The sequence below is a fragment of the Prosthecobacter fluviatilis genome (assembly GCF_055388355.1).
Genome location: NZ_AP043782.1, coordinates 6,311,838 through 6,368,521, shown reverse-complemented (window position 1 = coordinate 6,368,521; position 56,684 = coordinate 6,311,838). Strand labels below are relative to the sequence as shown.

Sequence of the window (56,684 nt, the reverse complement as noted above, 5' to 3'; positions counted from 1 at the left end):
AAAATCACGATCGGCGGCGATTTCGCCATCGGCGGCGCCCCGCCGTCCTTCGCCTGGCGTGGTGCCACCACCTCCACCTGCAGGCCCAGATTTTGCAGCGCAGGCGGTATCTCCACCGTCTGCAGGCGCATGCGCATGCGCGCCTCGTTCTCCCAGTTCAGCGGTGCCACCCCGGCGATCTCGCTCTCACTCAGCGCCTGGCGGTTCAGCTCCATCTGCCCCGCCAGAGCCACCGCACCGAGGTACGAGCTCTGCACAAAGCGCAGCGTGATGAACTCCTGCCACATGAAGCCCGCGGCAGTCGCACCCGCACCCACCAGCACGGCAAACATGCCCAGCAGCGTGAAGCGGTTCGCTATCTGGAAGTGAAACCTCATGAAACGACAGCAGGTTTAAAGACCGAGTAGCCCGACTCCGCCGCGTCATGATCCGGCACCATCGCGCGTCGCACCGCCAGGCACAGGCTTTCGAGGTTGAACGGCTTGTACAGCACATCCACAAACCCGATCGCCTGGCACAGATCCTTCACATCATCCTGGAAGTACCCGCTGCACGCGATCACCGGCAGCCGCGGGTCACACGCACGCAGCCATTCCAGCACCTCAAATCCCGAGGCCCCGCCCGGCATCGTCAGGTCCAGGATAGCCGCCGTAAAGCGCTGCCCATCCTCCATCCCCACACGCACCAGCTCCAGCGCCTCCTCGCCGCTGCGGCACGCCACAGCTTCAAAGCCATGCGCCTCCAGCACCGCCTTTCCCACCGCCAGCACATGCGGCTCGTCATCCACGATCAGCACCCGCGCGACAGCACGCGAGGCAAATTCACGGGGCAAGATCTGAGTTGTCGGGTTCATGGTCGCGGAATATTGTATGTGTGAAAAAAATTCCCGCCTTACATGGCGGTGTAGCTGAGACATTTGATTTCATCGAGCGAGGTATGCCCGCCGATCACCTGCTGAAGCCCCTCCTGGTAGAGCGAGCGGAATCCGTTCTTGAACGCGGCGGCACGCATCGCGCTCAGCGGCGCGCCTTCCTCCACCAGGTCGCGCAGTTCGTTGTTCACCTCGCACAGCTCCATCAGCGCCACACGTCCCGAATAGCCGGTGCCGTGGCACTCGTCGCACCCGCGTGCGGTGTAGATCGGCGTCGTCAGCGGCTGCGAGATCACCGCCTGCTTCGCCAGCAGGTCCTGCACATCCTGCGGCGCCTGCATCGGCTGCTTGCAGTAGCTGCACAGCCTCCGCGCCAGACGCTGCGCCTGGCTCAGCGCCAGGGAGTCTGCCAGCAGGTACTTCTCCACCCCCATCGACAGCAGTCGCGAAACCGCGCGCAGCGAATCGTTCGCATGCAAAGTCGTCAGCACCAGATGCCCCGTCAGCGAGGCGTTCACCGCCGCGCCCGCCGTCTCCGCATCTCGCGACTCACCGATCAGGATGATGTCCGGGTCAGCACGCAGCAGCGCACGCAGCCCGTTCGCAAAGTCCAGCCCCCGCGCATTGTTCGTCTGCGTCTGGTTGATGCCCTCGATCTCATACTCGATCGGGTCCTCGATCGTCTGAATGTTCACGCTCTCGTCGTTCACGCTGTTGAGCAGCGCGTACAGCGTCGTCGTTTTGCCGGAGCCCGTCGGCCCCGTCACCAGCACCAGCCCCTGGTCACGCTGCATCGTCCGCGTCAGGATGTCGATCTGGCGCTGTGAGAGATTGAAATCCGACAGGCGCTTCACCCCGTCCTGCTTGTCCAGAAAGCGCATGATCACCTTCTGAAACTCACGCCGCGTCGGCACCGCCGCCACACGCACATCCACCCGCCGTCTCCCGATCGAGAGCGCCATGCGCCCGTCCTGGCACTCCTGCCGGTTCTGGCTCATCCCCGCATAGTTCTTCAGCAGCGCCACATAGCGGTTCAGCTGGCTCTCCGGCGCCGTCATGATCGTCTTCATCGTCCCGTCCATGCGCGCACGGAACCGCGTGAAGCTGTAAAACTTCTCCAGGTGCAAGTCAGAGGCCCGGCAGCGGATCGCCGTAAACAGCGCCCACTGCACCAGCTGCTCCGGCTCATGGTTCGGATTCTGCGGATTGATCCGCCCCATGTCCTCCGGCGAGATCTCCACCACGCTCGCATCATCCGCCACAGAGAGCGCCGCCCCCTCGATCGTGGCCACCGCGCTCGGGTCAAACGTCGCCCCTGCACGGTTGATCGCCTCCCGGATGCTCGCCAGATCCGCCAGCACCGGCACGATCTTCACCGCCGGATTCCCCATGGACAGCCACTCGTCCTCAAACGCGTAGCAGTCGCTGCTCTCGCTCAGCAAAAACACCACCTGCTTGCCGATGTACAGCGGGTACACATTGTGCCGCTCCAGCAGCGGGATCGGGAAAAAGCTCTGCCTCTGCGCCTCCGTGGCGCTGTACACCAGCGTGCGGCACCCGCTCACCAGATGCTGCAGCGCGATGCCCATGTTCCGCTGCACCACATTGAAATGCGTGATGCCCAGCGACTCCGCCTTGCCCTTCTGCGCATCGTAAAAACCCTTCAGCTTGGTGATCTCGGCAGGCTCATACGGGTAATGCTCCAGCAGCCACTGGAAGGTGCCATCCAGCCCCAGGTCAGAAAACACCGGCGGCTGCAGCTGCTCCATCGCATTCGACTGCGAGATCGGCATCTGGCCAAACCGCTGCACCAGATCCTTCCGCGTGTTCTGGTACTGCTCCTGCGTGATCAGCACCCGGATCGTAAAAAAGTGCGGCACCCCCCACAGATCCCCCGCCCGCGGGTTGTGGTGCGCCATCACCAGCAGCGGCCCGATCGTGCTCACCGGCAGCCACGGGTCCGCCACGTACGGCACCCGCCCCAGCTTCCGGATCAGCCTCTCCGCATCCGGAGAGCAGCTCTCACGCAGCAGCGTCACCGGCAGCATCCCATGCTGCAGCGCCAGTCCTTCGATCGACTGGATCGCCAGGATCGCCGACTGCCTCGCCTCAACTATCGTGCTTGGCGGATTACTCGCAGCACCAAAGGATTTTGGTGTGAGCGGGTTGGTCGGGATCTGGAGGGTGGCGGCCATGAGTTTTTAGCTGGGCAGGATCAGCGTCCCGCCATTTGAAAGTTCGGCGGAAAGACAAATGCCGTGGTGAAATCGCTGCCTTCAAAATTCATCAGCAGCCCCATGCCGCTCTGCCCCGGCTTCAGCAGCTCAAACAGGCTCCCCGTCCAGCGCAGACGGTGCACGTCCGCATCACTCGAAGAGATCGGGTTGTACCTCGGGTCCACATACGGGGAGCCCGACTGCGCACGGTTGCTGTTCGGATCGCGGTATTGCAGCGTCCGCAGCACCAGCATCTCGTCCGTCACAGACCCGCTCTGCGCCGTGAACAGCAGCTCGTAGTTCTGCTGGGCAAACCGGTAAAGCGCCTGGTTCAGCGTCTCCTGCCGCGCCTCCGCCACCGCATCCTTGCCCCCCGTCAGGAACTGGCTGAAAGAATGCACTGCGATCCCGGCCAGCACCGAAAGAATGCAGATCACCATCACCATCTCAGACATGGAAAAGCCCCCATCCCTGCCGGCGGGCAGGAAAGAGGCTCGTGTTCCACGATGTAGGGTGGGCGTCATGCCAGAGTCGGTCAGTAATAAATGGTCGCGCCGGTCGGGTTGGACAGCGTCGCCTTCGTCATGGGCGTGATCGAAAGCGGAAAAGTCAGGCTGTATCCGGACGGCAGAAAAGTGGCCAGGTCCCTTTCCGCAAAGCTCAGGTAGGACTTCAGCAGCTGGTACTTCGCCTCCGGTGAAGAGGCCGCCGTCCACTCCAGCGCCGCCTGCGTGCGCCCGCGCACCTGGATGTAGCTCGCCAGCGCCAGGTTCAGCGACTCCGCGCGCGCAATCGCCAGATTCCGCTCACTGTCACCCCGCATGCGGGTCACGGAGGGGATCGCCATGAAAGCGATGATGCCGATGATCGAAACACACGCCATCATCTCCACCAGCGAGAAACCTCGCAGGGAAAAGCGGAGCTTTGGAAGTAGGGCTTTCATCATGAATGAATTGGGTACTCGGCCTCGCTACATGTTGACCAGGTCCACATGGGGAAAATCACCCGTCTGCCAGTCGGGCAGCGTCAGGTATTGCTGCGAATTGTACAAAGCCAGTGTCTGCAGCTGGCTGGCGTTCGACGTGTAATCTGCAAAATGGTCCGCCGTCGTCTGGTCTAGAAAACCGGCGCGCCGGTTCGGGTCTGAGGAATTTGGTTTCGGCACCAGCTGATCAAATCGCTGGCTGACGGACATGGCGTTGTAGGCCACACGAATGTTTTCCAGGCTCTGAAACTGGGCCGAATTGCTGCTCACGCGCATCTGCGCCATCACCCACGCAGTCAGCGCACTCTGCACAGACGCCTGCTGCTGCCGCGCCATCACGCGGCTCGCATCCCGTGAGGCATTCGAAATCGCCGCCACCACGATCGATGACATGATGCCGATGATCGCAATCGTAAAGATTGCCTCAACAAAGCTGAATCCTGCCTCTCTCTGTCTGCGAAATGTCATTGTCATAACCAGCAACGCCCTGTTTCCCTGCTGCAAAAAAAACGCCGGGGAGTCAACCTCCCCGGCGGACGTGAATCGTCCGAAACTGAGTTCAAACCCCAGTGCCGGGCGCGTCAGCACCAGCATTAGTAGGTGCCTGGATCATACTTGACCTGCTTGTTGTCGTCGTCCCAGGTCAGGTAGTTGGCCACAGCAGACTCTTCCGTGTCGTTGATCGGGCCGGAAGTGAAGGTCTTGCCGGCGAAGGCACCCGTGAGGGGGCTCACGCCAGTCTGGGCCTTGTCGAGCAGGTTTGCAGTGGTCCAGCCCGAGGTGTCAACACCAGCGGCGATGGCGGCGTTAAGCACGGAGGAGACGGTCTGCGCATTGCGCTTGGCGGCGGCGGTCTTGGCGCTGTCGTTCAGGTTGCCGATGTTCGGGATCGCGATCGCGGCGATGATGCCGATGATGGCGATGACGACGAGCATTTCCACGAGGCTGAAGCCAGCCTTGCGGGAGGGGTTGATCTTGATGTTCTTCATAGTGTGTTGTGTGTGTGTTTTGGCTGTTGGTGTTAGTTCGAAGTGCTCAGCTTTGTGGAGTTGCTCAGCCTCGAATTATGGAAATTGTAGTTTATTACAAAGATAGATTCAATAATTATTTTCATATTTTTTACAATTGCAGGAAATCTAGTAGCCTCTGTTTCAATCGCCGAATTCGTTTTCCCTAGCTAAAACCGCTACTTGGCGCGCTACAACACGACCTCGTCTTTTTTTCGAATACGGGCAAAGTATCTGCGGAATCTCATCTCTGAGAGCCCGGTTAAGCCACCCTGCTAAGGCCATTTCGCCCTAATTTTTGCAGCGGTCAAAAAACCGGTTTAACAGCCCCGCCTCTTCAATTTTCATGTGAAAATTATTAAAGGCATCAAAAATAAGGAATCTGTTACTCTGAGACTGGAGTTAACGGCCGACAGTGTCCTCACAGAGGCAAATTCCCGCTTTCACTCATTCCAAACCCACGGACCACCAGCATTTTTACCCTTCAGCCTCCTCCCCCCTAGCAAGCCACCGTCGAGTCCATCGTCAGCATCGTGCTTCCCCCCTCAGTGAAGCGCTGTCAGAAGCCCTGAAATCCCACTTCACTGAAAACCCAGCTCACGACTCTAGGCACAGTGCCGCAGTGCATCCGCCACTGATGCCATGCTCATGCACATCCATGGCATCATCACTTGAGCTCTGTTTCTGCACTGAAAGAACAGCCCCGTCTGATTCAGTTTGCCGCCTCCTGAATTTTGGTTTTTATTATCTAATATGGAAATTAAAAGAACCTTAAAAAGTTGCCTGACCACAGAAGTCCTCAGAGATCACACGGTCTGGATCTCGATCTTTCTGGCCGTGAGTTTGGTCAATCTGCCTAATTTCATCGCCTGCCTCGTCCCCAGTTTTGCCTGGACCTCTGCAAAGCTCCTGCCTTTCAGCATGGCTTTGATCTTGCTGCCCTGCGTCTTTTGCCTGCGAGTCCGTCTCTTACTATGGCTGGCGCTGCCGCTGGTGCTGATGGTCCCCGCCTGCCTCATCTGCCTCGTCACCATCAACAACCTGCCAACAACGTTCCTGTTTCTGGCCTTGTTCGAAACCAACCAGACGGAGCTCTCCGCACTGAAGGGGCAGACCCTCTACGCCGGAGCGCTCAGCCTGCTTTTAGTCATCTTCTATGTCTGGTTTGTCAAAAAGCGCGTCCCAGCCAGCTTCCGCCTGGGACCGCTTGCACGGACCCTGGTGGTTCTCACCCTCCTCATCCCAGCCTTGTCAGATTTGATCGCGAAAGGCCCCGCATTCAGCGTTGCCAGCGTCGAGCAGCACCTCCTCGCCACATTCCCCTCCTCCACGATATACAGTGCCTATGAGGCCTTGGACATGCACTCCCGGGTGGAGAACCGCAAAAACGTGACGGAACAGCTGGCCATCAGCCAGGAACCGGCATTCCGTGATGAGCAGCAGCGTCAGGTCCACATGCTGGTCATCGGAGAAAGCGCTACAAAAAGCTGCTTTGGACTCTACGGCTATGATCGGCAGACCACTCCCCTGCTGGAAAACACCCCCGGCCTCATGCCTTTCCGAGACGTCTCCTGCACCGCCACTTTCACCCTCGTGGCCGTGCCAGCACTGCTCACCCCCACGCCTACGGGCAAAGTGCTGGAAGCCACCCGCGAGGCCAGCATCCTTTCTGCTTATAAGAAAGCGGGCTTTCGCATTTACTGGCTCTCTTCACAGAAAAAGCATGGGACCTTCGACACCGTCACCTCCATCTTTTCTGGCGACGCAGACGAGTCCGTCTTCAAGAGCGGCTCATTCGACCTCGTCGGCAATGGTGGCTACCAAGGCGCCACAGATGCCAGCCTGCTGCCCTTGGTGCGTGGCATTCTCAAGCGCAAAGAGCCAAAGGTGCTCTTTCTGCTTCACACCATCGGCAGCCATGGCCCCTACCCCGTGCGCTACTCCCCTCAGATGGAACGCTTCCCTGCGGAAAAAACAGCCGCCATCAATGCTTTGGTTCGCATTGCCTCAGGCACCTCCACAGATCCCGAAGATCTCCAAATCGCCCAGAACTCCTACGACAACACCATCTGTGCCACGGACTTCCTGCTCGCCAATCTGATCAATGACCTCAGGAAAATCCAGGCCTCCTCATGGGTGTGCTATGTTTCCGACCACGGGGAGAACACCTCCAAGTCCCTCACCGGAAAATTCATGCATGGCATGGTGAGCCGGCAGATCGTGGAAGTGCCCATGCTCATGTGGGTCTCCCCCTTGTATGAGCAGACCCATGCCGAAAAAGTCGCCGGATTGAAATCCCACCTGGACACCCCCTTCAGCGCAGCCTGCACCTTTCACACCCTGCTGGACATGGGAGGGATCTCCTGCTCCACCTTCAAACCGGAGTGGAGCGCCGCCTCCCCCCGCTTTGCCCCCGGCCCCCGCATGGTCTGCGACTCCGGCGGCACCCTCGTCGATTATGACAAAAAATTCTCTTCTCACCAGGCTGCCAGTCACAAGCCATTGCCCATGGCAAAGACCGCCACTCTGGCCACAGGTGTGCCACCTCCCTGAGTCGGCCATCTCCATTCGGGCAGTAAAAGCACCTGCAGACTGACTGCCAGCCCCCCTTGGAGTCATCACACCCAGGGTGGTCGCCCGTCGGGCAACGAGTGCACATGACTTCTGCTCGCCAACTCGCCTCGTAGGAGGTACATTTCCACACCTCATGCACACCCGCCTCCTGTCAGCGCTCCTGCTCTTCAGCCTCGGCACAGCAGCCCTCACCGCCGAGCCCCCAGGCAGCCCCGCACTTCCCCCCGCCGTGGTGGTGCCGCCAGAAGTCCACGAAATCGCCCCCGAGCAAGTCACCCGCCAGCTCGTCGATCACCCGGACACCCAGATCATCGACGTCCGCACCGAGGACGAGCGCCACACCCGCGGCTACATCCTCAACTCCCTGAACCACGACTACTTCCACAGCCAGAAAACCCTCGACGCCCTGGACAAGCTCGACAAAACCCGTCCCACCATCGTCCACTGTGCCATCGGTGGCCGGGCCCAGTTCATCGCCGTCAAGATGCACCAGATGGGCTTCAAAAACATCCTGCTCCTCAAAGGCGGCTTCAACGCCTGGGTCGCCAGCGGTCAGGCCGTGGCACGGTAAGCCCGTGCACCAGCGCCAGGCGGCACCACAGCGCACCCGCCAAATAGGCGGTTGCTGATGGACCGCCCCTCCCCGAGTCCCCTCACAGCTGCAGAGGAAGAGAAACGGCTCAAAAGAGGCGGCTCAGCGGCCGGGGCAAACCTCGTTTTGTCACCAGCCCTCCACCTCATGCCCGGGCCTTTATTTTGGGGATCTTAATGGGACACATCCACAAACATTCGATTGATAAAGACTAAACCCATATATAAATTATAAATTATATGGATTTTATCAAATCATCCCCTCTGCGCCATGCCTTGCTGCGAAATGGCCACGCGTGGTTTTCGGTGTTTCTGGCGGTCAATTTGATCAATCTGCCCAACTTCATCGCCGCCCTGGTCCCCGTTTTTAGCTGGGCTATCCTGAAGTTCTGGCTGCTCGGGCTCGCCTTGATCTTGCTCCCCTGCGTCTTTGGGGTGCGCGTCCGCCGCATGCTTTGGCTGGCATCTCCGCTGATCTTGCTGGTCCCGGCCACCCTCCTCTCCCTCTACGCCCTCCTCAGCCTGCCCAGCACCTTTTTGCTGCTCGCGCTCATCGAATCCAACCAGGCAGAACTCGCAGTCTTTCAGGCCTACATCATCTACGCCGTGGCAGGCACCCTGCTGCTGGCCGCCTGCTACGTCTGGACGGTGCACAAACGGGTGCCCGCAGATCTGCGGCTGGGGCCTTGGGGGCGGACCGTGGTCCTCGCCGCGCTGCTGCTCCCCCCGGCTGGCGACCTGCTCCAGGGAGGACCCTCGGCCTGCATGGCGCAGCTCCGGGTGAGCTTCATGAACACCTTTCCATACTCCACCTTCCGCTGTGCTCATGAGGCCTTCGACATACGCTCCCGCGTCCATGACCGCAAAGACCTGGCCGAGCACCTGCCCATCGCTCAGGAGCCGGGCTTCCTCGACGAATCCCCCCGTCAGGTGCACATGCTCGTCATCGGAGAAAGCGCCACCAAGAGCTGCTTCGGACTCTATGGCTACGACCGTCCCACCACCCCTCTCCTGGAAAAGACCCCCGGCCTCCTCTCATTCCGCGACGTCTCCTGCACAGCCACGATGACGCTGATGGCCGTCCCGGCCATTCTCACCGCCACACCGCCCGGCCAGGTGCTCGAAGCCACCCGTCAGGCCAGCATCCTCTCCGCCTACAAGAGGGCCGGCTTTCGCATCTACTGGCTCTCCGCCCAGAAAAAACATGGCACCTTTGACACCCTCACCTCCATTTTCTCCGCAGAGGCAGACGAAGCCGTCTTTCTGGGAGGAAAATTCGATGCCGCAGGCAAAGGCGCCTATCGGGCCGCCCATGACGCCGATCTGCTGCCGCTGGTGCACGACATCCTGCACCGCAATGAGTCCAAGGTGCTGCTGGTGCTCCACACCATCGGCAGCCACGGCCCCTACCCTGCCCGCTACCCACCCGAGTCGGCCCGCTTCCCGGCAGACGGCAAGGCCGTCATGAACACCATGCTGCGCCTGCTCAGCGGCTTGGAGACGGCCCCAGAGGACCTCCAGCTCGTGCAAAACGCCTATGACAACACCATCTGCGCCACTGATGTCCTGCTCGATGCCCTCATCGGCGAGCTGAAGCAGACCCAGGCCTCATCCTGGCTGTGCTACCTCTCAGACCACGGTGAAAACACCTCCAAATCCATCTTTGGCAAATTCATGCACGGCACCGTGACCCCGCAGGTCGTGGAAATTCCCATGCTCATGTGGCTCTCCCCGAGCTACGCCCAGGCACACCCTGAAAGGGTCAGCTCCCTGGAGGCCAATCGCAACACCCCTTTCAGCGCCTCCTGCACCTTTCATACCCTCCTCGACATGGGCGGCCTCTCCTGCCCGGACTTTAAAAAGGAATGGAGCGCGGCCTCCGCTCATTTCACCCCCGGCGCACGCATCGTCTGCAGCACCCGTGGAGTCATTGTGGACTACGACAAACAATTCCCCGCCAGAAGAGAGGCGGCCCGCGCACTGCCGCAGCAGCCGGCGGCCGCCACACTGCAGATTGCAACTGGCGGACAGCCGGCCGCCCAGACCCGCCCTTGATGGGCATGTCTCCCCCCGCAAGGCCCATGTGCCTTCACGGGTGGGCAGTTCAGCGCATCAGCAGGCTGCCGTAGCTGCGCTCCTTCTCACTTCCAGCCTCTCCCCGCACCGCATCACGCGGCACGGCTGTTCCAGCCTCTCGCAAGCGCCCACAAACTCCTCCGGCGTCTCCGTGTTGAACTCAAACATCTCGTAGTGGCACGGCACCACCAGGCCCGCGCCACCCGCCTTGGCCAGCGCCGCCGCCTCCGTGCCGTTCAGGTTTCCAGCCACCCGCCGCTCCGGCCTGTTGCCGTTGATCGGCAGCAGCATCACATCGCACGCGTGCTGCCTCAGCATCTTCACGATGTCATCATGCCACAGCGTGTCCCCGCTGTGGTAGATCGTAAACGGCCCGCATTTCACCAAAAAACCCGTGCAGTGGCAGTTCCCGGCCTCGTCACGCAGCACCTCGTTGTGCTTGGCGATGACCCCGCGCAGCTCCCACCGGCCCTCAAAATACACGTCCCGGTCCCCCATCCCGCAATAGGTGACAGGGCTGTCTCCCAGCCGCCTCTGCGCCTCCGGGATGATCGGGTGCGGCAGATACAGCCGGAAGCCCGGGTTTGCCTCCGCCAGCGGCACCAGCGTCGCGCCATCCAGATGATCCGTGTGCACATGGCTCGCCGTCACCCGGCTGATACCCGTCAGCCGCCGCGGGTCGATGCACCGCTCTGTCATCCGCACATGCGGCTTGTCCGTGGCCGCATACTTCTCCGTCAGCGAATCTGAAAGGTACGGGTCAAACAGCAGCCTCTCGCCCGCCCACTGCACCAGAAATCCGCTCTGCCCCAGCCACCACACATGCAGCGTGTCCTCGTCCAGCGTGGCGGCCTCCATGTCCGCCAGCAGCGCCTCATCTTTCTGGAAGGCCGTGATCATGCGCCAAACTGGATCGCGGCGATTTTTTCCGCCATGTCATGGCTCGCGCAAAACACCAGCTCCGCCGCCGCCGCACGCGACATCCGCGCATGCAGCGCCACCACGCGCCCCATGCTCAGCCCGTCCACATACGCCTGCACCGGCCGGTGCTTCGGGTCGATGTTCCGGATCTCCACCGTCGTGTCCGGTGAAAGCAGCGCGCTGCGCCAGTGCGCGGGCTGCAGCACGTTCGAGCCCACCAGCAGCCATGCCGGCGTGTCCGCCAGCAGCGGTGCCGCCCCCATGCTCCGCGCATACGCCGTCGAGCCCGCCGCCGTCGCCACCAGCGCCCCGTCGCACACCAGCTTCGGAATCCGGCGCACATGATTCACCGTGATCTCCAGCCACGCCGACTGGCTCGTCGCACGCTCCAGCCACGAGTCATTGAACCCATGCGCCGGGTGCCTGCGCCCCTCCTCATCCTCAAACTCCAGGAACAGCATCGGCATTTGCCGGAAAATCACATCGCTCGGAGGAAATGAATTGGCCGTCACCTGCTCCCGCGCATTCAGCAGGAATCCCAGGTGGCCTGCATTGATGCCAAAGAACGGCAGCCGCGTGCGCCAGTGCTCGCGGATGCTCCGCAGCATCGCCCCGTCCCCGCCGATCACATTGATGAAATCCGCCTCGCGCGCCTCCACGTGCCGGCCCTCCAGCAGCGTGCTCAGCTCCTGCACCCTCGGGTTTTCCACATCCGCCTGCAGGAAAAACTTCGCCCCCTCCAGCGTCCCCCGCGCCCAGTTCCCCGGCACCGGCGCACGGTACAGGCCATAGCGTGCCAGGTAGGCCTCCGCCCTCGGCGGCACCAGACTCCTCACACACTTCCCCTGGCTCAGGTGCTCGCGGATCTCCGTGCTCGAGCCCTCCACCAGCAGCTCGATCACCCGCGCATGCGGCGGCAGATCCCCCGCTTCCAGCGTGTACCCAGGCCTCTTCAGCACGGCAAAGTTCACCTGCTGCCACAGCTCCAGCCCCCGCGCCCACGTCCGCTGGATCAGCGACTCGCCACGCGCGCCGCCCGTCAGCAGATCCGCCCCCACCACATGCCACAGCTCTCCATCGCCCTCAAAGCGCCGCTGCAGCTCATGGTTTCGTGTGAACGTCTCCTGCTCAAAATCCGAAAGGTCCACCGTCACCTTTGCCAGGCCGCCAAACACAATGTCCGCCAGCGCCGCCCGGTACACCGAAGGCACACCGTCCGTCACCGGCTTGTCCGGCCGCGGTCCGCACGGGATCACCCGCACCTCGTCAAACTCCTGCGCCAGCCGCGCCGCGATGGCAGCATGGTGGTTCCCGGGGGGATTAAAGCTGCCTCCAAAAATAGCAATACGCTTCGGCATCCCTCACCCTGCCAGCGCTCCAAACGAGTGCAAGCAGCCAGAAGCCCTCCTGCAAAGTCCGCACGCTCTCCTCACGGAAGCGCGCTGCAGATTGAAACCCAAAGTGCACCTGGGCTGTTTTTTGGAATTAGACGGGGTTGAGCAGGAAACGCAAGACTCATGCCGAGTGCAGCCTGCGCACGCGGCAGGCTCACTTTTGCGCGCTGATTGTGCCCGCTAAGCGAACAGTGATGCAATCGGACTGCCCTGATCCGTGATCGGCACGGGGCGGTCGCCGTCGTGGAGGCTGGCGGTGTAATCCACACCGACGGCGGCGCAGATGGTGGCAAAAAAATCGGGCACGCTGACGGGATTTGTGACGATCTTTTTGGCGAGGTCATCGGTCTCGCCCCAGGCTCCGCAGTGTCGCAGGCCGCCTCCGGCCAGCACGCAGGAGAAGGCGCTGCCCTGATGTCCGCGCCCACCGCCGCCGTCAAACTCGGGCGGACGACCGAACTCGGTGGTGATGATGATGACTGTCTTGTCGAGCAGCCTCCGGCTTTCGAGATCGGTGATGAGCGCGGCGACGGCGCCGTCGAGTTCCTTGATCAGCTCGTGCTGTTTCAAGATGCCCTGATTGTGCGCGTCCCAGCCGGTGCCGTTGAGGAAGTTCAGGTTGTGGGAGACTTCGACAAAACGCACCCCCTGCTCCACCAGCCTGCGGCTGAGCAGGCAGCGCTGGCCAAACTCGCCACCGTAACTCTGGCGCAGCACAGCGGGCTCTTCATCAAGCTGGAAGACGCGGTTGAACGCCGGGCCGCTGAACCTCAGGCTTTGCTCGATGGCGGCATCGTAGCTCTTCAGCCTCGGGTCGCTGGTCGGTGGTGCGCTGGCTTGCAGCGCGGAGAGGAACTGCCCCCGGCGTTGCTGACGTGCGGTGCTGACATCGGGCGGGCGGGAGAGACCTGCCGGGCCGCGGCTGGTGTCCGTGAGATAGAGATACCCGGACTGCGCACCGAGGAATCCGGGACCACGAGTGACGTTCGGATAGCCGATGAGCACATATGGCGGCGCTTTGTCTGAGGCGGGGCCGCGCTGGTGGGTAATGATCGAGCCGATGGAGGGGTAGCTGATCGTACCGCTGATCGGCCGGCCGGTGTGCATGCGGTTGGTCGCTGCGGCGTGTTCATCAATGACATCGTGATGTACGGTGCGAACCGCCGTCACGCGATCCATGAGCGGCGCGAGCCTGCGAAGATGCTCGCACACACGCACGCCGCGCACCGCCGTGTCGATGGAGTCATAGTAGGAGCCTGCCTTCTTTGCCTTGGGATCGCCGCGCCGCTTGGGATCAAAAGTGTCCGTCTGCGCCATGCCACCTCCGAGCCAGATGGAGATAACGTGCTCGGCCTTGCCCTGGATGAGCGGAGGCGCCGGTGCGGCGATGAGCGGGCGGGAAAACGCAGCTGCGCCTGCGAGCGAGGCGGTGGAGCTGAGGAAGTGACGGCGTTTCATCAAAAAAGCATGTTCAAGGTTTCCACACAAACTCGCGGTCATTGATCAGACTCCAGACGAGGTCTTCGTAAATCTCCCGCCAGGCACTGCGCAGTCGTGGGTCAGGCGGCGGGCCTTGGCGGACACGATTTTCGACTTCGATCTGGATGGAGTTGGCTTCGGGACTCACGTGATTCAGCCACGTCACCTGTGGCAGTGGTTCGGCGGCTTGGGGCGTGGATTGCTCGGCGGCAGGTACGAACCGCGTGGCGAAGCCTTCGCGCAGCGCGGGCAGGAAGGCATCGCGCTCCGCCGTACGCGGCTTGCGGCTGAGGAAGCGCAGGAAGACTTCCTCGATGAGCGCCTCGGGCGACTGCGCCTGCATCGCGAGATCGGCCAACTCGCTGCGCCATGAGGCGCGGGAGAGCGCTTGCACCAGCGTGCCATTCGCGAGGATGCCAGGCTGGAGAAGATTTGGGTCCGTGGGGCGATCAAAGATGGGCATCTGCCGCGAGCCGTTCCACCCAAAGGCCTCCAGCACGTCCACCGTTGTTTGCGCGTGAGGCAGGGCCAGGCTCGGGCGGTCGCGTTCGTTGTTCAGACTGGCAAACATCCACGCGCGCCGCGGCACGCCGAGTGTCTGCCTGCGTTCCAGCGCGTGACGGCCATCATGGACGAAGGTGATCTCCTCGGAGTCGATGGCCTTTCCAGCAGCGGCGTGCAGCGAATCCACGATCTCCTCCGCCGTGAGCCGACGCCGCCCTGGCGCGCTGAAAAATCGCTCGTTGGCTGGCAGCGCGGCGAGGTTGTCAGACGTGGGTTCGCGCTGATAAGCGGAGGAGGTCACGATGAGCCGCAGCAGATGCCGGAGATCATAATCGTGGGCGACAAAATCAGCGGCCAGCCAGTCGAGCAGCTCAGGGTGGCTGGCATCACGACCTTCCCAGTCGTGGGCGGGCTCGACAAAGCCTGCGCCCATGAGCCGCTTCCAGGTGCGGTTCACAAAGACACGCGCAAAGCGCCGGTTCTCCGGCGCGGTGACGAGTGCGGCAAAACGCTCCCGCGTGTCCTTCGGATCGTCCATCAGGAGGTCGATGCGGCTCCCATCAGCCGTGCCCGTGGCGGTGGCAAAGGGCCACTCGGGCTTGACGGGCTCATCGGGCTTGAGCGTGACTTTGATGAGAGATTCGCGGCCCTTCTTCTCGAAGAAACCGGCGGGCACACGGCTCGTGGCGGGCACCGTCACTGTCTTGCGCGAGAGCATCGCTGCGAGCGAATAAAGATCGCGCTGCGTGGTGCTGTGGTAGGGCGAATCATGGCAGCGTGCGCACTGCAGCTCGATGCCCAGAAACGCTGAGGCGATGATGTGGCCCTTCGCGGCAAAGGGCGCGTCATTCTCTCCGGCGAGACCGAATCCCGCGCTGCCGCCACGCCCGACATCCCCACGCATCATCATCAGCTCCGTGACCATGCGGTCGAGCCCCTTGCCGTCGCGCAACGCATCGAGCAGAAACCAGCGAAACGGCCCGGTGCTGTTGAGCGAGGCATTGATCAGCGTCGGATTTTCTGCGAGCACATCGAGCCAGTCGGCCATCTGGTGCTCCGCGCCGCGTGCGTCTGAGAGCAGGCGCTCGATCAGGCGCGTGCGTTTGTCGGGCGCGGAGTCAGCGAGAAATGCACGCGCTTCTGCCGCCGTGGGCGGCAGGCCGATCAGATCGAGGCTGATGCGGCGGAGAAAGGCCTCGTCGCTGGTGAGCGCTGATCTGGCGAGCTTCTCGGGTGCAACCGGCGTGGCGGGCCAGACGGCTCCATCACGAATCCACGTCTCCAGCTTCTCGATCTGCGCCTTGCCCAGCGGTTCGCCCGATGGCGGCATGACGAGCGAATCGTCCTCCGAGCGCAGGCGCACAATCATCTCGCTGGCCTCCGGTTTGCCCGGCACGATCGAGGGAATCTCCGAATCGCCTCCGTGCAATGCCGCTGCTCGCGAGGTCAGCTTCAGCCCGCCTTTGTCCTTTTCGCCGTGGCAGCGGAAGCACTTTTCCTGGAGGATGGGCAGGATGTCTTTTTGAAAAGCGCCCGAGTCGCCGGACGCAGCGGCGTTGGATGCAACGGCGGCGGCGATCTTCGCATCGATGAAGGCATCAATGGGATGACCGCCCTTGGGGGGAGCAGGCGCGGGATTTTGCGCCACCCACTCGCGGGCGAGGTCGTGGCGTTTTTGCCAGAATGCATCGCGCGAGCGTGCGGCAGTCCGCCGATGAGTGTCATCCAGATCAGACAGGGCTTTCTCCATGTGCGCCAGCACAGGCTCCACCGCTGCATCGGTCAATGCCAGACCGGGCTTGCTGCCAGCTCGGAGAATGGAAAACGACTTCCCGTCCTCCGTCTCGATGGCCACGCACAGCTCGCCGGTTTCAGTGCGCTGGTTTTTTCCACCGACCACCACTTCCAAAACAATGCGCCCTTTGCCTCCGCGAAGCTTCGCCGTGCCAAACACCTCCTGATGATGATAGTCCTTCACGCGCAGACCAGGCAGCGGTGGCGTCGCCAGCGGTGTGACGTCATCGTGTCCGTTTGGCGTGCTACCATCGGCTGGTTTCGTCTCGGCGACCATCACGCCATCCACCCACAGCCGGGCCAGCGCACGCGCCCGCAGCAGAAACCGCCGCGATCCCTCTGGCAGCGCCACATCCGCCGCCATCCGCAGCAGCAGCGGGGATTTCCACTCCGAGCGGATGCCCCAGTCATCGTAGCGCAGCGGCACACGCGGCAGCAGAAACGCATCGCTCATCCAGCGGTCCGTCTCCGCCGGCAGTTCCGCCTTGGCGGGCCAGCGGTTGAAGGCGGAGAGCCCTTCACTAAATTGCACGAGCACCTTTCCATCGGCGATTGGCCCCAGCTTTGGCATCGCCGGTTTCTCAGGCAGCACCACCAGCGGGCCGCCCGTGCGCCGGCAATGTTTGGCGATCTCCGCATCACCCAGAGCGCGGCGATGGATGGCCAGACCATCCAGAAAGCCTTGAAGACTGTTCCCCGCGCTGCCGCCCAGCGATGAGCCGATCCAGACATCGTCATCATCCACCACGGGTGCCTTCGTGGTGGCTCCGTCCACGCTCCAGACTCCATCAGTCACCACGCCGTCGATCCATCCGCGCATCGTTTCCGGCCTGCCAAATTCGTACGCCACCGCCACATGATGCCAGCCCGTTTTGACCTGAAAGGACGCCGCCGAATTCCAGAGGTGCCAGGTGTTTCCACCACCGGGCGCAGGAGCACTGGCAAAAAGAAAACTCAGGTGCGCCAGCCCCTCGCTCCCGCCGATGACCCGCAGCGACCAGTTCTGATTGTTGCGCGCGAAATGCGGCGAGTTGGTGCGTCCCTTGCCGATCAGATACACCGGCTGTCCAGGGCTGATCTTGTCCACCTTGACCCACGTCTCCAGCGTGATGGCGTCGCCATTCGTGAAATCGAACGGGCTCTGCGCCCCCGTGTCCTTGATCTCGTAGCGCGAGCCTTTGCCCTGCAGCTGAATGGCCGTGTTGTCCGCCTCAAAGTCCGGAAACTCCGGCGGCCGCGGTCCCGCCTGATCCCGCACCACGCCGCCCACTGCGATCAACGGAGCCGACTCCTCCTGCCCAAAGTCCAGCTGCAGCACCGGCCTGCCATCATTCGCGTGCAGCCCCATGCCTGAGGCCTGCCACAGGACGCATAACACCATCAGGGCTCTCAGATTCATGCTTTCTTTCCGCGAAGAGGTTGAATGACGTTGCGGTAGCTCTCACGCAGGAGCGTGATGTCCGTCTCGATGGCGAGGTGGGTGAAGCCGAGTGCCTGCAGCTCCGAAAAATCATCCGTCTGCCGGCAGAGCAGACCACAGGCCTTGCCAGCCTCCCGGGCAGCAGACGCCACCTCGCGCAGGCAGGCGGCAAAGTCGTGACGGGCGCGCTCCGGGTAGGACTGAAGCTGGAGTTTCAAATCCATCGGCCCGATGAAGAGCACATCCACACCCTCCACGGCGGCAATGGCCCGCGCGTTTTCCACGCCTTCGATGGTCTCGATCTGCGCATAGAAAACAGGCTTCGGCATGTCGCGATGGAGGCCGTAATCATACGCCCTCACCATGCCAGCCAGACCGCGGTCACCATGCGGTGGATAGCGCATGGCACGCACACAGGCGGCCGCCTTCTCTGCGGTGGACACCATCGGCACCATGATGCCGGCGGCTCCCCAGTCCAGCGAACGCGCGATGAGTTCAGGATGCGGTGCGCCGACCCTGACGATGGCGGCAGCATGGCGGATCACCTGGATCTGTGAAAGCACCGCCGCCTCCGTGCCGCAGCCGTGCTCAAGGTCGATGAGCAACCAGTCGAAGCCGCTCAGGTCAGCGAGCTCGGCAACAATGGGAGATCCCGTCTGCAACCAGGTGCCGAGTTGGAGGTCAGAGCTGCGTGCTTCGGTTTGCATGAGGAATGGGGGAGAGGTTGAAGAGGAATCGATGCTCGTTTGTAAAACCATGCCCGCCAGAGTTTGCGGCCCTTGCTGATGTCGAGCGCGTGATTTCTCGCGGAGCCTACTTTTCCATCACGAGCCGTCCATCTTTCAGGATCGCCGGAGCAGCCGACGCCGTCCAGAGACCGTTCTCCTTCTTGATGTTTCTGGCCACCATCAGCCGTGGCTCACCGCCGGGGCCTTTCGGCAGGGCAAAGGCACCGACAGAGATGTCGACTTCGTGGTGCGTGACGAGTTTGAAGTCGGGAGCGCACTGGTAGGTTCGCTCCTTGCTGTAGGTGCCCAGCCAGAAGAATCCGTGGGCAAAGGTGATGGTCTGAATGCCATACGTCGTTTGACCGGGAACCTTGATCTTATCAACGGCGACGAACTCAGGCGTGAACTTGTGCACCCAGTTGAAAGGCTGCACGCTGTCCTTCGGCTTCCCCTCTCCCACGTAGAAGAAACCGTCCGCATAGGTGATGCCGTCGATCCCGCCCTCAAAGGGAAAGTTGATCGTAAACTCTCCCGCTGGCCGCAGGTCGTCACAAGAATAGACATTGATAAACACGCCGCGCCTTTCCTTCGTGCGGTTCTGCGTCGCCACATAGACTTTGCCGTCGTGCACACAGCAGTCGCCGTGATGCGGGTCGACAGGCCGCTCGGCAACCACGCGTCCGGCAAAGTCCGTCTTCACGAGATTCGTGAACATCGACCAGTAGATGAACGAGCCATCGGCATCGAATCCCTGGAGATGCCCGCTTGCCTCGGCCTGGCAGGTGATGGGTGGCGCCGCGAAGGTGGGGAGAGCACCGCACACGAGCATGAGGAGAGCATAAAGGAAGGACTTCATTCGGGTTGTTTTCCAATCAAACACGTTCTGTTCATTCGCAGTTCAACGCACACCAGCGCGGCGTTGGTAAGCTGGGTTTCATGGCGCGGCATGCACGCTCTGCAGCAGTTCCAGGGCTTTGGCGGTGATCTTGACGGACGCCTCGCGCTCGACGCGATTGGTGCCGAGCCAGGTCTCGTAGCCGCCGAGGTCGTGCTGACGCGGTGTGGGGAGATAGCCGTTGCTGCCCGAAGCAAGCTCGATGGTGAAGGTGTCTTTGAAGGGGCTCTTTGCTTTGATCTCAAGCCCTGTCTCGGTGAAGACCTCAAAAGGAATGGACGTGATGCCGAGACCGCCGATGCGAAAGGCCTGAAGGTAGGCCTGGATCGTGTCGGGCTTGGCTCTCTTCACTTCCATCACACGTTCGGCATAGGGTTGTTCGAGGCGGTGCACAGGCGCGGCGTCTTTCGGCTTGGCGAGCACAGCTTCGGCCCACTTGACCATCTCCGGAGTCGGGCGGCGCACGGCGAGCTCCAGATCGCTGGCGGCTGCCTGAAGCGGCACCCAGTCCTGATGCTTGAGGTTTTTGTGCACACGCAGCACCTCCTGCGCGAGGTCGCCTGCAACGGCTTTGATCTTTTCATACGGCTTGTAATTCACCGCGGGCGTCTTGCCGCTGTAGTCGTTGCTGTTCACGTCACCGCAGGGACCGTTGGGAAGGAGGCCAACGCACGGCGCACCGAGAGACTGCTCGATGCGACGGCAGAACTCGCCGAAATAATCTGCCGACAAATCCTCGCGTGGAACGCCGCCGACATAGTGCAGCCAGTAGTTTGCCATCAGTGCGATCTGGCGGCCATCAGTGGCCTGCAGGGAGAGGCAATAGACCTCGGGATTCGTCGGGCCGGCGGGGCCTTCCAGGCGCGGAATGAGCATGCTGCTCGGATTCATCACAGCACGGTCTTGTCCGCCAAACGGATTGGGATTGGTGACGCCTTCCTTCAGAATCCAGCGGCGGTTGCCGACCCACTGCGGCAGTTTGCCCGTGCCCCAGGCGATGCGGGCGGGCTCCAGGTTGTTCAGCGCGCGCTTCACGCCATCCACCACGCGGGAGATGACGAGGCTGCGGTAGTCGAACCCGGCATCTTTGTTGTTGATGACCGACACACTTGAGTGCGTGTGGGTGGAGGAAAACATCATGTGAGAGGCCGGGATTCCCGTGTCGGCTTCCAGCTTCTTCCTGGCTTCGTCCCAGACATCACGTGCCAGATGCAGATTGTCCGCCACGGCAAAGACGAGCTTCGTCTTGCCGTCATCAAGCGCCAGACAGCGCACATGCAGCTCGTCGTGCACCTGCTTTGAGATGGGCTGCGGAGCAAAGTTGCCCACGATCGTCATGCCGATCGGCGGAGTGATGTTGCTGGTGGCGGCACCGGCTTTGAAGACTTTGTCCTGCGCCAGCGTGACGATGGGCAAAAGGGCAAGGCAGAAGAGGAGCGTGGTTTTCATGGTGGGGCAAATGCGTTCATGGCTTGTCGATGATCAGCCCGGCTTTTTCGTCGGGGCGTGCGATGACGACACGGGCCTCATTGGCCTTGGTTTTGCCATCGTCGCCTTTGATGACCGTGTTTTGGGCCAGGAGAAAGCGGCCGCCGCTGATCGGTGCGATTCCAACGGAGGCGTTAAAATCCCATTTGCCGGTGAACTGAAATTTTTCATCCGCCCGCAGCAGCACCGCAGGCTTGCCATAGCAGCCAAACCACCACGCGCCATTGGCATAGGCCACCGTCTGGATGCCCATGAGCGTGTAGCCGCTGGCGAGCACGTGGCGTTTCTGAAAGTGAAAATTTTCGTCGTATTCGTAGAGGTAGTTTTCGTTCACCCCGGGCGGCAGCCCGCCGATGACGATGAATTTTCCGTCGTGATGCTCCATGCCTCCCGCGCCGTGCACCAGTTCCGGCAGGCGATGCTTCGCAAGCTTCGCGAGAGTGTCGGCATCATAGACATAGACCCACGAGTCCGCCGCACCGGCAGGCTGGTTGAACTTTCCGAGGTTCGTCGCCACGTAGACGCGGCTGTCATGGTAGCAGAGATCTCCGTGATGATTGGCCACAGGCACTTTCTTGAGCACATGGCCGTTGGCGTCGGTCTTCACCAGCGCATCGGTCCAGCACCAGTAAATGCAGCCCTTGCCATCGGTGCAGATGCCCTGGAGATGGCGCGGGTAGGCGCCCTCGCAGGCCGTGGCATGAAAGTCATCAGCGGCACGAAGGCCGTGCAGGCCGCAAAGAACGGACACGAAAAGGAGAAGCCTCATGTACAGGGTCATCGGGTGGCGGCGTCGAAGCGCGGTGGATTGGGTTTCAAATACGGCCTCAAGGTTTCAAAGCGGAAATCAATCTCCGCGATCTCGTCGGCCGTGAGCGCCAGCTCGGCAAAGATGGGTTTGTCCGGAATGCTGCGCCCGGGGCCGTACTGGCGTGAGATCATGTTTTTGAACACACCGCGCTTCTTCCACAGATGGAGCTGGAAGCCGCGCAGATCGCCGCCGGGGAGATGCTGGCCGAGGTTGAAGAGCAGCAGCAGTTTCGCGTGGATGTCGCGCACCGTGTCGGCGTCCTGGCCGCTGTCCATGAGCTGCCAGAGCCGCGTGAGCACGTCCGCATACACCGCACGCTCTGTGATGAGGCCCTCGGTGCCGAGGTGGGACTCGAAGAGCCAGCCATGAGCTCCCCGGGCGCTGAAGACGCGGCGGATCACCGGTTTCGCCGCACACAACTCGCGCGTGCGGGCAATGATCGGCGCGGCCTCCTCCTTGATGTAGCCGAAGTGTGGAAACTCCTTTGCCAGCTCGATCATGAGCTTCACGGACGGCACCGGCCCTTTGTAAGCCACGCCGCCTGTCGTTTGAAAGATGACGGGGCGCTGCGCCACCTCTGCCAGTGCACGCCAGTACTGCCGCAGGTCCTCCTCTGTGCGTCCCGAGTCTGGCGGACGCGAGATGATGGCTGCAGGCGCGAGCTTTTCCGCATGGCGCGCATAGACGAGCATCTCCGCCGTGTCCCTGCCCTGCACGCCGAGGCAAAGCGCTGATGTCTTGAAGCTGCGCGAGGTCTCCGCCAGCACCTCCATGCCGCGCAGTTTCTCCTCCATCGTCAGCAGGTCCACGCTGTCGCCAGACTGCGGCCAGATCATGCCAGGGCATCCGCCCCAGTCCACAAACCGTGCCTGATTCGCCAGCACCTCATAGTCCACCGCGCCGCTTTCCGTGAAGGGTGTCGAGAGAATCGGAAACGGTCCGCGCACTCGCGGGTCGGCATCGGCAGCGTGCAGTCGCTGTTCATTCCAAAGCGCTGCGGCACCGGAGAGCGCAGTGCCGAGGAGCTGCCGCCGTGAAAGGTGATGGGCTGACGACTTCATTTGCCGGCTTTGGTGGTTTCTGGCGCAGGCCACAGATCGTTGAAGGCTTTCACGGTTTCATCCACCAGCGCCTGGCCGCCTTCGGGGCCGACCCGGCTGCTCTGAATGATGGCGCTGTAGCTGCCTCCGGCCACGGCGCGCGGTGTCGGCAGGTAGCCGCCCGAGCCGGTCAGCTGAATGAGAAAGGTCTGCACTGCAGGACTGCGGGCCTTCATCTGCACGCCGTAGTCGGTGAAGAGTTCAAACTCATTGGTGGCGATGGCCACATCCCCGAGGCGCAGGGCATGCAGCTCCATCTGGAAGACACCTGCCTTCCCGGATTTTTCAGCTTCGTAGCGGTCCACCACGCCCTGGTTCCAAAGGTACTTCCACTGCTCCTTGGGATCATCCTTGTATTGCTCGACGGCCTTCTGCGCATCGGCCAGCTCCTTCTCAGTCACCTTGCGCCAGGGCAGGTCGATCTTCTTCGTCTGGTGCTGCAACACCGCGCCGGTCACCGGCTCCAGTTTGGCACCTTCATACGCCTCCTCCCAGCCACGCACGACACGCCGGGCGACTTCTTCCAGCCGTGTGAGGCCGCGGAGACGGCGCATGCGCTCATCCGCCGCCTTGCCATACATCGGGCGCGGCACCTGGTCTCCTCCGGCTCCGGTCCAGGCCAGGATGTGGAGATCCTTGCCATGACGCTCGCGCAACTGGCGGCGCACCGGATCCCAGAAGTCGGCGTGGATCACTTTGAGCCCCTCGACTTCCTGGGAAGGACATGGAACGTTCACCGCCGTGGCGATGAGCTTGTTGTTGAGATCCCAGAAGAACAGCACTTCGAGGTTGTGATCCTCATAGCCCTCGATGCCGCGAAACTCCGGCACGTTGGTGGGGCCGTACATTTTCGCGCTTCCATCCGCGTAGGTCGCACGGCGGTTCTGAGCGATCACGGCCTGTCCCTGGCCCCAGCCTGCTTTGGCGGGCTTGCGCTGCTCCCAGCTTTGCGCCGCAGCCGCCACGATGCGATCTACCAGGAAGTCGGTGTATTCCATCGGCAGCATCACATTCTTGCCGAGCAGGCTGTAGCGATCCCCCTTCATCGTCACCGGCGCGGTGTGAGTGTGCGTGGCATTGAGGAAGAGCTTGTTGAGATCAAATCCAGGCAGCTTGTCCCTGGCCTTCTCGCGGACCAGCTTGATGAGCCCCTCGCGGATGGCCACGATGTCGCAGGAAATCATGATGGCCTGATCCAGCACCCGGTCTCCCTCGCGCGACTCCAGTCCCAGTGCGGTGACATAGATGTGAGTTTCGGGTTTCTCAGAGATCCGCACATGCATTTGTCCGTCCAGCGCCACGGGGCGGTCTGGCGTGATGTCAACGGTGGCCGCGCCCACATGAAGATCTGAAGCCGAAGCAACAGCCGCAGAGGTTGCGATGAACAAAGAGAGCAGAAAAAGGCGCATTGGGTTAATACCCAGCTTCCACAAGATTTTTGTCAGCGTTTTTGCTCCGAGAGCGATACCACAATCTACAGCGGTTCCAATAGACACGATAAGCGCCACCAACAAGGCGCGTAGAATCATGCCTCGTCAGACCAGCCGTCACGATCTTGTCTGCTCGCCGCTTTGGAAAATTCTCGCCCACCATGAACCAATCCCCTGCACCGATTTCATTCACACGTCGTGCTTTGCTCACCAAGTCAGGAGCGGCGCTGCTGTCCGGCTGGTGTGGGAAGTCCCTCTTCGGAGAGGAGGGACAGAAGCCACTGCCCGAGGGGTGGCATCTGCGGATGGGCCAGGCCCAGACGCCTGCGGAAGCCATCGCCGAGCTGGAGGCCTTTAAAAAAGCCACCCCCGATCTGGCGAGCTGGGAAAAGCGCAAGGCGACCATTCGTCGCGGCATCCTCGAAGGAGCACGGCTGGCGAATCCACCGGAGAAGCCGCCGCTGGACCCTGTGTACTCCAACAAGCGGACCTATGAGGGGTACACGGCGGAGAGTGTGTACATCCGCAGCTGGCCCGGCTTCTACATCACCGGCACGCTGTATCGGCCTCTCGGGATGAAGCCCCCCTATGCCGGTATCGTGTCCGCACACGGGCACGGTGGCCGTTTCCTTCCATCGCGCCAGACCCGCTGTGCGGTGCTGGCCCGCATGGGGGCTGTGGTGTTCCACTATGACATGGTAGGTTATGGCGACTCAAAAAAAGCGGGCTGGGATCATGGCAAAGTGCCTGAGATTCAGCGCTTGATCATGTGGAACTGCATTCGCGCCCTGGATTTCGTCTCGTCCATCGAAGGGGTCGATCCCCAGCGCATCGGCATGACCGGCAACTCCGGCGGTGCCACGCAGACGTTCCTCACTTCCGCCCTGGATGAGCGCATCGCGGTGGCGGTGCCGAGCTGCCAGGTGTCCGCGCATTTCTTTGGCGGCTGCCCGTGTGAAAGCGGCATGCCCATTCATTGGGGGCCGAACCACAAGACGAACAACGCCGAGATCGCTGCGATGACCGCGCCAAGGCCTCAGCTCATCATTTCCAATGGCGCAGACTACACCCAGCACACCCCGGAGGTGGAGTTCCGCTACATCCAGCACATCTACAGCCTTTACAGAGCCACAGACAAGGTCGTGAACGCTCATTTCCCACTGGAGGGGCACGACTATGGGCCGAGCAAGCGACTGGCCGCCTATCCGTTTTTCATCCGTCACCTCGGACTCAACAGCCTGCGCGCCTGGGCCAAGGAGGAGCAGATCAACGAGACCTTTGCCAAGGTGGAGACCGAAGAAGAAATGCTCGTCTTCAATGCCGGCAACCCCTGGCCGAAAGACTCCGTGGCCCCCAACACCCCCCTGCCCTTCTGATGAGCCTCTTTTTCTCCCGAATCATCGTCGCCGCATTTTTCATCGGCCAGGCTCATGCGGAAGTCACCCGTATTGAGATCACCGGACGCTCGCCGTTTGCAGCGGGCAAGGTCTTTGGTGCCGCAGGTGCCTATGAGCGTCTTGAAGGGCGGATGTATTTTGAAACGGACCCGCGCAACGCGGCCAATGAACGCATCAGCGACCTTCAGCGGGCGCCGCACAACGCCGGAGGGCGCGTGGAAAGCTGGGCGGACTTCTTCCTGCTGAAACCGACCGACGCCACGAAGGGCAACGGCGTGCTGCTCTATGACGTGAACAATCGCGGCAACATGCTCGCTCTTTGGACCTTCAACGATGGCGAGCGCACGAATGATCCGAAGTCAGAGTCGCATGCGGGCCATGGCTTTCTCATGAAGCACGGCTTTTCCCTGCTGTGGTGCGGCTGGAACGGCGAGGTGCAGGCCGATGACACACGGCGTTTGCTCTGCGGACTGCCGGTGGCCACCGAGGACGGCCGGACGATCACCGGGCGGGCGCATCTGGAGATCAGCACCACGGAAAAAGTCTTTAGCCGGGCCTTTTCGTGGAGCCCTTGGGGCATCGGCGCGGCGTTTCCATCGGTGAGTCTGGACAACACGGACGCGACGCTCACGATGCGCCCGCAGCGCGATGCAGAAGGCATCGAGATTCCTCATGGCGAGTGGGCGTTTGGGCGCATGGAGGAGGGCCGGCTAATCCCGGATGCAACGCACGTTTATGTGAAGGCCGGTCTGCGCCCCGGCTGGCTCTACGATCTCGTTTACACAGCGAAGGAGCCTCGCGTGACCGGGCTCGGCCTCACCGCATTGCGAGACTGCGTGGCCTTTTTCCGTCACGGGGCAGCGAAGGAAAATCCGCTGGCGGGCGCGGTGCAAAAAGCCTGCGTGTTCGGCATCTCCCAGTCGGGCCGGGTCATTCATCACTTCCAGCATGAGGGGCTGAACACCGACGAGCAGGGACGCGCGGTCTTCGACGGCGCATTGATCCATGTCGCGGGCTCCGGAAAGGGCATGTTCAACCATCGCTTCCGCATGAGCACGGAGTTCGGCACGCAGCACGAAGGGCATCTTTCCGGCAGCGAATTCTTCCCGCTGGCACCGCTGCCGCAGACAGATCCCATCACGGGCGCATCCGGAGACTCGCTGGCGCGTTCCCGAAAGTCCGGCCACACGCCGCGCCTGCTTTTCACGCAAAGCTCCACCGAGTACTGGAGCCGCGCCGCCTCGCTGCTGCACACCGATGTGGAAGGGAAAAGCGATCTCACGCTGCCCGACGATGTGCGCGTGTACCTCGTGGCCGGGGCGCAGCATCTCGGCAAGAGCGACGGCACCCCAGGCATCTGCCAGCAGCCGCGCAACACGCTCGATGATCGTGGCCCCGTCCTGCGGGCCATGCTGCTGCACCTCGTCGATTGGGTGAAGCATGGCAAAACACCGCCGCCTAGCCGCCATCCGCGTATGGAAGATCACACGCTGGTGAGCTTCGATGCATGGAAGGAGCAGTTCCCCAAGATTCCGGGCTGCCAACTGCCCACGCACGCCTACCAGCCACCGCGCCTTGATTTCGGGCCGCGTTTTCACAGCGAAGGCATCGCCGACATCATCCCGCCCAAAGCCGGAAAGCCGTTTCGCACGCTGCTGCCCGCTGTGAATGCCGATGGCAATGAAACAAGCGGCATCGTGCTTCCGGAGGTGGCCGTGCCGCGCGGCACCTACACCGGCTGGAATCTCCGCTCGCCGCAGGCGGGCGCTGAAACGATGCTCGCGCCGCTGGACGGCATGTTTCTCCCCTTTGCGAAAACCAAAGCCGAGCGCAAAAAGACCGGCGACCCGCGCCTCTCGCTGGAAGAACGCTACCCGACACGAGAAGCCTACCTTGCCCGAATCGCGAACGCGGCGAAGAAACTCCACGAAGAGGGCTTTTTGCTGGAGGAAGATGTGGCGAGGATCATCGAGCGTGCCTCGGCACAGTAGCCATTTTTTGCTTCCCCAAAAAAAACTTAGACCCGGCGCAGCGGCTGGGAAAAGATCATGTCCACAATCGGGATGGGCGTACGCAGGGCGGGAGCTGTGCTGGCGAAGGCGGGGCCTCGCAGGGCTTTCTGGTCATGGAGCAACGAGATGTCATGCACGCTCATGCCGCGCAGCATGTCCGCAGTGAGTGGCTGGCCGCGTTGATGAGTCTCCGGATAAGCACAGGCCTCCACACGCACAAAAGCCGCTTCATGCCGGCCTCTAGCATCTCGTTTCAGCGGAAACTCCGCCTGCGAGCCATCCACGATGCTGGCGATGCCTTGATCCGTGATGAAGCGGATCTGCAGCCTGGGGCGTTTGGCGTCGTTGCCTGCCACGGCGACTTGCAGGGTGTCGTTTTGCACCACGATGCGGCTGAAGCAAAAGCTGCTGCGATCATACGGCGCCACCACTTCCCCCGCCTCGCTGGCTGCGAGCGAGGCCACGGAGCCAAAGAAAGTTCCCTGGCGATACGCACGCAGCGCGGCGGATTCGCGTTTGGCAGCCGGCAAGGCGTCGAGCTTCGGCACGAGCAGCACATTCCGGCCACGGCCGTAAGTGTTGTGGTCTTTGACAAAGAAACCCCAGCAGCGCCGCCCGGTGCGCAGGATCTCATCCCAGAGCTGGTAGAAGTGCAGAGTGGGCGCGCCGCTGTCGTCATAGAAGCCACGGCTGGAACCAAAGCCGGAGGTCAGCTGGTTCCACACCTCAATGCCGAGCACCCGGGGATCAAAGTCCAGCATCGGCAGATAGTCCGCCAGCTTTCCGGTGGGATGATTCAGCGTCATGCCTCCGCCATCGGGGTATTGCAGCTTGTCGAAGGCCTCACGGAAGACATCCCGCCACGGGCGGTTCGTGCCCTGCATGAGGCGGTACTGCGTCACGGACATGGCGGCGGCATCAAAGTCGAGCCTGGCATCAATGCTGTCCCTCGTGGCACGCAGATAGATCGTGTGGCTGCCAGACGGGAGTTTGCGCTCATGCACCGGTCCCTTGTCCGCGAAGCCATTGCGAAAATCGCACTCATGCGCGCCATCGAGGCTGAGCGTGGCCATGGCTTTGGCATCTTTGGCGGCGAGCCGCACATCCAGCCGGTAAACGCCCAGCCAGGGCTTTTGTGCATCGAACACGCTCAGTTTTTCAAAGCGGTGCGAGACAGGCGTTGAGGCGCATTTTTCAGCGCTCACCGAACCGCCGTAACCCGTGGCAAGCAGGCTCCCGAGCGCATTGGCATGCAGGCCCGCGTCTGTGTAGGAATGATGCTCCGCATTGGGCGCGGCGATGAGCTGGGGATGCTTCGCGGCATACTCCGCAGGCAGCGGATAGGTGGGCGCGGAGGGGTAGTAGTTGCTGAAGGCAAAATGGCCGTAGCCCATGCCAAGGAAGCCATCGCGCGAGGCATCATTCTGCCCCTGATGCTGATGCGACATCGAGTGCAGGCACTCCCAGGTATCCCAATCCACCGCTGCATACGGATTTTCCAGCTCACGACCTTCCTCCACACTCCACGAGGTTGCTGGCATGGCGGCGAGAGTGGCGAGGAGCTTGCGGCGGTTCATCCATGCAAGTCGGCGGCGGCACTGCAAACCTTTCATCTGTCATCGGCGGCAACACGTCTGAAGAATGCAACTCACGGCGGCGTATTGCATCACCGCATGAATCCCGCTCCGAGCTCCTCCCGCCGACATTTCCTCAAGACCACCGCCGCAGCGGTGACTGCTTTCAACATCGTCCCCCGTCATGTTCTCGGCGGGCCGCGCTTTGTCCCACCGAGCGAAAAAGTGAACGTGGCCATCATCGGCACCGGCGGGCAGGGCCGCACCAATGTGCGCAATCTCCTGCCGCTTGACGATTGCCAGATCATCGCCGTGGCAGATCCGGCGGAGTCGTTCAGCCTGGAAAATTTTTACTTCAAAGGCATGGGTGGCCGCCTGCCGGTGAAGGCGGAGATCGAGAAACACTACGCCGCCAAGACACCGAACTTCCGCTGCGCGGACTACATCGACTTCCGCGAGATGCTGGAGAAGGAGAAGAGCATCGACGCCGTGCTCATTGCCACGCCAGACCATCTGCACGCCTACTGCTCGGTGGTCGCCATGCGGGCCGGGAAGCACGTCTATTGCGAGAAGCCGCTCACGCACAACATCTGGGAGGCACGCCACGTGGCCAAGGTGGCCGCAGAGACCGGCGTGGCCACCCAGCTCGGCAGCCAGGGCCATTCGTCGCTCGGCACACGCGAGACGATCGAGTACATCCAGGACGGTGCCATCGGCGCGGTGAAGGAGATTCATGTGTGGGTGGGCGCAAAGCGCTGGAATCCCACGCTCGCTGGAAAGCCCACCGACACACCGCCAGTGCCTGCGGGCCTGAACTGGGACCTGTGGCTGGGCCCGCGCCAGGAGCGGCCGTTTCATCCCGCCTACTTCCCTGTAGCCTGGCGTGATTTCTGGGACTTTGGCTGCACGGGCATCGGCGACTTCGCCTGCCACGACATGAACACCGCCGTGCGCGCCTTTGATCTGCCCGTGCCCTCGCGCATCGAGGCTCACGCAGCCGGATTGATGACGAGCGACATCGCTGGGCATGGCGCGCTTATTTATTACACCTTCCCCGCTGCCGGCTCGCGGCCGGAGATCCGCATGACCTGGTATGACGGTGGCATGATGCCGCCCACGCCCGAGGCGCTGGGTGCTTTCCCGCTGCCAAAACGCGGCTGCCTTTTCATCGGCGAAAAAGGAGTGATCCAGTGCGATGGCGGCGGCGGACCGCCCCGTCTTTTCCCCGAAAAACGCCGCGTGGAATACCAGAAGCCGGCACCACGGCTGAAGCGCTCCAACGGCCATCATCGCGACTGGATCGATGCATGCAAAGGCGGCGAGCCCGCGACGAGCCCCTTTGCCTACGCGGCCCACCTCACGGAGATCGCGCTGCTGGGCGTGCTCTCGCTGCGCGCGCAAAAGCCCATCGAGTGGGACGCCGCGGCGATGAAGGCCAAAGGCCTGCCTGCCGCAGACGCCTTCATCAAAGAACAATACCGCAAAGGCTGGGAGATCGTCTAGGCCATGAGCGAGCACATTGACTTCACAGCCCTCACAGCACCCGACCGCGAACCCATCGCCCGCCTTCTGCACCGGGCGCTGGTGCACTGGTATGAGAGCCGCCTCGGCCAGGGCTCACGCTTTGGCGGGAGCCACGAGCCCTTCACCCTCTTTCCGGACGTCTATGAGGCGCTCGATCCCGGCGAATGCGTCACTGCCCGCACAGCCAGCGGCGAGATCGTCGGCGTGTGTTTCTCGCACGAGCGTGAAACGCATGTCTCCGTGGGTATCGTCGCCACCGCGCCAGATGCTGGGGGGCGTGGGATCGCGAAGAAGATGATGTCGCTCGTCTTGGACAAGGCGAAACGCCTTGGCAAGCCCGCACGGCTTGTTTCGAGCCTGCTGAACCTCGACTCCTTCTCGCTCTACACGCGGCTCGGATTCGTCCCCGGGGCCATGTATCAAGATTTGCTCATCACCGTTCCCGAAACCGGCCTGGCCGCCCCCGCGCCTGCAGGCATCGCACATGTGCGTGATGCTGTTTTGGCCGATGTCCCGCGCATCTCCGACTTCGAGCAAACTCAGCAGGGCATTCGTCGCGAAAAGGACTTCGCGTTTTTCATCCGCAACGAAGTCGGTGCCTGGCGTGTGCTCGTTTCCGAGGCCGCAGATGGCAGCGTGAACGGCTTCCTCGCCATGAGCGTGCACCCATCGTTCACCATGATCGGTCCGGGTGTCGCCATCGATGAAGAAACCGCCCTCGCCTTGCTCTGGCGCGCTCTCGACGGCCTGCGTGGTCAGACGCTCGTCTTCCTCGCCCCCTGCGCCGCGTCCGCCCTCGTGCGCACCGCTTACTCCTGGGGCGCGCGCAACGTGGAGCTCCACGTCGCGCAATCCACCGCACCCGTCGCGGGTGCCAAAGGCATCGTCTTCCCGACCTTCATGCCGGAGACCGCGTGAGATCTCGGCAGAGCCTTGAACACACGGAGCCACAGCCGCTGAGCTGGCTGTGGAAGACGGTCTTCACCTCGGTGACGCTGGCCAGCGGCTTCAAGGGCAGTGAGGTGACGCCGCTGTTCTTCATCGGCTCCACGCTGGGCCATGTGCTGGGGAGCGTGCTGGCGGTGCCGGTGGACACCACGCTGCGCGAGGCGCGCGAGCTGCCGCGCCGTGCGGATGCAGGTGAGTGAAGCCGTGCTGTTTTGCGGGCTGCACCGGCAGAACGTTTACCAGCAGGCTCAGCGCTGGATGAATGCCTGCTGCTCTGAAGCCAATGGCGGACCAAGGCTAAGTTGGAGAAGAACCTGCAAAGCGGGCACAGGCCCATGAAATACGTCTGGAAGTGGTCAAGCTTTTGGAAGCCAAAATAGGCTTTGTGCCATTGCCCAAGTGGTGGGTGCTTGAGAGTAAATATACCTAGGATAGGTGGTTTTAGCGGATTACGAGCATCTGGTATCCATTTTCACCGGCATCCATACTTTCCGACATGCGCTGGCTGACTTTTGTAATACTCATGCTGGCTTCCTTGTTTGGCAAAATTTAATAACAGGCTGATTAGCAGTCTTTTAGGGCAGTGAAAACAAAGGCGCGACTTTGCTCTGATTATGGTAGATGCGGCTAAGTATGTATTTAGATAGAATTAGTCAAAGTGCGAAGCATTTATTATTATATCGAATGATGTTTTGTGGATATTATAGTGTTGCCTACCTTGGCAACACTAAAGCAATGAAAATCAACATACAGCCCGCTCTAAATCGTCGTCTCCCAAAACGCTTCAACCGTTCCGGGATGACTCTTATTGAAATCAGCCTCGTGATCGCTCTCCTCCTGGGACTGATCGCGGTGGTTTTCCTAGGCTTGGGCAGCTACCGTCAGGGTGCTGACAAGGCCAAATGCAAGATGCAGCTCGCCGCCGTCCAGAAGGCGGTGCGATCCGCCGCCAACATGCAAAACCTGAACGTCGGAGCGGCTCTGGCACAGGGTGATGTCTTTGGTGCCGGTCTCCTGATGGAGAATGCACCGGTCTGCCCCTCCGGCGGAGCCTACACCTGGCTGGGCACTGTCCCCACGGTCGGCACCCCATACGGCAACTGCGATTTTGCAGGCACCGGAGCGACCTCGACTCACGTCCTGGCGGCCACCGACACAACCGACTGGTAAACAAGTTAGCGCTCCTGCATCCGATCACCAGCCTGTCTGTTCCATGCTCAGCATCACTGATCCCTGTGAACTCAAAGCATCTGACATTTACCGTCAGGCGCGCACAGTGGCGTCAAAGACGAGCCGGGGCGCGGACAGCCACTGGTATCGGATGCCGGAGGAACTGCCGTGGCAGTGGCATCTGTGGTTTGATGGCGGTCGGGAGGTCTGCTCCGCCGTGTTTTCCAAGCAGCATCAGAGCTGGCGGCCGGGGCCGACGCTGCCTCTGGCCAATCTGACGACCGGAGAAGGGGTGGGTGAGATCCTCGGTGAGCTGATGTCTGCGGCTCACTTTCAGGAGAAGCCGAAGGCCCTTGGGGTGATTTTGCACGTCGCAGATGAGTTTGGGCTGGCTGAGATCGCCCAAGCGGGAGAAGTGACCAGCGAGGCCGGGGATGACTTTCAGATCCTGCGCTACAATTTGGTCGATGATCCGCGCGAGGTGCTGGCCGACCGCGAGGTTTCGGTGGAGGCAAACACCTGGCGCCTGCTGCCATTTTGGGGCTCGGCCCCGGGGCAGACACGCTGCACCGCCGTGTCGCTGTCCCGCACCCGGGAGGCGTTCCTGCTGAAGCTGCTGGACTGCGCAGAGGATTTGCGGATACCCGTGCGCGTGGCGGTGACCTGCGCCCCGATGGAAACGCTGGCGGCGCTGCCGCTGCTGAAATCGAACTTGGAAGGTGGCTGCCTGGTGGCGGTCAGTTTTTACAAATTTACCGCCGTTTTTGCCATCAGTCCCCAGGGCGAACTCTGCACGGCGCGGAGTCTGAGCCACCGTGGCGGCTCCCAGGTGCCGACGGGCTTTGGGGACATCCTGTGGAACATGGCGCTGGGCGCAGAGCTGGCGGTGCCGAAGGTGCTGGTCGTTTCCACCCAGGCGCGGGCGCTGCAGTCGGTCGCGCAGGAGCTGGAGATGTACGCCATCAGCCGTCAGCCGATCCAGTTTGAGCTGCTGAATCTTGAAGAGCATCCGGCGCTGAAAGAGGTGCCGGGGAATCGGCCTGAGTTTTTGATCTATGACACTGCGGCAGTCGAGCAGGTGAGCGGCGGGAGCACGCCGCTGGCGCGGACGGAGACCTTCCGTTCATTGTGGCGAGGCTGGGCGAGGCAGAGCTTCATGGACACGGCAAGGCTGGATCAGCTGTATCCCGATCTGCGTGATCTGCGGGTGCTGCGCTTTTCATCCTGGTTCATCTACCTGCTGGTCTTTGCCGTGATCGGCACCGGCGGGTACGGCACCTGGTCGTTGTTTGCCGCGATGAACCACCCATCCTGGGAGCTCACGCCGTATCAGATGAAGCTGACGCAGGACAAGCATACCAAGCTGCTGCAAGAGAAAAGGGAGATCGACATCGTGACCCGTCTGCTGCAGCCGCGCTCGCGCGGCTGGGTGACGGTCGAGTTTCTGCTGCAGCTGTTTCCAGAGGATTCGGGGGTGAGGCTGGACAGCTTTGTTTACAATGCTGAGGCGTCCCGCGCTCCGATGGCCGGAGGCAAAGGTGCCAAAGCCGAATCCACCGGCATGGAGCGGACCTGGATCTTCAAGGGGCTGGTGAAATCGAAGGCGCTGCAGCTGCTGAGCACGTTGAACAGTCAGCGTGGTTTGAGCGCCTTTTTTGAAAGGGTGGCCGAGGTTACCGGAGATGAGGCATGCCGGCCGGAGCCAACCCGCCAGATGACGATCGCACTGACCCAGGGGCGCAACGCACGCTTCAATCCGCAGGCATCTGCCGGCGAGCTTGCGCGTGATCCGTCGCTGGCATTTCCGTTCAGTTTTGAGGCCACGATCACCCAGAGCCTGACGGACAAGGACGCTCTTTCCCTGCCGCTGGACAAACCCTTCTGAACCCTCCCATGAGCGCCTATACCCGTCCCATCCTTCGTTACGGCTTGATCATGCCCGCGATGTTCAACTGCCTGCTGCTGGGCGGGGTGGTCGCCGGTGTGAGCAAGCTGGGGGCGGTGCGTGCGGAGAAGGAGGAACTCTACAAGGAGCAGACGCAGCGCCTCGCCGCGATGAAGAAGCTGGAGGAGGTGCTGGCGCCCAAGCGCAAGACTTTTCAGGATCAGAAAGCGCTGCTCAAGGCGGATCCCGGCCATCTCTTCACCCGAATTTTGGACGCGCTGCTGCCGAAGTACAAGGAGATCGAACTGGAGCGCAGCGGACTGGTCTTCCCGCTCGACCGCGGCCGCCTCGGGCGCCAGGTCAAGACTGATCTGGCCCGTGTGAAGAGCAGTTTTCAAGGGGGGCTGGGGCCGATGCAGGAGGCTCTGCTGCAGGTGGAGTCGCTCATGCCGCAGGCCGTGCTGGAGGAGCTGAAGATCACCCGCAAGACCGACCAACTGCTGAACCAGCGTGAGTTCCTGGTGATGGAAATGACGCATACCTGCTGGAAGGCGGCGGAGGAGAAGAAATGAGACACATCCTGTGCATTGTCATGCTGTTTGGAGCCACCGAGGCCCTGGCGCAGACTAAAGCTGCGGTGGCCAAACGCGCGCCGTTGTTCATCGGAATTGACAGTGCGAGCTGGCTGCCGCGCTCGGAGCTGCTGCCGAAGGCGGAGGAGATCGAGGCGCTGGCGAAAAAAATTGGCGTGCGTCAGCGCAACATGGACCCGTTTGGACTGTCCACCTTTCCCCGCGAGGATGACGCGCCCGTGATTACCGAGGATGTGTATCGTGCGACGCCCAAAATCACACTGAACCAGGCGCTGCAGACGCTGAAGATCAACGGTGTGAATCTGCAGCGCAAAGAGTTCCTCATCGGCGGCCGCCGTGCGGCGGAAGGCGACGTGATCGAGCTGGCCTACAAGGGGGAGATTTTTCAGGCGCAAGTCATGGAAGTGGGCGCCACGCAGCTGCATTTCCGCGATATTCAGCGCGATGAGTCAGGCGTGCTCAAGCACGACATCCTGCCGCATCTCAGCATCGAGCCGTTGCAAAAAATCGCCTCCCAGATGGAGGGCCGGATGACGCCGATGGAACCTTCACAGCCCACACAATCCACGAAGCCCACGAAACCATGAGCCGATGCATGTTGCAGATCTTTTCTCTGGCGAGCCTGGGTGCGAGCTTTGCACTCACCGCCCAGGAGGCGGGGCCAGCACCGCAAGTGAAGGTGGCACCCGCGCCGCAAGCGCAGGCGGCACCCGCACCGCAAGCTCCGGAGGTGCCTGCACCACAAGTGCAGACGGTACCAGCACCACAAGCGCCGGAGGTGCCTGCACCACAAGTGCCGGCAGTGCCAGCACCGCAAGTGCCGGAGGTGCCAGCGCCGCAGGTGCAAACGCTGCAACCCCTGCCGGCCGCCACGGTGGACGTCACCTCGCGTTTCAACAGTCTGCCCAAGCCGCCGCAGCATGCGGACGACGGATACTGGATCGACAACGCTCCGATCAACGAGGTGTTCCAGTACCTCGCGCACAGCGCCGGCCTGCAGTATTTTTACAACAATGAACTGAACGATCCGCAGTTCAGCATCACCGGGCATCTCCGTACGGACAACCCGCTGCAGCAGATGGAGGAGCTGGCGGTCAATTTTGGTCTCACGCTGCACCAGCAGCGTTCCAGTGTCAGGCTCATGAACGAGGCCCAGCTCGCGAAGCTCCCGGTGGAGGTGATGAGCTACACGCTGAAGTACCTGCGGGGGGCTCCGCTCAACCGCAGCATATCCGCCCCGGCCGCGCAGGACAGCAGTGATGAGGACGGTGGTGGTGGTGGTGCTAAGTCAGCCCCGGGTGCGGTTCAGTCCGACTTTGAGAAGCTGAAGGCCATCATCCGCCCCATGCTCACGCACGACATCGGACAGATCGAGTTTGAAGAGAAAACGAACACGCTGCTCGTCAGCGACAACAGCATCAAGCTCGAACGGGTGCGCAAGCTGCTGGAAGGGATCGACAAGGCGAAGCCGCAGATCCTGGTCAACGTCCGGGTGCTGCGCATCAAGCGCGACCAGGGCCGCCAGGTGGGGGTGGACTGGAGCCGGGCCCTGGGGGACACCGGCACCAGCCTGACCATGCACCAGAGTCTGAACGCGCTCTTCAACCTGCCAGACGTCAGCACGGTGACGCGCACCGGCAGCCTGTCTGCGCCGGTGGACTCGATCAATCAGATCAACCAGCAGGGGGGAGGGCTCGTGTTTGATAACACGCAGGTGCAGGCCATTCTGCGCGCCCTGGTGAATGCGAACGTCGTCACGCAGGAGGCCTGCCCCAGCATCATCACCGAGGACAATGAGCAGGGCCTGATTTCCATCGTGGACCGCTTCCCCGTCATCACGTCCAACATCACCAACACTGCGGCGGGCCAGAACGTGACGGATGTGGTGCGCTACAAGATCGACAAGGAGGATCCGAGCGCGACCGAAGAGCCGGAAAAGAACCGCGAGATCGGTGTCACGCTGTCGGTGACGCCCACGCTGCTGCCAGATGGCACGGTGCGCATGAAGCTGCGTCCGCGGGTGGCAAAGATTGTCGAGCTCATCGCTGGTCGTGGCAACAACATGTTCCCACGGGTGAGCGAGTCCACGGTCGAGGCCATCAGCCGCATTCCGGCGGGACAGTCGCTGTTTCTTGGCGGCTTCTATGACTACAGCAACAGCGAGGGGAACAACAAGGTGCCGGTGCTGAGCACCATTCCGCTGGTGGGCAAGCTGTTCAGCTCGAACAACAGGAAGCTCGAACAGGTCAGCCTGGTGTTCATCATCACTCCGCGTGTGTATGATGCCTCGCGTGCGGGTGCAGGCCAGGCTGAGGCGAACTGGCATGTGCGTGAGCTCTCCGGCATGCAGCCGGATGACATTCAGGACACCACCCTGGAACTGCCGCCGACCTCTGCTCCTTGGTATCACAACCTGCCCAACGTCAAAAACCGGGGTGCCGAGCCGCCGCCAGCGCCGAAGCCTTCGTGGTTCAAGCGTCTGTTCTCGAAAAAGTCCCCCAGCCAGTAAATCAACCGCGGACGGTGTCCGGAGTCCGTCTCCGGCCCCGTGAGCGCCATCGATCACGCAGCTTTTCATGTCAGCCCTTCTTCCTAACCTGCAGCTCCCGGCCAAGACGGACCGCAACAGCATGCGTCCGGTGCTTGATCGCATCGCCGGAACCACGGTGATGTACCTCCAGCAGGGGGATTATCTGGCGGAGAGTGAATCCGCGCCCTTGCTGGCCGCCTATGGCGAGAAGCTCGCCGCGGCGTCCGGCTTCATGCCCGACTTTCTGGAATTCGCCGCAGAATACCAGGCGCAAAAGCATGCGCTGACGGCCGAGGGCGAACTGGCGCGGATGCAGAGGCTGCTGCGCAACAGCCTGAACGACCGGGTGCACTGCTGGAGTTTCGGTCCCTTGTCAGGCCGGGCCTCGGCCTTGTATGAGCACTGTCCGGTCCTGCGCCCGGTATGCATGGCGCTTGGTTGTCCTGCGATCCTGGCAGGAGAGACGAGCATCGTTCATGTCACCTCGCTCAATCCTGTTTCAGCTCTGGCGGCGTCATTCTGGATCAGCCAGGAACTGAACCGCACGTCTGAAGGCGATGCTCCGTTTGTCTTCAGCTTCTTCACCGACCTGCCTGCATGGCAGCTGCTCATGCAGCGACATTTTGCCCCATGAACCTGAATCTCGGCATCGAGTTCAATCACACGATCCAGCGGCTGATCATCAGCCAGCTGCGGGCGGCCACGGGCGGTCAGGAAGGCCAGTCGGATGAAGCGCTGGTGCGCCGCACGTCGAAAACGCGCATGCTGGGCGCCGTCGGCCGTGCTGCGGGGCTGCCGGCCTTTCCCCAGGTGCGGGAGATGGCGGACGCGGAGTTTGTCGGCTACTGCGACCCCGTGGTGATGTCACGTGGCATGTTCGTGCCGCTGCGGCGCAACGCGCAGCAGGTGCTGCTGGCAGTCGCAAATCCGTGGGACTACCGGGCGGACGACTACTGCGCGGCGCGTTTCCCGGAGGATGAAGTGCTGAAGGTGGTCACGCTCGCCTCGGAGGTGTCCTCCATCATCGAGGGATCCTCCAGCTCCTCGGGCCCAAGCCGTGCGGAACTTGAGGCGGTGGAAGTGGAGGAGTTCTCCACCGAAGCGCCGGACTTTGATGTCACGCGCCAGTATGATGAGCCGATCGCTCAGCTGGTGGCGAGCATGGTGAGTGATGCGATCAAACAGCACGCTTCGGACATCCACATCAAGACGGAAAAGACCAGCTTCCAGTACTGTTTCCGCGTTGATGGGGCGCTGGGGGTGAGGTTCGAAATGCCGGTGAAGCTGCGTGACCGGGTGGATGCGTTTCTGCTTAATCTCATGCGCCTCGCACCGGAGGAGCGCAGCAAGCGTCCGGGCATCTCAGGCCGCTTCACCGCCAGCTACTACGGACGCGCCGTGGGGGTGCGCTATGAGCGGCACCGCACGTACCGGGGCTATCACGTCACCATGCGTCTGCTGGACAAGACGCATCTGGAGGCACGGCTGGGCATGGGCACGCTGGCCTTTGATGAGGAGACCTTGTTTGAGCTCGACAAAGCCATGTCGGTGCCCTCCGGCATCATCGTGATGTCCGGCCCCACCGGTTCGGGCAAATCGACCACGCTGAACGCGATGCTGCGGGAGCTGAACCACCCGGAGGACAACATCCTGACGCTGGAGAACCCGGTCGAAGACGAGATTCCCGGCGTGACGCACTGCGACCTGCGCGACTCGACCGAGTTCAAACCGATGATCGCGAGCTTCATGCGCTCCGACCCAGATGTCATCCTCATGGGGGAGGTGCGTGACCGTGAGTCGGCAGAGCTGGCCATTGAGGCCGCCATCACGGGCCACAAGGTGCTGACGACGATTCATACACCCCGCGCTTCGCAGATCATTGAGCGCTTTCAGCAGCTCGGCATGGAGCGCTGGAAGATCGCGCAGACGCTGAAGGCGGCCTGTGCGCAGCGGCTGGTCAAGCTGCTGTGCCCGAGCTGCAAGGAGAGCATCGAAGGTGTGTCCGAACGTGAGATCCGGCTGTTTCATCTCGATGCGTCCTGGGCCAAGCGCCCGATGTTCAAGCACCACAAGGAAGGCTGCGCCGAGTGTCTTGGACGTGGGTACTCCGGGCGTACCGCGATCCTGGAGATTTTGCCCATCACTCCGAAGCTCGGGGACAAGCTGGCCAAGGGGGAGATCACGCCCTATGAACTCGAGGAGGAAGTGCGCCGGGAGTCGGGGCTGCCGTCGCTGCGCGACAATGGCCTGAAGCTGATGGCAGAGGGCAGGACCGACCTGGATGCGCTGAAAAAGGTGCTCGATCTCACCTACGAAACCTAAGCCATGAACGCCTTCCAAGTCACTCTCCGCAACATCAAGCGGCCCGAGATCTCCAAGGTGATCGAGTGCGAGGCGCCGAACCGCGAGCAGGCCGCGCTGATCGTCAGCAAGCCCGGCTTCCGCGTGGCCCTGGTCAAGTCCCTCGCTGGCACGCCGAAGAGTGAAAAGTCCAGGAAGCCCATCCCCCGCAAAGAGCTCATCAAGCTCTTCCGCGGCCTCGCCTCCATGCTGAAGGCGAACATCAGCACGGCAGACGCGCTGCTCTACTACTCGCAGGGGCTGCCGGATCCGGAGCTGCAATCGTCGCTGATGAACATCCGCAACCGGCTTGAATCCGGGATGCCGGTCCACATCGCCTTTGCCAAGGAGCAGACGTTTGACGGCACCATCATCACCATCATCGAGGCCGGTGCGGATGCCGGACAGCTGGGGGATGCGTTCTCCTCCCTTGCGCGCCGGATCAAGATTGAGCTCATGTTTGCCAGCAAGCTGCGCACGGCGCTGCTGGTGCCGTCGTTGGTGGTGCTGTTTCAGATCGGCCTCTTCATTTATTCGCAGATATTTGTCGTGTCCCAGGTGGAGGAGACCTTGAAAAGCGTGCGCCAGGAGCCGGATCAGATTTCGGTGTTTATCTTTTCGGTGAGCCATGTGGTGCAGCACACGTGGCCTTTCTTTGTCATCGCGCTGGTGAGCTTCATCACCGCCCTGTTTCGCTCGGAGGCCTTCAGGCAGAAGCTGCTGCTCTTCTTCATGAAGCACTGGCGGCTGCTGACAAAGCTGGTCATGGGCCTGCGCCAGAGCGCCTACATCGGAACGCTGCAGATGCTGTATGCCAATGGCATCAATCTCGCCCGCGCCTCCGCATTGTCCGCGCGGGTGCTGCTGGGCACGCCGATGTATCCGGACTTCATCAAGGCCTCGCAGGTCTATGAGTCCTCCGGTGTGCCGTTTGCGGAGGCGCTGAAGCGCAACACCAATCTGGATCCGCAGGTCATCCACATGATCGGCATCGGCGAGCGTTCGGCCTCCCTGCCACAGCAGCTTGAGCTGCTGCGTGACATCTATGAGGAGGACACCGCCGCGACCATGGCGGATTTCACCCAGGTCATCAATTTCATCACCCTGGCCATGGCCGTGGTGCTCATCGGCTTCGTCTTCACCGGCTCCATGCTGCCCATCTTCCTGATGGGGCCGCGCATGATGCAGTCGGGCAACATGTGAACTCAACCCACCCTTATGAAAACACGCTGCTTGTTTTTCTCCCTGCTGCTCGCCTCCACGGCGGTCGTGGCGGCTGATCCGCAGAAGCTCGTTCCCCGGCCCATCCCTGGCATGGCCGCTGCGGCTCCGGTCAAAGCCGCGGCCCCATTGATCAAGCCGGTGTCGTCACAGCAGGCTGCTGCTGCTGGTGCGAATCCGGACCGTGCGCGTGTGTTGTACATTCACCGCCGCGCCACGCTGCCTGCGGAGATTACAAAGAGCCTGCCTGCAGCAACGGCGGAGGCCGCGGCGCCAAGCGCCATGGTCAATGTCCGTCAGGGGGCCGTGAAAATCATTCCCAAGTCGGAAGTGGCGCAGATCCTCAAAACCCGCCCCTGAAGCATGATGAAACTCCATTCCCGTCCTGCCCGCCACAATGGCGGCTTCACGCTCATCGAGATCAGCCTTGTGATCGGACTGCTGCTGGGGCTGGCCACCTTTGCAGGCATGAACATCGCTGCCGTGCGCGACTGGCAGCGTGGCAAGGATGCCTCAGTGGCACTCCAGGCGGTGTTTGCCGCCCAGCGCGCCTATCTCTCCGATCATCCCACCGCGGACATTGCCGTGGTGGCCACCGATCAGCTGGAACCCTATCTGCCGCAGGGGTGGACCACGATGCCAGCCCTGGTCAGTTTGAATGATGAGCCTCTGACTGTCGATCACACCGTCATGCCGCCGCTTTTGCTGCTGGGCTCGTCCGTCTATGACCCTTCATCGAGCGGAAGTGATGGACTTTGGGATGCCGGGCAGTGAAAGTGTACTCCTGCCCCATGGCCACCGAAACTCTTTTACACATCCCCGGCGGAACCCGCTTCGGCTACTACACCGGTCTGCCGTGGAAGAGGGCGGAGCGCAGCCTGGTGGAAGTGGGCGGCGACATCCGCGCCGGCATGGGGCTGCACCTGCTAGTGGCGCCAAATGGCTCGGGCAAAACGACCCTGCTGCGAACGCTTGCCGGGCTGTCTCCGGCATTGCAAGGCCGGGTAACGACCGCGGCACAGGTGCATTACTTCGCGGATGAGCTGCGGGTCGACCCCGAGATGAAACCGCGCACGTTTTTCCGCGCCTGGTTCACGGGCGCATCACTCGCCGCCGCGGAAAAGCTGGCCGATACGCTGCGGCTGAATCTGGCCACGCCCATCGGCAAGCTTTCCCGCGGCAACCGCCAGAAGGTGCTGCTGATACTGGCCGAGGTGAAGGCCGCGCAGAGTGAAACCAGCGTGCTGCTCATGGATGAGCCCCTCACCGGCCTGGATGCCGAAACGCGCGAGCAGGTGACGCAGCTCTGGGCCACGGCAGGCACGCAAACGCTGCGCCTCGTCATCATGCATGAGCTGGAGTGCGTGCGTGAGGCGGACTCGCTGCTGACCATTGCCGGGGGGCAGTTGCGGCATGCCACGAGCCGCAGCGGCAGCACCTGGATGGAAACCTACCGCACTTTGCAATCATGAGCTCCCTGCGCGCCTGGCCTTTGTTTCGCCTCAGCTTTGCCGGACTCATGGGGCGTGGCAGCTGCTGGCTGCTGCTGCTGGGAGCCGGCCTGTTTGTCTGGGTCGCGCCGCTGCTGACGCCGTGGGAGGAAAACCCGCAGATTTTGCAGCCCGCACGTGCGCAGGCGGCCTGGTTTTATGCCTGGATGGCGCTGTTCACCTGGCTGCCGTTTCAAGCCTCGGCGCTCGGACACCGCATGCGGCGCGAGGGCATGCTGGAGCATCTGCATGCCGGAGGCTCGGGGCGCATCAGCCAGTGTCTGCAGCTCAGCGCGGCGATCTGGGTCTGGATGCTGGCGGTGGTGCTGATCGCGGTGGTCTTTTGTCTGACGTGGACTTTGCCAAAGCGGCCTGAAGAGGCGCGCATGTGGATGATGCTCGTGTTTCAATATGGCCTGCTCTACAGTCTGTGCGCCGCGCCGCTGTGCCTGCTGGCGGTGGCGCTGGGCACGCGCACGGCGGAGGTCATTGCGTTTTTGGTGCCCACCGGGCTGCTGCTGCTGGGCTTGTTTGGCGCTGCGTGGCTGGCCCCGCTGCTGGGTGGCGCGGAATCGGGAGTGCTGCAGTCGTTCTGGCTGGCGCTGCCGCATTATCATCTGGCCGATCTGACACCACGGCTGGTGTTTAAAATGGGCCCGCTGCCGTTCGCGGACTTTGCCGCTGCGGCAGGCACGCTCGGCCTGCAGGGTGCCGCCATCTCCATCTCTGGGTTATGTCTCTTTCGCACACGCTCCTGACGCTGGCTGCCGCAGGCGGTCTCTGGTGGGGCGGACATGCGCTGTCCTGCTCGCGCACGGCCTTGCATGCCACGGCAGCTCCGCCCGCGTTTGCGCTGCCAGGCAGCGCGTATGGGAGCCTGGCGGCGCGCCTGATACGCGACTCGCTCTACAGCTACTGGCATGGGGGTGAGAGTGCCGCGCCGGCTGCGAGTGCGAAGTCGGGCGCCGGGGCAGCGCCGCCGCCGCCACCACCGGGGCGTTTTTCCCGCAGAGGCATGCCGGCGCCGGTGCCACCCGCGCAGACGCCGGGGGAGACATCATGGCTGCAGGCGGGGGTGGATGCGCTCTCCCGCCTCGAAAAGAGCCGCACGCGGCGTTCCAGCACCGTGCCGCTTTCGAATGCCCATCAGCAGTATCTGTATGCCGCCGCAGACGTGCGGCTGCGTTTCGCCTACCAGCTCGATCCGGGGGATGCGACGTTGTATGAGATTCTGTACTTTCACATCGCCTCCCGCACCCAGTCGTCTGAAGCCGCACGAGCGGCCATCGATGCGCTCTCTCAAAACGCCATGGCGTATGGACTGCGTGAAGGCGGGAGCATGTCTGATGCGCTGACCGGTGCGGGCGCCGCGATCAATCTGCTCAACGACCAGCTTCAGCCTGGGAACGCCAGCCGTGATGACAAGGCGGTCAGCCGTGAATGGCATGCCTTGGAGGAATGTCTGGAACGCTACCGCCGCCTGCGCAGCAGCGCGGAGGAGGAAGGCTGGTGGGGCGGCATGCCGGAGCTGCGCCGCCAGGAGATCGAGGCGCATGCGAAACTGCTCATGCGCATCCGTGAAATGATCCGGCCGGTGCTGCCGCCGGGGGTGGCGGCTGGGAGCGTCACCCCATCAAGTTCGCGTTGAAGATGTCTTCGGAGATGTGGCCGGCGCGGTAGAGATTGATGAGGCTTTGGTCCCAGCGCAGGTTGCCTTTGTAGCGGAGGGCATCCGCCAGCGAGGTGGCGCTGCCGTCATAGGCGCGCATGCCTGCCGCCACGGCTTCGCTGGTGTTTTGCAGGTATTCGGTCACGAGCACCCGTCCATTGAACCCGGTGAGCAGGCCCTGGGAGAGCACAAAGGTCAGGGTCTCGCTGAGCCGGTGCAGGATGCCGGACTGCTGCTCTTTGGGAAAGAACTCGAGGATACGGTCGATCGTCTTCACCGCACCCCGGGTGTGCAGGGTGGAGAGCACGAAGTGGCCCGTCTGCGCGGCCTCGATGCAGGTCTCCATGGTTTCACGGTCACGAATTTCACCGATGAGGATGATGTTGGGCGTTTTGCGCAGGACCTCCTTCAGGCCGCTCTGATAGGACAGCGTGTGCCTGCCCACTTCCTGCTGGGTGACGAGCGATGGGGCCGGAAGCCGCACACCTGGCTGGTTGGGATCGTCCATCATGGCGTCGTAGCGATACTCGATCGGGTCTTCGATGGTGACGATGTGCTTGGGGAAATGGCGCCGCACCCAGTCGAGGACGGCGGCGAGGGTGGTGGACTTACCCGAGCCGGTGGGGCCCGTGATGAGCCCGAGGCCAAAGCGGCGCTGCATCAGCTCGCGCAGGCTGTCGGAGATGAGCGGGTCGATGCCGAGCGTTTCGAGCTGATTGATTTTCGCACGCAGCCAGCGGCAGGTGACACCCAGGCCTTGCTCGCTGAGATGCACCTGCACACGCATGCGCACCGGAGATCCAAGCGCGCCTTCTTCACAGCTGAAGTCGATGACCCGGCGGCTGCGCACCATCTCCCACATACGCTCTGCGCCACCGATGGCGTCTGCCTCGGTCCAGATCTCGACGGACTGGCGCATGAAGAGCGCCTCCGCCAGCCGGCCCACGGCTTCTGCATCCTGGATGCCGAAGCTCTCGGCGACCTCCAGTCCTCGATTCGTATGAAGATAGATCAGCCCGCCGGTGCGCACCTGGACGTCGGAGATTTCACGTCCGGCGTAGGCGGTGGCGAGATCGCCGAGGATGTTGTTGGTGGAGGGGGTGGAGCACATGAAAAAGTTCAGTCTTGGGGAATCTCTTCGATGACGACCAGCCAGTTCATGGGATGGACAGGCGGGAGTTCGGCGGGACTGCGCAAAGGCTTGAGCTCGGCGGTGATGCTGTCGGTATGCACCGCGTCGTCACTGCCTGACTTCATGTCCAGCGGCTGCCAGACATTGGCAGTGCCAGCGGCGAGGCTGCCGAGCTGCCCGTGGTGTTCGATGGGCCGGTTGAAGCCGGTGGTGCCCACCCGCAGTTCAGCGGCGTAGATGGAGAGCGGCGGGTAAAACTCCGTGCCAGCCGCCAAGCCCGAGCCGGCGGGCGGGGCAGCAGCAGGGGTCGAGTTCAGGTCGTCCCCCACATAGATGCGCAACGGGGCGACGATGCTGAGCCCGGCGGTGTAGTTGGTGAGATTTTTGCCCTGACGGATGATGACGCACATGTCTTCCAAGGCGGGCGGATCGCTGACGACACGGACGTTGAGCGGGTCCAGAGACGGGTCCACGCCGAAGTAGAGGCTGTTGTTCGTCGCCACGCCGCCGGCGCCCTGTGACTGCAGCCATGCATCCAGCAAGGACGGATAAAAAGTAAGGCAGGAGCGGTTGCTGTTGGTCAGCTCGGTCTGGAACGGAATGCCGGCGCCACCAGGTTCGAAGACGGTTGGCCAGTTGTTGCCGCGCTCGAGCACCACCGTGCTTGTGCCGCCGGAGGAATTGGGGAAACTCACGCGAATGCTGGTCGGTGTCTGATCTTCATAGCTGACCATTTCCGTGGCCTCGACGGTGATGCGACAACGCTGCGCCCCCGCAGTGTAATCGTCAAACGCGTTCAGAGTGGCGTCCGGCGGGCTGCGGCGCAGGTAGCCGGAACCCGTGGGCAGCGGCAGGAAAGCCAGGCGTCCGGAGTTGGCCGACAAAGCGACGGGCAGCACGTCCGTGCCTTGTTCGGCCTGGAGACGTTCACGCTCCCCCAGCGCATCAAAATTAGAGCCCACGGTGACTCCCCCAAGATCGAGATCGGCGGTCATCTCGATGCCGCTGCGACCGGCAAGCCGTGCAGCACCGTAAGCCCCGGCAACACTCATGCGCGCAGCATAGACGGAACCTTGAATGCTGACCGTATCCACATTCCACGCCGTGCCGTCCTGATGCGTGCCAATGGCGGCAAAGGTGGAGGCCTCAATCGGCATTTGGGATGGAATTTCATACAGTGACAGCACGTAATGCCGTGCCACGGTGCCGGCGCTGCTGCCGTAGTTCACGGTGAAGGCCCACCAGTTGCGCTTCGCCACAAACGGCTCCCCCGGTGCGGCATATCCAAAACGGATGTTGGGGTAGGCGATCAGGTTGTAAACCGGATAAGCGGTCACATCCGCCAGCAGGCCAGAAACTTGCGTCGGGTAATGCTTCAGCGGTGTGACGACCGGGCGCAGGGCGTCTGCGGTTTGCAACGCGGCGCTTAGATCCAGCAGCGGCGGCACTTTTCCCGCGAAGGCGGGCTGTGCAAACACGTCGGAATAAGCGGTGGTGCCGGGCGTCACGCGCCCGGGTTCGCCTGTGAGCGAAGTGATCCAGCTCTGCACCGTGGTGCTGCTGCTGTCGCCGACATCGCCGCTGAGCTTGCCGCCCAGACTGAGGCTTTGCAGGATGTCAGGGGACAGGCGCTGTGAGGAGGCTGAAAGCGCCACGGCTTCGGCAAAAATGTTGCTCCATGCATAGTCGGCCCCCTCGGCATAACCGGCTTTCATGCAATCCATGGCCCTGCCTGGAAAGGAGGCGACGAGCGCATGCAGGAGTGCCTCCTCGCGCTGGCGGTAGTCCACGCGCAGCTGTGACTTTGAGGCCTGGTCACGGTTCATCAGCGTGGCCCTGAAGAGCATCGTCAGGCTGAGAGTGAACATGATGGCCATTCCGGTCACGATCGGCAGCGAGATATAGCCTGCGTTACGTTTGATCGTGTGTCGGTTCATCGGCTGCCTCCGCTGTAGGTGATTTCTTCGCCATTCGGTCCGGTGAGCGTGACCGTCAGAATGCCTTCGCTGGCATTGAAGGCGGCGCTCTGGAGCCCCTTGCAGATCAGCCAGGAAGTTTCGGAGCCGTCAGGCTGGGGAGTGTAGAACCGCAAGGCCGTGCCGCTGCTGCCGGTCTCCGCCGCGATCAGGCGCTCCTGGGTGGTCTGCACGGCGGTTTTGAAAAACAGCCGCACAGCACTGCCATTTTGAATGACCGGAGTGCCGCCGCTGAGCGCGCTTTCATGGCTGGAGTAGATGAAGAAGTGGTCTGCCTGCTGAAAGATCCGGCCCAGGATGTTGCCGATCTGCGGAGCCTCCTGAGCGAGGAAGTTCTGCCGCCGTGCCATGACCATGAAGCTGAGATGCTGCTGGAGCATGACCACCAAGGCAGCGCTGAGCATGACCATGAGGCCCATAGCGGTGGAAATCTCCATGAGGGTGAACCCTCTGGGATTCAGACGGGAGTGCTGGAGCGGCCATTTCATTGGAGACGCAGGGTGGAGCGGCTCTTGAGGTATTCCTGGCTGCCGACGCGATAGCTCAGCACGGAATGCAGCCGCCAGACCGTGAGCGGAGTCTCCGTATTGGAGGCGACCTCGGCTGTGCGAAAGCGCCGCAAGGTGCCCTGCATCGACTGACCGCCGGCGACGCGGCCCAGGGTGACGGTCAGCTCCGGCACCGGATCAACCGCGATATCCGGCCAGGCAGACTGGGAGGCCGTGAGATCTGCAAAAGGCAGGCGGTTGGCCAGGGCGCTTTCACGTGAGAGATAGGCGTCGGTCAGGGTCTGCATGATGGTCCATTGGTTGCCCGAAATCGCGAGCAAGGAGGCGCGCATGATGATGAGCGCCAGCGCGGAGGTCAGCGCGAGAGCGGCTGACACCTCGATCAGCAAACTTCCGTTTGGACGGAGGCGCTGGCGGCGTGGCGGCTTCATGGCGTACCAGGGCTGGAGAGCTCCGTGGTGCTGATCTGGCCGCGCGAGGTGATGACGCGGTCCACTTCAAAGGTGACGTGGTACAGTCGCTCGGCCGTGCGCCCAAAGAAAGGCGTGTGGGTGACGACCTCCAGCGTGTAAATGCCATCCTCCGAGGCATAGTTGGAAAGGTCATCGACAGACACCGTCAGGCTCTGCGGCACATTGGTGGAGCTGTCCGTCTGGTCCGGATTGTAGTATCCGCCAAACCGCAGTTCGGTCCCGTTCACCATCTTGCCCACGGTTCCCAGCGCCTGGTTGCCCTTGTAAATCTGCACGTAGGTGCGGGAGTCGGGGTAGAGATGAGTGAACGTGACCACAAGAGACGGAATGCGGTCGATGAAGACCTGCCCGGGAGTGATGTTGCTGACGCTCGCGGAGGCCACGGGCCAGATCTCGATTTTCGGCTGGGCGATGATCGTGTCCGGCACCTGGTAGGAGGCATAACGAACGACGGTGAAAGTCTGCTCGCCGTTGCCTGAGCTCAGCGTGGGCGATGTGAGCTGATGATAGAGGGGGCCGAAGGTGTAACTGCCGTTTTCCAGATTGGATTCCTCGATCAAATACTGGGTCTGGTTCAAGGAGGAGTAGTTTGCAGGGTCGTAATTCTTGCCCTGAACGCCCAGATAGACGTCGTGCTCGGAGATGTCGGTGCTGTCCGCCACGAGACCCTGCACCTGGATGTTGAAGGTGAAGGGGCGGTCGGCACGGGTGCGTTTCACAAAGCGCGATCCCGCCGGATCTCCACGCACGTAGTCGTCTTCCGAGGTGATGCTGACGGTCACCTGGGGATTGTAGGTACCGATGATCTTGGTGTCGAGCAGGTAGATGTTGCTGTCCCAGGCGGTGCCGCGTGCAAAGAGCTCAAAGAGCGAACCGCTTGTGCCGACCTTCATGGGGGCCGTGTAAGTCCCGCCGCTTCCCGTGAAGGGGGTGTCGTAGATCTGACCGGTGGTCAGGTCGGTCTGTCGCACCCAGGCTTCGGAAGTCTGTCCGAGCAGGGCGGTGCTGAAGCAGCCGAGGCAGAGTAGTATTTTCAGTTTCACGGTGAGGCGCGATTGGAACCCGAATGAGTGGGTGCTGGTTCAAGGATCGTGATCGGCCCTCCCTTGTAGGTGGCTACAATGAGGTGCTTGTCATAGGACAGGCTTTTGAGCAGGGCTTTCGCCTCCTGGGCATTGCCGCGTGAAAGTGACAGGGACACCTCCCTGGCGGCCAGCCAGGCGGCGTTGCGTTTGAGAAAGCTAGGCCAGAAGGTGAATTCACCCTTGGGGGAGGCCGCGACATGGACCCGCAGTTCCGCAGGAAGATGCAGAATGGAGCCCACGGGAACGAGGGTGAACTTTTCATCGTCCGCAAGGATGATCGAATTTGTCCAGAGCGAGCTTTGAATGGCCGGAGCCGGCCTGGTGAGCGGCTTGGCTTTCGCGGCGAGCTGAGATTTCAGGCTGGGTGCCTCGGCCACCTGCTTGCGCAGAGCTTCCTCGCTCACCACATCCCGCGCCTGCTGGGCCGACAGGCAGCCCGTGATCGCGATGAAGCCGAGCATCCATCCGACGCCGAAGCGTGTTGCAGATCGGAATGGACGGGTGGATTTCATGGAAAAATCCGGAGTTATTCGCGGACAATGGTCACTGTCCCCTCGGGATTGGGACTCTCTTCAAGAATCCAGGCCCCCGAGGAAAAGCTGAGCGACCCCGTTGGGACCGGAGGGCTTTTTTGATATTCACCCAGGATGTTGAAGATCCCGTTGGGCTTGTGGGCATTCCCCTGGCCCGACCAGTTCAGCGTGATGGTGATGGGGGTGGTGGTCGCCTTGAACACGGCGGTGGGGGAAACAAGGAGCGTCTGGAGCGGCGAGAGATTGTAGTCCTGAATGTCACGGAACTCGAGCTGCCCTGCACGCTCCGAAGCACCGCCGTCTCCCGAAACGGAGGCCTTGAGGTGAAACTGCCCGCCATTGCCATTGGTGCCCGAGGCACCAGGAGCCCCCAGGGTGTCGCCCTTGGCCTGAATGCCGGAAAAGATGAACTTGTAGGAGTTCGGCAGAGTGTAACTGATATTGAACGGCACCTTGGTCGCGATGCGTGTGCCCGCAGGCACCCCGGGTGCGCCTAGCAGGATGTCTGCCCTGGCACCTGAGTTTGCCAGTGTCGCAGCCAACAAACAGGAGAGTAGGAATGATGTTTTCATGGGATGGACCTCTCGTTGGTTTTTTGCGGTCTTATTTTCTGAATTTACTGCCCGATGGGATGCTACATTTGTCTCCTTGATCTATAATAATCATATTAAAAATAGCTTCATTCACCGGCCGTCCCTGAGCCGGGACGAATGAGTCCGCATCCATGCGACCGCTACGTGATCTTAGCGTTCAGGCTATTTCCCTTGGGATCGGAGAGTACCATGATCGTGGCTCATTGGCCATCGCGGTCACGGTCACCGAGAACCAGCACCGGAAAAAATTGTCCCTCCAATTCGCCCAAGTAAATCGACAAGACCTGGCGGCCAACAAGCTTTTGGTAATGCTCGCGTTCGATGTTGGGAGATGGCTCAGCCTCCAGAATACGGCCCTGAGCCGGGACGCTCATCTGCGGGGCAGCGATGCTCCAGCTCTGCGCGTGTTGCAGAGATGACGTCAGCAGATCGTTGATCAGCCATCAGTCGCGTCATACGCCGGCGCAGCCACCGGCCTTTTCATGCACAACGCACAGATGATGTCCCCTTCGATGCAGGGTCAATCGCAAAGCCCGCAGGAGCAAAAGCTCACGCTTTTTAGAAACAGAGGACTTTTTTGAACTCATCTTTGATGAGTGGCGCACCCGTCAGGATTCGAACCTGAAACCTTCTGATCCGTAGTCAGATGCTCTAATCCGTTGAGCTACGGGTGCGTTGAAGTTTATTTGAACCGCCGTGTTGGAAACAGCGGGCAGTGAGAGTAAGCCAGTGATCTCTTTTGTCAAACTCTGTGAAGAGATTTTCTTCAATTATTGCAGTTCATCAGCGCGACTGCTCATACGCGTGCGCCACACGCAGCACGGTGGCCTCATCCAGAGCCTTGCCCACGATCTGCAGACCCACGGGCAGCGCCTTGCCTTCCACGTCCACCGTACCACAGGGCAGGCTGATGCCCGGCAGCCCCGCGAGGTTCACGGGGATCGTGAACACGTCTTCCAGATAGGCCGCCAGCGGATTGTCTTTGAGCTCACCCAGCTTGTGCGCAGGCGTGGGGCTGGTGGGGGAAAGGATCACATCCACCTTCTTGAAGGCCTCCGTGAAGTCGTTGCGGATCAGCGTGCGCGCCTTCTGCGCCCGGATGTAGTACGCGTCATAGTACCCGGAGCTGAGCATGTAGGTGCCCAGCAGGATGCGCCGCTTCACTTCGGGACCAAAGCCTTCCGAGCGGGAAAGCGTGTACTGCTCCAGCAGATTTCCAGCGCTGCTGCTGCGGTGCCCGTAGCGCACGCCGTCAAAGCGGGCCAGGTTTGCAGATGCCTCCGCTGGCGCGAGCACATAGTACGTCGCCACGCCGAGCTCCGTATGCGGGAGGCTGATCTCCTCGATGATCGCCCCCAGAGATTCCAGCTTGCGGATCGCCGCCTGCACGCTGGCAGACACTCCTGTGTGTATCCCGTCGATGTAATATTCCTTGGGCAGCCCGATGCGCAGTCCCTTGATGTCCTGCCCCAGTGTGGCGGTAAAATCCGGCACCTCCACATTCAGCGAGGTGGAATCATGCGCGTCATGTCCGCAGAGGTGGTTCAGCAGCAGCGCGGAATCCTCCACCGTCTTCGTCACCGGCCCGATCTGGTCCAGCGAAGAGGCAAACGCCACCAGCCCGTAGCGCGACACACGCCCATAGGTGGGCTTGATGCCCACGCAGCCGCACAGCGCCGCCGGCTGGCGGATCGAGCCGCCCGTGTCAGAGCCCAGCGCCGCGATGGCAAGATCTCCCGCCACCGCCGCCGCACTGCCCCCGCTGGAGCCGCCCGGCACGCGCGAGGGATCTCGCGGATTGCGCGTGACGCCCAGCGCCGAGTTCTCCGTGCTGGAGCCCATGGCAAATTCGTCCATGTTCAGCCGGCCAAAGGGAATGGCCCCGCCTGCACGCATTTTCACGATCGCTCCCGCATCATACGGTGCCGTGTAATTCTCCGCCAGAATGCGCGAGCCGCACGTGCAGGGCTGCCCCATCACGTTCATGTTGTCCTTCACCGCGATGGGGATGCCCCCCAGCGGCTTGGTGATGTCCGCCTTCTCCGCCTCTGCCAGTGCGGCATCGACGTCCCAGGAGAGATAGGCACCGATCTCCGCATTGCCTGCTTCGATGGATTTGGCGACATCCAGAACGATGTCTCGTGGCGTGATTTCACCCGCAGTGAGGCCTTTGCGCAGGGCTGCGATGGTGGAGGAGGCGAGCATAGGAAAATAAAGGGGGCGGTAGGCTGCGGCGGAAGTTCGGCGGTTATTCGATCACCTGCGGGATCTGGATCTGGTCGGCCACGCGTTTCGGCGCGTTGGCCAGCGCCAGCTCCTGCGTGAGTCCTGGCCGCGGCTCGTCAGCACGCAGCACATCGTACACTGGGATGGCGTGCGCAGTGGGCTCCACCCCATCAAGATCATACCGCGTCAGCGTGTCGATGTAGGTCAGGATGCCGTCCAGCTGCTCTGCGTAGTGCTTGGCTTCTTCGTCGGTCAGAGTGAGACGGGCCAGCTTGGCCACGTGTTTGATGTCGATCTTGTGAGCTTCAGGCATGGGAAATCTTTCCTTTCTTGGCAGCAGGTGCCATGCTTTGCAAACAAAAGGCACAGACTGTTTGCAGTCTGTGCCTCGAAAGATAACGCCGTGGGTCGCTTACCAGCCCTGGGAGCTGGAATACGGAATCTCGGAGCGGAAGCCCACTTCCGGAGCGAACTCCGTGTAGCCCCACCAGCTGTCCACGTTTTCCTTGTGGTGATACGGTGGGCGGTAGGTGCGCTTCCAGCTCGGCACCGGGAAGGTGGCGATCTCATACAAACCGTAGCCAGCACGCACGAGGGTGCGCTTGGTGCCTTCGACGATCATGTCAGAGGCTGCGGCAATGGAGCCGTCAGAAGCGTTCGTCTTGCGCCAGACGGACGGGTATTCAAACCAGCCAAACAGAATGTTGCCAACTCCGCGGCTCAGTTTCCGGCTCCACGTAAAGTGATGGCCGGGAGGAGACTGGATGTCACCATAGGCGATGCTGGAAAGGGCGCAGATAGTAAGGGCTAGGAATAGAAAACGATTTTTCATGTGGCTTAATGATGATTAACAAAATTTGGCCGCTTTTGGCAACCATTAAGTTGCGGTTTTTTATGCTCCTTTTTCCTTCTCAGCGCTTTCCAGGCGGAAACTGGCGGGAAAGCAGCCGCCGCGCCTGCTCCAGCGCCGCGGCATCAGGCGGGCTGGCGCTCACATTGCTCAGCTCCGCCTCATCCTTGCTGTGGTCGTACAGCTCGCTGGCCACCACGCTTCCCGTGTCAAAGTCCCGCCACTCCGTGTAGCGCAGCATCGGCGTGCGCACGCTCACCCCCATCACCTCCGGCCTGCCGCGTGGCGTCCGGTCGGGGTAGGCCGGCCGTGGAAACTGCGTGTAGGCCGCTTCTTTGATCCGGGCCTTGGGGTCGTCCAGCACCGGCACCAGGCTCACCCCGTCCAGACCGGGGGCATCCGGCACTCCGCACAGGGCGGTGATCGTGGGAAACAGGTCCACCATTTCCACCAGCGCGTCCGTACTGGCACCCGCATGCCCGGCCTGCGGCGGCACGATGATGAGCGGCACTCGCGCATCCAGTTCGAAGTTCGAAGTCTTGGCCCACAGGCTGTGCTCGCCGAGGTGGTAGCCGTGGTCTCCCCAAAACACGATCAGCGTCGAGTCCAGCAGCCCCTGCTTTTCCAGCGCAGCCATCACCTTCCCCACCTGCGCATCCAGATAGCTTATTCCGGCAAAGTAGCCGTGCCTCATCTCAGCCGCCTGCTCGGCCGTCGGCTGCTTCTGCCCCTGCACCGGGCCCAAAATCTCCGTGCTCGGGTGAAAGGCGATCTCTGGCGCCGCCGCAGGCCTGGCAGGATTCAGCACCGGCAGCCGGCCCCTCTCATACATGTCCCAGTACTTCTTGGGCGCGTTGAAGGGCGCATGCGGCTTCCAGAACCCGACCGCCAGGAAAAACGGCCTGTCTTTCACCTCTCCCAGCACGCGCACCGCCTCTGCCGCCACCCGCCCGTCAAAATAGGCCTCATCCGGCACGTCGCGGCACTCACACAGTGGCACCTTGCCGTAGTGGCGCAGGTCCCCGCAGAGGGTGGCCTCGTTGGGCGGCAGCGCCCCGCTCACCTGCGGCACATCATCCCCGTGGTTGGCATAGTGCAAAAACTCCGGTGCACTCCATGAGCGCGGGTCCCCATGCTCCTTGGTATGCCAGTTGTGGAAAATCTTACCCACGCAGCGTGCGGTGTAGCCATGCGCCTTCATCCAGCCCGGCAGCGTGTTTACCTCCGGCTTCAGTTCACGAAAATGCGTGCCGTTCACATACAGCCCCAGGCTGTCCGGGCGCAGCCCCGTCAGCATCGAGGAGCGGGAAGGATTGCACACCGCCTGCTGGCAGTAGGCCCGCCGGAAGACCACCCCCCTCTTTGCCAGCGCATCCAGGTGCGGCGTCACCGCCACAGAGCCATAGCAGCCGAGCTCCGGCCTCAGGTCATCGGCCATGATGAACAGCACACGGGAGCACCCCGCAGCACGCAGCGGCGGTGCGGACAGTAAAAGAATCGCCCCGAGGGCGGCGGCACGGAAGATCATCATCGGGCCTTAACGCTCCATCCACCCATATATTGCCCGCCAGCCTGGCAAAAATCAGCTCAGTCCTGCTGCCGCAGCATCTGGTTCCTCATGCTGCGCCACTCCGCACGGTGGTTCTTCGCCCAGTCATTCAGCGCATATTCAAAGCCGATGTCGTGCCCCTCGCGCTCGCTCGCCAGCCACTTCAGCCGTTGAATTTCCTCCTGCTCGGCAAGGAATTCACCATAGGGCGTCCCGGGCTGTGCGGTGATGGGCTGGCTGGTCATGCAGGACTGATCAGTCGATTTCCCGGAGATTCAAGCACCAGCTGCACCTTGCCAGAATCAGCCCTCCTCATATAAAGACATGATTTTTTCAACCTGCTAAAGAAAGCAAATGACAAGGTCTTAGCACCCCTTATATAATAAACGTCTTACAGTCACACGTTCACGCCGGAGTAGCTCAGTGGTAGAGCATCGCATTCGTAATGCGAGGGTCGCGGGTTCAAATCCCGCCTTCGGCTCCACCAAACGCGTGTTTGCCATGACCAACCCGAGCATCGCCGACAATGATCCGCCGCGCCGTAGCCGAGCCCGGCGGCGGGAGGCCATGATCAATGCTGTTGCCACCATTCTCGGCTGCATGGCTTTGGTGATCATGATCGCCACTGTCGTCAGGGTCGTGATGGCCAAGCTCTGGGAGTCCGCCCGGGTCAATCCTGACTATGCCCAGTCGGTTTATGAGAGCGAACAGCAGCCGCGCTGGTCTGGCAATGCCAAGGCGCAGCCCTCCCTCCTCGACCCAGCCTCCGATAAGCCCAACACCCCCGCGGGCACCATCCCGGAGGTCACCTCGACCCCAGTTTCTGGCACCTCCCAGTCCAGCACCCTCAAGCTCATGGCTCCCAGCTCCCCGCCCCCCTCCGCCATCGAGGGCATCGAGAGCAAAAGACCCCGGATCGAGATCGCGCTCCGTGGCTTTTTTGAAGCCGTCGGCATCGACCAGCAGCTCGCTTTTTCACGCGACCCCCAGCGTGTCCGCCCCCTGATGCAGCAGTACTACCGCATCCACCCCCACACTCCCCTTCAGTGGAAGAGCCTGGGCTGGGTCCTGCCCGTCGAGGAAGAGGGCTATCGCCTCGGCTACGCACAGGCCGTCCTGGC

At 62.0% G+C, this 56,684-nt stretch carries 51 protein-coding genes, 2 tRNA genes and 1 pseudogene (2 of these 54 cut by a window edge); 23 read left to right on the top strand and 31 right to left on the bottom strand.

Annotated elements, in window-relative coordinates:
• The 7 genes in view from ACZ5WW_RS25070 to ACZ5WW_RS25040 are tightly spaced (at most 38 nt apart) and all read right to left on the bottom strand, a layout consistent with a single transcriptional unit that may run on beyond the window.
• Positions 1–377: the 5' end (the start) of an ATP-binding protein gene (locus tag ACZ5WW_RS25070; RefSeq protein WP_377164130.1), read on the bottom strand. It extends 2,641 nt beyond the left edge of the window; only the first 377 of its 3,018 coding nucleotides appear in the window; it begins with the start codon at positions 375–377; the stop codon falls past the left edge of the window.
• The gene (locus ACZ5WW_RS25065; RefSeq protein ID WP_377164128.1) at positions 374–853 is read right to left on the bottom strand and encodes a response regulator; all 480 of its coding nucleotides are present in this window, start codon (positions 851–853) and stop codon (positions 374–376) included. Before ACZ5WW_RS25065 ends, ACZ5WW_RS25070 begins: the two co-directional genes overlap by 4 nt.
• 38 nt (positions 854–891) lie before the next feature.
• Positions 892–3,066 carry a GspE/PulE family protein gene (locus ACZ5WW_RS25060; RefSeq protein ID WP_377164126.1) on the bottom strand — a complete coding sequence of 725 codons (2,175 nt, stop codon included), beginning with the start codon at positions 3,064–3,066 and terminating at the stop codon, positions 892–894.
• A gap of 20 nt (positions 3,067–3,086) precedes the next feature.
• Complete coding sequence (locus tag ACZ5WW_RS25055; protein WP_377164124.1) at positions 3,087–3,611, bottom strand: prepilin-type N-terminal cleavage/methylation domain-containing protein; 525 nt, start codon at positions 3,609–3,611, stop codon at positions 3,087–3,089.
• Positions 3,612–3,622: 11 nt separating this feature from the next.
• Complete coding sequence (locus ACZ5WW_RS25050) at positions 3,623–4,033, bottom strand: type II secretion system protein (RefSeq protein WP_377164122.1); 411 nt, start codon at positions 4,031–4,033, stop codon at positions 3,623–3,625.
• Between the two features lie 24 nt (positions 4,034–4,057).
• Positions 4,058–4,666 (bottom strand): type II secretion system protein, encoded by a 609-nt coding sequence (locus ACZ5WW_RS25045; protein WP_377164120.1) that lies wholly within the window; start codon positions 4,664–4,666, stop codon positions 4,058–4,060.
• Complete coding sequence (locus ACZ5WW_RS25040) at positions 4,666–5,061, bottom strand: prepilin-type N-terminal cleavage/methylation domain-containing protein (RefSeq protein ID WP_377164118.1); 396 nt, start codon at positions 5,059–5,061, stop codon at positions 4,666–4,668. The genes ACZ5WW_RS25045 and ACZ5WW_RS25040 overlap by 1 nt, the downstream gene beginning before the upstream one ends.
• 855 nt (positions 5,062–5,916) lie before the next feature.
• Between ACZ5WW_RS25040 and ACZ5WW_RS25035 the strand changes: the two genes are divergently transcribed.
• From ACZ5WW_RS25035 to ACZ5WW_RS25025, 3 genes are all read left to right on the top strand, one after another.
• On the top strand, positions 5,917–7,632 hold the full coding sequence (locus ACZ5WW_RS25035) for a phosphoethanolamine transferase (RefSeq protein ID WP_377164115.1): 1,716 nt from the start codon (positions 5,917–5,919) through the stop codon (positions 7,630–7,632).
• Positions 7,633–7,786: 154 nt separating this feature from the next.
• The gene (locus tag ACZ5WW_RS25030; protein ID WP_377164113.1) at positions 7,787–8,224 is read left to right on the top strand and encodes a rhodanese-like domain-containing protein; all 438 of its coding nucleotides are present in this window, start codon (positions 7,787–7,789) and stop codon (positions 8,222–8,224) included.
• A 260-nt stretch (positions 8,225–8,484) separates the two neighbouring features.
• A complete protein-coding gene (locus ACZ5WW_RS25025; RefSeq protein WP_377164111.1) occupies positions 8,485–10,299 on the top strand; it encodes a phosphoethanolamine transferase in 1,815 nt (604 codons plus the stop codon).
• A gap of 57 nt (positions 10,300–10,356) precedes the next feature.
• Here ACZ5WW_RS25025 and ACZ5WW_RS25020 read toward each other — a convergent pair whose 3' ends face one another.
• From ACZ5WW_RS25020 to ACZ5WW_RS24975, 10 genes are all read right to left on the bottom strand, one after another.
• Complete coding sequence (locus ACZ5WW_RS25020) at positions 10,357–11,220, bottom strand: MBL fold metallo-hydrolase (RefSeq protein ID WP_377164109.1); 864 nt, start codon at positions 11,218–11,220, stop codon at positions 10,357–10,359.
• Positions 11,217–12,599 (bottom strand): NAD(+)/NADH kinase, encoded by a 1,383-nt coding sequence (locus ACZ5WW_RS25015; RefSeq protein ID WP_377164106.1) that lies wholly within the window; start codon positions 12,597–12,599, stop codon positions 11,217–11,219. Before ACZ5WW_RS25015 ends, ACZ5WW_RS25020 begins: the two co-directional genes overlap by 4 nt.
• Positions 12,600–12,815: 216 nt before the next feature.
• Positions 12,816–14,093 carry a DUF1501 domain-containing protein gene (locus ACZ5WW_RS25010; protein ID WP_377164104.1) on the bottom strand — a complete coding sequence of 426 codons (1,278 nt, stop codon included), beginning with the start codon at positions 14,091–14,093 and terminating at the stop codon, positions 12,816–12,818.
• Between the two features lie 13 nt (positions 14,094–14,106).
• On the bottom strand, positions 14,107–17,811 hold the full coding sequence (locus ACZ5WW_RS25005) for a DUF1553 domain-containing protein (protein WP_377164102.1): 3,705 nt from the start codon (positions 17,809–17,811) through the stop codon (positions 14,107–14,109).
• Complete coding sequence (locus ACZ5WW_RS25000) at positions 17,808–18,539, bottom strand: HpcH/HpaI aldolase family protein (RefSeq protein ID WP_377164099.1); 732 nt, start codon at positions 18,537–18,539, stop codon at positions 17,808–17,810. The genes ACZ5WW_RS25005 and ACZ5WW_RS25000 overlap by 4 nt, the downstream gene beginning before the upstream one ends.
• 106 nt (positions 18,540–18,645) lie before the next feature.
• Positions 18,646–19,416: a hypothetical protein gene (locus tag ACZ5WW_RS24995; RefSeq protein WP_377164097.1), complete on the bottom strand. Its 771-nt coding sequence runs from the start codon at positions 19,414–19,416 to the stop codon at positions 18,646–18,648.
• Positions 19,417–19,494: 78 nt separating this feature from the next.
• Positions 19,495–20,904, bottom strand: coding sequence for a hypothetical protein (locus tag ACZ5WW_RS24990; protein WP_377164095.1), 1,410 nt, complete (start codon positions 20,902–20,904; stop codon positions 19,495–19,497).
• Positions 20,905–20,920: 16 nt separating this feature from the next.
• Positions 20,921–21,712 carry a Kelch repeat-containing protein gene (locus tag ACZ5WW_RS24985; protein WP_377164093.1) on the bottom strand — a complete coding sequence of 264 codons (792 nt, stop codon included), beginning with the start codon at positions 21,710–21,712 and terminating at the stop codon, positions 20,921–20,923.
• A gap of 8 nt (positions 21,713–21,720) precedes the next feature.
• Positions 21,721–22,815 carry a dihydrodipicolinate synthase family protein gene (locus ACZ5WW_RS24980; RefSeq protein WP_377164091.1) on the bottom strand — a complete coding sequence of 365 codons (1,095 nt, stop codon included), beginning with the start codon at positions 22,813–22,815 and terminating at the stop codon, positions 21,721–21,723.
• Positions 22,812–24,263: a hypothetical protein gene (locus ACZ5WW_RS24975; RefSeq protein WP_377164089.1), complete on the bottom strand. Its 1,452-nt coding sequence runs from the start codon at positions 24,261–24,263 to the stop codon at positions 22,812–22,814. The genes ACZ5WW_RS24980 and ACZ5WW_RS24975 overlap by 4 nt, the downstream gene beginning before the upstream one ends.
• A gap of 182 nt (positions 24,264–24,445) precedes the next feature.
• On the opposite strand from ACZ5WW_RS24975, the gene ACZ5WW_RS24970 reads away from it, so the two are divergent.
• Both ACZ5WW_RS24970 and ACZ5WW_RS24965 read left to right on the top strand, forming a co-directional pair.
• Positions 24,446–25,660: an alpha/beta hydrolase family protein gene (locus ACZ5WW_RS24970; RefSeq protein WP_377164087.1), complete on the top strand. Its 1,215-nt coding sequence runs from the start codon at positions 24,446–24,448 to the stop codon at positions 25,658–25,660.
• Positions 25,660–27,672 (top strand): alpha/beta hydrolase domain-containing protein, encoded by a 2,013-nt coding sequence (locus ACZ5WW_RS24965; protein WP_377164085.1) that lies wholly within the window; start codon positions 25,660–25,662, stop codon positions 27,670–27,672. Before ACZ5WW_RS24970 ends, ACZ5WW_RS24965 begins: the two co-directional genes overlap by 1 nt.
• A gap of 26 nt (positions 27,673–27,698) precedes the next feature.
• Here ACZ5WW_RS24965 and ACZ5WW_RS24960 read toward each other — a convergent pair whose 3' ends face one another.
• Complete coding sequence (locus tag ACZ5WW_RS24960) at positions 27,699–29,270, bottom strand: hypothetical protein (protein WP_377164083.1); 1,572 nt, start codon at positions 29,268–29,270, stop codon at positions 27,699–27,701.
• A 96-nt stretch (positions 29,271–29,366) separates the two neighbouring features.
• Between ACZ5WW_RS24960 and ACZ5WW_RS24955 the strand changes: the two genes are divergently transcribed.
• The 16 genes and pseudogenes from ACZ5WW_RS24955 to ACZ5WW_RS24880 all read left to right on the top strand — a co-directional run bounded on the left by ACZ5WW_RS24955 (position 29,367) and on the right by ACZ5WW_RS24880 (position 44,616).
• Positions 29,367–30,770, top strand: coding sequence for a Gfo/Idh/MocA family protein (locus ACZ5WW_RS24955; RefSeq protein WP_377164081.1), 1,404 nt, complete (start codon positions 29,367–29,369; stop codon positions 30,768–30,770).
• A gap of 3 nt (positions 30,771–30,773) precedes the next feature.
• Complete coding sequence (locus ACZ5WW_RS24950) at positions 30,774–31,709, top strand: GNAT family N-acetyltransferase (RefSeq protein ID WP_377164079.1); 936 nt, start codon at positions 30,774–30,776, stop codon at positions 31,707–31,709.
• A 35-nt stretch (positions 31,710–31,744) separates the two neighbouring features.
• Positions 31,745–31,885, top strand: a pseudogene (locus ACZ5WW_RS24945) (chloride channel protein); the annotation flags it as partial.
• A gap of 652 nt (positions 31,886–32,537) precedes the next feature.
• Positions 32,538–32,909, top strand: coding sequence for a type II secretion system protein (locus ACZ5WW_RS24940; protein WP_377164077.1), 372 nt, complete (start codon positions 32,538–32,540; stop codon positions 32,907–32,909).
• Positions 32,910–32,952: 43 nt separating this feature from the next.
• Entirely contained in the window at positions 32,953–34,794 is a 1,842-nt protein-coding gene (locus ACZ5WW_RS24935) for a hypothetical protein (RefSeq protein ID WP_377164075.1), read from the top strand.
• 8 nt (positions 34,795–34,802) lie between these two features.
• The gene (locus tag ACZ5WW_RS24930) at positions 34,803–35,366 is read left to right on the top strand and encodes a hypothetical protein (RefSeq protein WP_377164073.1); all 564 of its coding nucleotides are present in this window, start codon (positions 34,803–34,805) and stop codon (positions 35,364–35,366) included.
• Positions 35,363–35,974, top strand: a complete 612-nt coding sequence (locus tag ACZ5WW_RS24925; RefSeq protein WP_377164071.1) for a hypothetical protein — start codon at positions 35,363–35,365, stop codon at positions 35,972–35,974. The genes ACZ5WW_RS24930 and ACZ5WW_RS24925 overlap by 4 nt, the downstream gene beginning before the upstream one ends.
• A gap of 8 nt (positions 35,975–35,982) precedes the next feature.
• Positions 35,983–37,896 (top strand): secretin N-terminal domain-containing protein, encoded by a 1,914-nt coding sequence (locus ACZ5WW_RS24920; RefSeq protein WP_377164069.1) that lies wholly within the window; start codon positions 35,983–35,985, stop codon positions 37,894–37,896.
• A gap of 67 nt (positions 37,897–37,963) precedes the next feature.
• Positions 37,964–38,551 carry a hypothetical protein gene (locus ACZ5WW_RS24915; protein ID WP_377164067.1) on the top strand — a complete coding sequence of 196 codons (588 nt, stop codon included), beginning with the start codon at positions 37,964–37,966 and terminating at the stop codon, positions 38,549–38,551.
• Complete coding sequence (locus tag ACZ5WW_RS24910; RefSeq protein WP_377164065.1) at positions 38,548–40,239, top strand: GspE/PulE family protein; 1,692 nt, start codon at positions 38,548–38,550, stop codon at positions 40,237–40,239. The genes ACZ5WW_RS24915 and ACZ5WW_RS24910 overlap by 4 nt, the downstream gene beginning before the upstream one ends.
• Before the next feature lie 3 nt (positions 40,240–40,242).
• The gene (locus tag ACZ5WW_RS24905) at positions 40,243–41,460 is read left to right on the top strand and encodes a type II secretion system F family protein (protein ID WP_377164063.1); all 1,218 of its coding nucleotides are present in this window, start codon (positions 40,243–40,245) and stop codon (positions 41,458–41,460) included.
• A gap of 15 nt (positions 41,461–41,475) precedes the next feature.
• Positions 41,476–41,838: a hypothetical protein gene (locus ACZ5WW_RS24900; protein ID WP_377164061.1), complete on the top strand. Its 363-nt coding sequence runs from the start codon at positions 41,476–41,478 to the stop codon at positions 41,836–41,838.
• Positions 41,839–41,841: 3 nt separating this feature from the next.
• Positions 41,842–42,252, top strand: a complete 411-nt coding sequence (locus ACZ5WW_RS24895) for a type II secretion system protein (RefSeq protein ID WP_377164059.1) — start codon at positions 41,842–41,844, stop codon at positions 42,250–42,252.
• A gap of 17 nt (positions 42,253–42,269) precedes the next feature.
• Positions 42,270–42,950 carry an ABC transporter ATP-binding protein gene (locus ACZ5WW_RS24890; protein WP_377164057.1) on the top strand — a complete coding sequence of 227 codons (681 nt, stop codon included), beginning with the start codon at positions 42,270–42,272 and terminating at the stop codon, positions 42,948–42,950.
• Positions 42,947–43,726, top strand: coding sequence for a hypothetical protein (locus tag ACZ5WW_RS24885; protein ID WP_377164055.1), 780 nt, complete (start codon positions 42,947–42,949; stop codon positions 43,724–43,726). Before ACZ5WW_RS24890 ends, ACZ5WW_RS24885 begins: the two co-directional genes overlap by 4 nt.
• Positions 43,702–44,616, top strand: a complete 915-nt coding sequence (locus ACZ5WW_RS24880; RefSeq protein WP_377164053.1) for a hypothetical protein — start codon at positions 43,702–43,704, stop codon at positions 44,614–44,616. The genes ACZ5WW_RS24885 and ACZ5WW_RS24880 overlap by 25 nt, the downstream gene beginning before the upstream one ends.
• On the opposite strand, the gene ACZ5WW_RS24875 is transcribed toward ACZ5WW_RS24880, so the two are convergent.
• The 13 genes from ACZ5WW_RS24875 to ACZ5WW_RS24815 all read right to left on the bottom strand — a co-directional run bounded on the left by ACZ5WW_RS24875 (position 44,594) and on the right by ACZ5WW_RS24815 (position 55,808).
• Positions 44,594–45,748 carry a type IV pilus twitching motility protein PilT gene (locus ACZ5WW_RS24875; protein ID WP_377164051.1) on the bottom strand — a complete coding sequence of 385 codons (1,155 nt, stop codon included), beginning with the start codon at positions 45,746–45,748 and terminating at the stop codon, positions 44,594–44,596. The genes ACZ5WW_RS24880 and ACZ5WW_RS24875 overlap by 23 nt on opposite strands.
• Before the next feature lie 8 nt (positions 45,749–45,756).
• Complete coding sequence (locus ACZ5WW_RS24870; protein ID WP_377164049.1) at positions 45,757–47,706, bottom strand: hypothetical protein; 1,950 nt, start codon at positions 47,704–47,706, stop codon at positions 45,757–45,759.
• Positions 47,703–48,233, bottom strand: coding sequence for a type II secretion system protein (locus ACZ5WW_RS24865; protein ID WP_377164047.1), 531 nt, complete (start codon positions 48,231–48,233; stop codon positions 47,703–47,705). Before ACZ5WW_RS24865 ends, ACZ5WW_RS24870 begins: the two co-directional genes overlap by 4 nt.
• Entirely contained in the window at positions 48,230–48,685 is a 456-nt protein-coding gene (locus ACZ5WW_RS24860) for a hypothetical protein (RefSeq protein WP_377164044.1), read from the bottom strand. Before ACZ5WW_RS24860 ends, ACZ5WW_RS24865 begins: the two co-directional genes overlap by 4 nt.
• On the bottom strand, positions 48,682–49,770 hold the full coding sequence (locus tag ACZ5WW_RS24855) for a hypothetical protein (protein ID WP_377164042.1): 1,089 nt from the start codon (positions 49,768–49,770) through the stop codon (positions 48,682–48,684). The genes ACZ5WW_RS24860 and ACZ5WW_RS24855 overlap by 4 nt, the downstream gene beginning before the upstream one ends.
• Positions 49,767–50,324: a hypothetical protein gene (locus ACZ5WW_RS24850; RefSeq protein WP_377164040.1), complete on the bottom strand. Its 558-nt coding sequence runs from the start codon at positions 50,322–50,324 to the stop codon at positions 49,767–49,769. Before ACZ5WW_RS24850 ends, ACZ5WW_RS24855 begins: the two co-directional genes overlap by 4 nt.
• Before the next feature lie 14 nt (positions 50,325–50,338).
• Positions 50,339–50,917: a hypothetical protein gene (locus tag ACZ5WW_RS24845; protein WP_377164038.1), complete on the bottom strand. Its 579-nt coding sequence runs from the start codon at positions 50,915–50,917 to the stop codon at positions 50,339–50,341.
• Positions 50,918–51,535: 618 nt separating this feature from the next.
• A tRNA-Arg gene (locus ACZ5WW_RS24840) sits at positions 51,536–51,612 on the bottom strand.
• Between the two features lie 109 nt (positions 51,613–51,721).
• Positions 51,722–53,143, bottom strand: coding sequence for an Asp-tRNA(Asn)/Glu-tRNA(Gln) amidotransferase subunit GatA (gatA, locus tag ACZ5WW_RS24835; protein ID WP_377164036.1), 1,422 nt, complete (start codon positions 53,141–53,143; stop codon positions 51,722–51,724).
• Positions 53,144–53,186: 43 nt separating this feature from the next.
• Positions 53,187–53,477 carry an Asp-tRNA(Asn)/Glu-tRNA(Gln) amidotransferase subunit GatC gene (gene gatC / locus ACZ5WW_RS24830; RefSeq protein ID WP_377164034.1) on the bottom strand — a complete coding sequence of 97 codons (291 nt, stop codon included), beginning with the start codon at positions 53,475–53,477 and terminating at the stop codon, positions 53,187–53,189.
• 99 nt (positions 53,478–53,576) lie between these two features.
• Positions 53,577–53,996, bottom strand: a complete 420-nt coding sequence (locus tag ACZ5WW_RS24825; protein WP_377164032.1) for an exosortase system-associated protein, TIGR04073 family — start codon at positions 53,994–53,996, stop codon at positions 53,577–53,579.
• A gap of 79 nt (positions 53,997–54,075) precedes the next feature.
• Positions 54,076–55,545 (bottom strand): sulfatase, encoded by a 1,470-nt coding sequence (locus ACZ5WW_RS24820; RefSeq protein WP_377164030.1) that lies wholly within the window; start codon positions 55,543–55,545, stop codon positions 54,076–54,078.
• A 56-nt stretch (positions 55,546–55,601) separates the two neighbouring features.
• Complete coding sequence (locus ACZ5WW_RS24815) at positions 55,602–55,808, bottom strand: hypothetical protein (protein WP_377164028.1); 207 nt, start codon at positions 55,806–55,808, stop codon at positions 55,602–55,604.
• A 164-nt stretch (positions 55,809–55,972) separates the two neighbouring features.
• On the opposite strand from ACZ5WW_RS24815, the gene ACZ5WW_RS24810 reads away from it, so the two are divergent.
• Positions 55,973–56,047, top strand: a tRNA-Thr gene (locus ACZ5WW_RS24810).
• Positions 56,048–56,064: 17 nt separating this feature from the next.
• Positions 56,065–56,684: the 5' portion of a hypothetical protein gene (locus ACZ5WW_RS24805; RefSeq protein WP_377164026.1), read on the top strand. 427 nt of this gene lie beyond the right edge of the window; only the first 620 of its 1,047 coding nucleotides appear in the window; its start codon is at positions 56,065–56,067; the stop codon falls past the right edge of the window.

Coding starts and splice junctions, on each gene's coding strand:
- ACZ5WW_RS24960 (WP_377164083.1), bottom strand. CDS start 29,270: ATGAACCGCCGCAAGCTCCTCGCCACTCTCGCCGCCATGCCAGCAACC.
- ACZ5WW_RS24900 (WP_377164061.1), top strand. CDS start 41,476: ATGAAAACACGCTGCTTGTTTTTCTCCCTGCTGCTCGCCTCCACGGCG.
- ACZ5WW_RS24965 (WP_377164085.1), top strand. CDS start 25,660: ATGAGCCTCTTTTTCTCCCGAATCATCGTCGCCGCATTTTTCATCGGC.
- ACZ5WW_RS24995 (WP_377164097.1), bottom strand. CDS start 19,416: ATGAAGTCCTTCCTTTATGCTCTCCTCATGCTCGTGTGCGGTGCTCTC.
- ACZ5WW_RS25040 (WP_377164118.1), bottom strand. CDS start 5,061: ATGAAGAACATCAAGATCAACCCCTCCCGCAAGGCTGGCTTCAGCCTC.
- gatA (WP_377164036.1), bottom strand. CDS start 53,143: ATGCTCGCCTCCTCCACCATCGCAGCCCTGCGCAAAGGCCTCACTGCG.
- ACZ5WW_RS25045 (WP_377164120.1), bottom strand. CDS start 4,666: ATGCTGGTGCTGACGCGCCCGGCACTGGGGTTTGAACTCAGTTTCGGA.
- ACZ5WW_RS24850 (WP_377164040.1), bottom strand. CDS start 50,324: ATGAAATCCACCCGTCCATTCCGATCTGCAACACGCTTCGGCGTCGGA.
- ACZ5WW_RS24895 (WP_377164059.1), top strand. CDS start 41,842: ATGATGAAACTCCATTCCCGTCCTGCCCGCCACAATGGCGGCTTCACG.
- ACZ5WW_RS24890 (WP_377164057.1), top strand. CDS start 42,270: ATGGCCACCGAAACTCTTTTACACATCCCCGGCGGAACCCGCTTCGGC.
- ACZ5WW_RS24905 (WP_377164063.1), top strand. CDS start 40,243: ATGAACGCCTTCCAAGTCACTCTCCGCAACATCAAGCGGCCCGAGATC.
- gatC (WP_377164034.1), bottom strand. CDS start 53,477: ATGCCTGAAGCTCACAAGATCGACATCAAACACGTGGCCAAGCTGGCC.
- ACZ5WW_RS24865 (WP_377164047.1), bottom strand. CDS start 48,233: ATGAAATGGCCGCTCCAGCACTCCCGTCTGAATCCCAGAGGGTTCACC.
- ACZ5WW_RS24975 (WP_377164089.1), bottom strand. CDS start 24,263: ATGCGCCTTTTTCTGCTCTCTTTGTTCATCGCAACCTCTGCGGCTGTT.
- ACZ5WW_RS24985 (WP_377164093.1), bottom strand. CDS start 21,712: ATGAGGCTTCTCCTTTTCGTGTCCGTTCTTTGCGGCCTGCACGGCCTT.
- ACZ5WW_RS25050 (WP_377164122.1), bottom strand. CDS start 4,033: ATGATGAAAGCCCTACTTCCAAAGCTCCGCTTTTCCCTGCGAGGTTTC.
- ACZ5WW_RS24950 (WP_377164079.1), top strand. CDS start 30,774: ATGAGCGAGCACATTGACTTCACAGCCCTCACAGCACCCGACCGCGAA.
- ACZ5WW_RS25065 (WP_377164128.1), bottom strand. CDS start 853: ATGAACCCGACAACTCAGATCTTGCCCCGTGAATTTGCCTCGCGTGCT.
- ACZ5WW_RS25020 (WP_377164109.1), bottom strand. CDS start 11,220: ATGATCACGGCCTTCCAGAAAGATGAGGCGCTGCTGGCGGACATGGAG.
- ACZ5WW_RS25030 (WP_377164113.1), top strand. CDS start 7,787: ATGCACACCCGCCTCCTGTCAGCGCTCCTGCTCTTCAGCCTCGGCACA.
- ACZ5WW_RS24990 (WP_377164095.1), bottom strand. CDS start 20,904: ATGAAAACCACGCTCCTCTTCTGCCTTGCCCTTTTGCCCATCGTCACG.
- ACZ5WW_RS25000 (WP_377164099.1), bottom strand. CDS start 18,539: ATGCAAACCGAAGCACGCAGCTCTGACCTCCAACTCGGCACCTGGTTG.
- ACZ5WW_RS25005 (WP_377164102.1), bottom strand. CDS start 17,811: ATGAATCTGAGAGCCCTGATGGTGTTATGCGTCCTGTGGCAGGCCTCA.
- ACZ5WW_RS24860 (WP_377164044.1), bottom strand. CDS start 48,685: ATGAAGCCGCCACGCCGCCAGCGCCTCCGTCCAAACGGAAGTTTGCTG.
- ACZ5WW_RS24940 (WP_377164077.1), top strand. CDS start 32,538: ATGACTCTTATTGAAATCAGCCTCGTGATCGCTCTCCTCCTGGGACTG.
- ACZ5WW_RS24915 (WP_377164067.1), top strand. CDS start 37,964: ATGTCAGCCCTTCTTCCTAACCTGCAGCTCCCGGCCAAGACGGACCGC.
- ACZ5WW_RS24935 (WP_377164075.1), top strand. CDS start 32,953: ATGCTCAGCATCACTGATCCCTGTGAACTCAAAGCATCTGACATTTAC.
- ACZ5WW_RS24880 (WP_377164053.1), top strand. CDS start 43,702: ATGTCTCTTTCGCACACGCTCCTGACGCTGGCTGCCGCAGGCGGTCTC.
- ACZ5WW_RS24820 (WP_377164030.1), bottom strand. CDS start 55,545: ATGATGATCTTCCGTGCCGCCGCCCTCGGGGCGATTCTTTTACTGTCC.
- ACZ5WW_RS24980 (WP_377164091.1), bottom strand. CDS start 22,815: ATGAAGTCGTCAGCCCATCACCTTTCACGGCGGCAGCTCCTCGGCACT.
- ACZ5WW_RS25015 (WP_377164106.1), bottom strand. CDS start 12,599: ATGCCGAAGCGTATTGCTATTTTTGGAGGCAGCTTTAATCCCCCCGGG.
- ACZ5WW_RS24875 (WP_377164051.1), bottom strand. CDS start 45,748: ATGTGCTCCACCCCCTCCACCAACAACATCCTCGGCGATCTCGCCACC.
- ACZ5WW_RS24845 (WP_377164038.1), bottom strand. CDS start 50,917: ATGAAAACATCATTCCTACTCTCCTGTTTGTTGGCTGCGACACTGGCA.
- ACZ5WW_RS25055 (WP_377164124.1), bottom strand. CDS start 3,611: ATGACGCCCACCCTACATCGTGGAACACGAGCCTCTTTCCTGCCCGCC.
- ACZ5WW_RS24955 (WP_377164081.1), top strand. CDS start 29,367: ATGAATCCCGCTCCGAGCTCCTCCCGCCGACATTTCCTCAAGACCACC.
- ACZ5WW_RS25010 (WP_377164104.1), bottom strand. CDS start 14,093: ATGAAACGCCGTCACTTCCTCAGCTCCACCGCCTCGCTCGCAGGCGCA.
- ACZ5WW_RS24870 (WP_377164049.1), bottom strand. CDS start 47,706: ATGAACCGACACACGATCAAACGTAACGCAGGCTATATCTCGCTGCCG.
- ACZ5WW_RS24925 (WP_377164071.1), top strand. CDS start 35,363: ATGAGACACATCCTGTGCATTGTCATGCTGTTTGGAGCCACCGAGGCC.
- ACZ5WW_RS24885 (WP_377164055.1), top strand. CDS start 42,947: ATGAGCTCCCTGCGCGCCTGGCCTTTGTTTCGCCTCAGCTTTGCCGGA.
- ACZ5WW_RS24825 (WP_377164032.1), bottom strand. CDS start 53,996: ATGAAAAATCGTTTTCTATTCCTAGCCCTTACTATCTGCGCCCTTTCC.
- ACZ5WW_RS24930 (WP_377164073.1), top strand. CDS start 34,803: ATGAGCGCCTATACCCGTCCCATCCTTCGTTACGGCTTGATCATGCCC.
- ACZ5WW_RS24920 (WP_377164069.1), top strand. CDS start 35,983: ATGTTGCAGATCTTTTCTCTGGCGAGCCTGGGTGCGAGCTTTGCACTC.
- ACZ5WW_RS24910 (WP_377164065.1), top strand. CDS start 38,548: ATGAACCTGAATCTCGGCATCGAGTTCAATCACACGATCCAGCGGCTG.
- ACZ5WW_RS25060 (WP_377164126.1), bottom strand. CDS start 3,066: ATGGCCGCCACCCTCCAGATCCCGACCAACCCGCTCACACCAAAATCC.
- ACZ5WW_RS25025 (WP_377164111.1), top strand. CDS start 8,485: ATGGATTTTATCAAATCATCCCCTCTGCGCCATGCCTTGCTGCGAAAT.
- ACZ5WW_RS24815 (WP_377164028.1), bottom strand. CDS start 55,808: ATGACCAGCCAGCCCATCACCGCACAGCCCGGGACGCCCTATGGTGAA.
- ACZ5WW_RS24970 (WP_377164087.1), top strand. CDS start 24,446: ATGAACCAATCCCCTGCACCGATTTCATTCACACGTCGTGCTTTGCTC.